The organism is Streptococcus himalayensis, from assembly GCF_001708305.1.
In the GTDB taxonomy this organism is placed as follows: Bacteria; Bacillota; Bacilli; order Lactobacillales; family Streptococcaceae; genus Streptococcus; species Streptococcus himalayensis.
The window spans coordinates 1,673,042-1,730,712 of the sequence record NZ_CP016953.1; the positions used below are offsets into that span (position 1 = coordinate 1,673,042).

At 40.5% G+C, this 57,671-nt stretch carries 54 protein-coding genes and 2 pseudogenes (1 of these 56 cut by a window edge); 33 read left to right on the forward strand and 23 right to left on the reverse strand.

Annotated features, from left to right (window positions below; translation table 11 throughout):
- Positions 1-42: 42 nt before the first annotated feature.
- From BFM96_RS07825 to BFM96_RS07850, 6 genes are all read left to right on the forward strand, one after another.
- Positions 43-1,092, forward strand: coding sequence for a dihydrolipoamide acetyltransferase (locus BFM96_RS07825; RefSeq protein ID WP_068992655.1), 1,050 nt, complete (start codon positions 43-45; stop codon positions 1,090-1,092).
- A 30-nt stretch (positions 1,093-1,122) separates the two neighbouring features.
- Positions 1,123-2,826, forward strand: a complete 1,704-nt coding sequence (lpdA, locus tag BFM96_RS07830; RefSeq protein WP_068992658.1) for a dihydrolipoyl dehydrogenase — start codon at positions 1,123-1,125, stop codon at positions 2,824-2,826.
- 75 nt (positions 2,827-2,901) lie between these two features.
- Positions 2,902-3,891: a lipoate--protein ligase gene (locus BFM96_RS07835; RefSeq protein ID WP_068992661.1), complete on the forward strand. Its 990-nt coding sequence runs from the start codon at positions 2,902-2,904 to the stop codon at positions 3,889-3,891.
- Between the two features lie 4 nt (positions 3,892-3,895).
- Positions 3,896-4,219, forward strand: a complete 324-nt coding sequence (locus tag BFM96_RS07840; protein ID WP_068992664.1) for a putative quinol monooxygenase — start codon at positions 3,896-3,898, stop codon at positions 4,217-4,219.
- 8 nt (positions 4,220-4,227) lie between these two features.
- On the forward strand, positions 4,228-4,827 hold the full coding sequence (locus BFM96_RS07845) for a hypothetical protein (protein ID WP_068992667.1): 600 nt from the start codon (positions 4,228-4,230) through the stop codon (positions 4,825-4,827).
- Between the two features lie 100 nt (positions 4,828-4,927).
- Positions 4,928-6,454: a phosphohexomutase domain-containing protein gene (locus BFM96_RS07850; RefSeq protein ID WP_145939752.1), complete on the forward strand. Its 1,527-nt coding sequence runs from the start codon at positions 4,928-4,930 to the stop codon at positions 6,452-6,454.
- Positions 6,455-6,987: 533 nt separating this feature from the next.
- Here the strand turns inward: BFM96_RS07850 and BFM96_RS07855 are convergent.
- Positions 6,988-8,190 carry a cation diffusion facilitator family transporter gene (locus BFM96_RS07855; RefSeq protein ID WP_068992673.1) on the reverse strand — a complete coding sequence of 401 codons (1,203 nt, stop codon included), beginning with the start codon at positions 8,188-8,190 and terminating at the stop codon, positions 6,988-6,990.
- 210 nt (positions 8,191-8,400) lie between these two features.
- Here BFM96_RS07855 and pcrA point away from each other — a divergent pair, with 210 nt between their 5' ends.
- The 6 genes from pcrA (at position 8,401) to BFM96_RS07885 (ending at position 15,826) form a co-directional block, all read left to right on the forward strand.
- Complete coding sequence (pcrA, locus tag BFM96_RS07860) at positions 8,401-10,659, forward strand: DNA helicase PcrA (protein WP_068992675.1); 2,259 nt, start codon at positions 8,401-8,403, stop codon at positions 10,657-10,659.
- 91 nt (positions 10,660-10,750) lie between these two features.
- On the forward strand, positions 10,751-11,125 hold the full coding sequence (locus tag BFM96_RS07865; RefSeq protein WP_068992678.1) for a DUF1149 family protein: 375 nt from the start codon (positions 10,751-10,753) through the stop codon (positions 11,123-11,125).
- A gap of 3 nt (positions 11,126-11,128) precedes the next feature.
- Positions 11,129-11,986 carry a DegV family protein gene (locus BFM96_RS07870; protein WP_068992681.1) on the forward strand — a complete coding sequence of 286 codons (858 nt, stop codon included), beginning with the start codon at positions 11,129-11,131 and terminating at the stop codon, positions 11,984-11,986.
- Between the two features lie 3 nt (positions 11,987-11,989).
- A complete protein-coding gene (gene dapB / locus BFM96_RS07875; protein ID WP_068992684.1) occupies positions 11,990-12,757 on the forward strand; it encodes a 4-hydroxy-tetrahydrodipicolinate reductase in 768 nt (255 codons plus the stop codon).
- Positions 12,754-13,962, forward strand: coding sequence for a CCA tRNA nucleotidyltransferase (locus tag BFM96_RS07880; RefSeq protein WP_068992686.1), 1,209 nt, complete (start codon positions 12,754-12,756; stop codon positions 13,960-13,962). Before dapB ends, BFM96_RS07880 begins: the two co-directional genes overlap by 4 nt.
- A complete protein-coding gene (locus BFM96_RS07885) occupies positions 13,955-15,826 on the forward strand; it encodes an ABC-F family ATP-binding cassette domain-containing protein (RefSeq protein WP_068992688.1) in 1,872 nt (623 codons plus the stop codon). The genes BFM96_RS07880 and BFM96_RS07885 overlap by 8 nt, the downstream gene beginning before the upstream one ends.
- A 663-nt stretch (positions 15,827-16,489) precedes the next feature.
- Here the strand turns inward: BFM96_RS07885 and BFM96_RS07890 are convergent.
- Positions 16,490-17,746 carry an ISL3 family transposase gene (locus tag BFM96_RS07890; protein ID WP_068989088.1) on the reverse strand — a complete coding sequence of 419 codons (1,257 nt, stop codon included), beginning with the start codon at positions 17,744-17,746 and terminating at the stop codon, positions 16,490-16,492.
- Between the two features lie 229 nt (positions 17,747-17,975).
- Between BFM96_RS07890 and BFM96_RS07895 the strand changes: the two genes are divergently transcribed.
- From BFM96_RS07895 to BFM96_RS07910, 4 genes are all read left to right on the forward strand, one after another.
- Complete coding sequence (locus tag BFM96_RS07895) at positions 17,976-18,935, forward strand: ROK family glucokinase (protein WP_068992690.1); 960 nt, start codon at positions 17,976-17,978, stop codon at positions 18,933-18,935.
- 584 nt (positions 18,936-19,519) lie between these two features.
- A complete protein-coding gene (locus tag BFM96_RS07900; RefSeq protein ID WP_068992692.1) occupies positions 19,520-20,194 on the forward strand; it encodes a response regulator transcription factor in 675 nt (224 codons plus the stop codon).
- Positions 20,184-21,509, forward strand: a complete 1,326-nt coding sequence (locus tag BFM96_RS07905) for a sensor histidine kinase (protein WP_068992694.1) — start codon at positions 20,184-20,186, stop codon at positions 21,507-21,509. Before BFM96_RS07900 ends, BFM96_RS07905 begins: the two co-directional genes overlap by 11 nt.
- A 30-nt stretch (positions 21,510-21,539) precedes the next feature.
- The gene (locus BFM96_RS07910) at positions 21,540-21,740 is read left to right on the forward strand and encodes a GIY-YIG nuclease family protein (protein WP_068992697.1); all 201 of its coding nucleotides are present in this window, start codon (positions 21,540-21,542) and stop codon (positions 21,738-21,740) included.
- Positions 21,741-21,856: 116 nt separating this feature from the next.
- On the opposite strand, the gene BFM96_RS07915 is transcribed toward BFM96_RS07910, so the two are convergent.
- From BFM96_RS07915 to coaA, 4 genes are all read right to left on the reverse strand, one after another.
- Positions 21,857-23,314 carry an alpha-amylase gene (locus BFM96_RS07915; RefSeq protein ID WP_068992699.1) on the reverse strand — a complete coding sequence of 486 codons (1,458 nt, stop codon included), beginning with the start codon at positions 23,312-23,314 and terminating at the stop codon, positions 21,857-21,859.
- Between the two features lie 79 nt (positions 23,315-23,393).
- On the reverse strand, positions 23,394-23,909 hold the full coding sequence (locus BFM96_RS07920) for a DNA topology modulation protein (RefSeq protein ID WP_068992702.1): 516 nt from the start codon (positions 23,907-23,909) through the stop codon (positions 23,394-23,396).
- A gap of 66 nt (positions 23,910-23,975) precedes the next feature.
- Positions 23,976-24,227, reverse strand: coding sequence for a 30S ribosomal protein S20 (gene rpsT, locus BFM96_RS07925; RefSeq protein WP_083201774.1), 252 nt, complete (start codon positions 24,225-24,227; stop codon positions 23,976-23,978).
- Between the two features lie 53 nt (positions 24,228-24,280).
- Positions 24,281-25,201, reverse strand: a complete 921-nt coding sequence (coaA, locus tag BFM96_RS07930) for a type I pantothenate kinase (protein WP_068992708.1) — start codon at positions 25,199-25,201, stop codon at positions 24,281-24,283.
- Positions 25,202-25,290: 89 nt separating this feature from the next.
- On the opposite strand from coaA, the gene BFM96_RS07935 reads away from it, so the two are divergent.
- From BFM96_RS07935 to BFM96_RS07970, 8 genes are all read left to right on the forward strand, one after another.
- Positions 25,291-25,878 carry a class I SAM-dependent methyltransferase gene (locus BFM96_RS07935; RefSeq protein WP_068992711.1) on the forward strand — a complete coding sequence of 196 codons (588 nt, stop codon included), beginning with the start codon at positions 25,291-25,293 and terminating at the stop codon, positions 25,876-25,878.
- Positions 25,878-27,155, forward strand: a complete 1,278-nt coding sequence (locus BFM96_RS07940) for a pyrimidine-nucleoside phosphorylase (protein WP_068994267.1) — start codon at positions 25,878-25,880, stop codon at positions 27,153-27,155. Before BFM96_RS07935 ends, BFM96_RS07940 begins: the two co-directional genes overlap by 1 nt.
- Before the next feature lie 18 nt (positions 27,156-27,173).
- Positions 27,174-27,836, forward strand: a complete 663-nt coding sequence (gene deoC, locus BFM96_RS07945) for a deoxyribose-phosphate aldolase (RefSeq protein ID WP_068992714.1) — start codon at positions 27,174-27,176, stop codon at positions 27,834-27,836.
- On the forward strand, positions 27,817-28,212 hold the full coding sequence (locus tag BFM96_RS07950; RefSeq protein WP_068992717.1) for a cytidine deaminase: 396 nt from the start codon (positions 27,817-27,819) through the stop codon (positions 28,210-28,212). The genes deoC and BFM96_RS07950 overlap by 20 nt, the downstream gene beginning before the upstream one ends.
- 71 nt (positions 28,213-28,283) lie before the next feature.
- Positions 28,284-29,339 (forward strand): BMP family lipoprotein, encoded by a 1,056-nt coding sequence (locus BFM96_RS07955; protein WP_068992720.1) that lies wholly within the window; start codon positions 28,284-28,286, stop codon positions 29,337-29,339.
- Between the two features lie 203 nt (positions 29,340-29,542).
- The gene (locus tag BFM96_RS07960) at positions 29,543-31,078 is read left to right on the forward strand and encodes an ABC transporter ATP-binding protein (RefSeq protein WP_068992723.1); all 1,536 of its coding nucleotides are present in this window, start codon (positions 29,543-29,545) and stop codon (positions 31,076-31,078) included.
- Complete coding sequence (locus BFM96_RS07965) at positions 31,071-32,129, forward strand: ABC transporter permease (protein ID WP_068992726.1); 1,059 nt, start codon at positions 31,071-31,073, stop codon at positions 32,127-32,129. Before BFM96_RS07960 ends, BFM96_RS07965 begins: the two co-directional genes overlap by 8 nt.
- Position 32,130: 1 nt before the next feature.
- The gene (locus tag BFM96_RS07970; protein WP_068992729.1) at positions 32,131-33,087 is read left to right on the forward strand and encodes an ABC transporter permease; all 957 of its coding nucleotides are present in this window, start codon (positions 32,131-32,133) and stop codon (positions 33,085-33,087) included.
- 118 nt (positions 33,088-33,205) lie between these two features.
- On the opposite strand, the pseudogene BFM96_RS11115 reads toward BFM96_RS07970, so the two are convergent.
- Both BFM96_RS11115 and guaA read right to left on the reverse strand, forming a co-directional pair.
- Positions 33,206-33,312, reverse strand: a pseudogene (locus BFM96_RS11115) (transposase); the annotation flags it as partial.
- Between the two features lie 483 nt (positions 33,313-33,795).
- Positions 33,796-35,346 (reverse strand): glutamine-hydrolyzing GMP synthase, encoded by a 1,551-nt coding sequence (gene guaA, locus BFM96_RS07975; RefSeq protein WP_373283973.1) that lies wholly within the window; start codon positions 35,344-35,346, stop codon positions 33,796-33,798.
- Positions 35,347-35,492: 146 nt separating this feature from the next.
- Here guaA and BFM96_RS07980 point away from each other — a divergent pair, with 146 nt between their 5' ends.
- From BFM96_RS07980 to BFM96_RS08005, 6 genes are all read left to right on the forward strand, one after another.
- A complete protein-coding gene (locus tag BFM96_RS07980) occupies positions 35,493-36,191 on the forward strand; it encodes a GntR family transcriptional regulator (protein WP_068992732.1) in 699 nt (232 codons plus the stop codon).
- Between the two features lie 224 nt (positions 36,192-36,415).
- On the forward strand, positions 36,416-37,366 hold the full coding sequence (locus tag BFM96_RS07985) for an IS30 family transposase (RefSeq protein WP_068992736.1): 951 nt from the start codon (positions 36,416-36,418) through the stop codon (positions 37,364-37,366).
- 269 nt (positions 37,367-37,635) lie between these two features.
- Positions 37,636-37,968, forward strand: coding sequence for a putative DNA-binding protein (locus tag BFM96_RS07990; RefSeq protein WP_068994273.1), 333 nt, complete (start codon positions 37,636-37,638; stop codon positions 37,966-37,968).
- 12 nt (positions 37,969-37,980) lie between these two features.
- Positions 37,981-39,546: a signal recognition particle protein gene (gene ffh / locus BFM96_RS07995; RefSeq protein ID WP_068992739.1), complete on the forward strand. Its 1,566-nt coding sequence runs from the start codon at positions 37,981-37,983 to the stop codon at positions 39,544-39,546.
- A gap of 27 nt (positions 39,547-39,573) precedes the next feature.
- Positions 39,574-40,116, forward strand: a complete 543-nt coding sequence (locus BFM96_RS08000; RefSeq protein ID WP_068992741.1) for a YqeG family HAD IIIA-type phosphatase — start codon at positions 39,574-39,576, stop codon at positions 40,114-40,116.
- A 1-nt stretch (position 40,117) separates the two neighbouring features.
- Positions 40,118-40,954, forward strand: coding sequence for a VanW family protein (locus BFM96_RS08005; RefSeq protein WP_068992744.1), 837 nt, complete (start codon positions 40,118-40,120; stop codon positions 40,952-40,954).
- A gap of 31 nt (positions 40,955-40,985) precedes the next feature.
- Here the strand turns inward: BFM96_RS08005 and BFM96_RS08010 are convergent, their stop codons facing one another.
- Positions 40,986-41,654: a hypothetical protein gene (locus tag BFM96_RS08010; RefSeq protein WP_068992747.1), complete on the reverse strand. Its 669-nt coding sequence runs from the start codon at positions 41,652-41,654 to the stop codon at positions 40,986-40,988.
- A gap of 1,734 nt (positions 41,655-43,388) precedes the next feature.
- On the opposite strand from BFM96_RS08010, the gene xerS reads away from it, so the two are divergent.
- Together xerS and BFM96_RS08020 are read left to right on the forward strand one after the other, a co-directional pair.
- A complete protein-coding gene (gene xerS, locus BFM96_RS08015) occupies positions 43,389-44,459 on the forward strand; it encodes a tyrosine recombinase XerS (protein ID WP_068992750.1) in 1,071 nt (356 codons plus the stop codon).
- Between the two features lie 195 nt (positions 44,460-44,654).
- A complete protein-coding gene (locus BFM96_RS08020; RefSeq protein WP_068992753.1) occupies positions 44,655-45,911 on the forward strand; it encodes an ISL3 family transposase in 1,257 nt (418 codons plus the stop codon).
- Positions 45,912-46,038: 127 nt separating this feature from the next.
- On the opposite strand, the gene BFM96_RS08025 is transcribed toward BFM96_RS08020, so the two are convergent.
- A complete protein-coding gene (locus BFM96_RS08025) occupies positions 46,039-47,016 on the reverse strand; it encodes an alpha/beta hydrolase (protein ID WP_068992756.1) in 978 nt (325 codons plus the stop codon).
- A 114-nt stretch (positions 47,017-47,130) separates the two neighbouring features.
- Between BFM96_RS08025 and BFM96_RS08030 the strand changes: the two genes are divergently transcribed.
- A complete protein-coding gene (locus tag BFM96_RS08030) occupies positions 47,131-47,661 on the forward strand; it encodes a TetR/AcrR family transcriptional regulator (RefSeq protein ID WP_068992758.1) in 531 nt (176 codons plus the stop codon).
- Positions 47,662-47,993: 332 nt separating this feature from the next.
- Here BFM96_RS08030 and BFM96_RS11495 read toward each other — a convergent pair.
- From BFM96_RS11495 to cobS, 13 genes and pseudogenes are all read right to left on the reverse strand, one after another.
- Positions 47,994-49,448: pseudogene (locus tag BFM96_RS11495) on the reverse strand (IS66 family transposase).
- Entirely contained in the window at positions 49,402-49,608 is a 207-nt protein-coding gene (locus BFM96_RS08045) for an IS66 family transposase (protein WP_068988780.1), read from the reverse strand. The pseudogene BFM96_RS11495 and the gene BFM96_RS08045 overlap by 47 nt, the downstream one beginning before the upstream one ends.
- Positions 49,609-49,657: 49 nt before the next feature.
- Positions 49,658-50,008, reverse strand: a complete 351-nt coding sequence (tnpB, locus tag BFM96_RS08050) for an IS66 family insertion sequence element accessory protein TnpB (protein ID WP_068992762.1) — start codon at positions 50,006-50,008, stop codon at positions 49,658-49,660.
- Positions 49,989-50,174: a hypothetical protein gene (locus tag BFM96_RS08055; RefSeq protein ID WP_068990903.1), complete on the reverse strand. Its 186-nt coding sequence runs from the start codon at positions 50,172-50,174 to the stop codon at positions 49,989-49,991. The genes tnpB and BFM96_RS08055 overlap by 20 nt, the downstream gene beginning before the upstream one ends.
- Before the next feature lie 118 nt (positions 50,175-50,292).
- A complete protein-coding gene (locus BFM96_RS08060; protein ID WP_068992764.1) occupies positions 50,293-50,877 on the reverse strand; it encodes a flavin reductase family protein in 585 nt (194 codons plus the stop codon).
- A 12-nt stretch (positions 50,878-50,889) separates the two neighbouring features.
- Entirely contained in the window at positions 50,890-51,648 is a 759-nt protein-coding gene (locus BFM96_RS08065) for an ABC transporter ATP-binding protein (protein ID WP_068992766.1), read from the reverse strand.
- Complete coding sequence (locus BFM96_RS08070) at positions 51,638-52,423, reverse strand: ATP-binding cassette domain-containing protein (protein ID WP_068992769.1); 786 nt, start codon at positions 52,421-52,423, stop codon at positions 51,638-51,640. The genes BFM96_RS08065 and BFM96_RS08070 overlap by 11 nt, the downstream gene beginning before the upstream one ends.
- Positions 52,411-53,217, reverse strand: a complete 807-nt coding sequence (locus tag BFM96_RS08075; protein WP_068992771.1) for an ABC transporter permease — start codon at positions 53,215-53,217, stop codon at positions 52,411-52,413. The genes BFM96_RS08070 and BFM96_RS08075 overlap by 13 nt, the downstream gene beginning before the upstream one ends.
- Positions 53,214-54,146, reverse strand: a complete 933-nt coding sequence (locus BFM96_RS08080) for an ABC transporter permease (RefSeq protein ID WP_068992774.1) — start codon at positions 54,144-54,146, stop codon at positions 53,214-53,216. The genes BFM96_RS08075 and BFM96_RS08080 overlap by 4 nt, the downstream gene beginning before the upstream one ends.
- A 183-nt stretch (positions 54,147-54,329) precedes the next feature.
- The gene (gene nikA, locus BFM96_RS08085) at positions 54,330-55,943 is read right to left on the reverse strand and encodes a nickel ABC transporter substrate-binding protein (protein WP_068992777.1); all 1,614 of its coding nucleotides are present in this window, start codon (positions 55,941-55,943) and stop codon (positions 54,330-54,332) included.
- A gap of 18 nt (positions 55,944-55,961) precedes the next feature.
- Complete coding sequence (locus BFM96_RS08090) at positions 55,962-57,065, reverse strand: NADH-dependent flavin oxidoreductase (protein WP_068992780.1); 1,104 nt, start codon at positions 57,063-57,065, stop codon at positions 55,962-55,964.
- Positions 57,065-57,655, reverse strand: coding sequence for a histidine phosphatase family protein (locus BFM96_RS08095; RefSeq protein WP_068992783.1), 591 nt, complete (start codon positions 57,653-57,655; stop codon positions 57,065-57,067). Before BFM96_RS08095 ends, BFM96_RS08090 begins: the two co-directional genes overlap by 1 nt.
- On the reverse strand, positions 57,652-57,671 hold the final stretch of the coding sequence (cobS, locus tag BFM96_RS08100) for an adenosylcobinamide-GDP ribazoletransferase (protein ID WP_068994275.1). It continues 703 nt past the right edge of the window; the window shows 20 of its 723 coding nt (coding positions 704-723); its start codon lies beyond the right edge, outside the window; its stop codon occupies positions 57,652-57,654. The genes BFM96_RS08095 and cobS overlap by 4 nt, the downstream gene beginning before the upstream one ends.

The following is a 57,671-nucleotide window of genomic DNA, read 5'->3' on the forward strand; positions in this document are numbered from 1 at the left end:
AAACTAAATCGTGTTTAGAGGAATCATGAAAGAGGAGTCTCTATGACAGATGATAAGTTAAGAGCGACCCCCGCCGCTAGAAAATTGGCAGATGAGCTACGGCTCAATCTCTATGATATTTCTGGAACAGGGGCAAAGGGGCGCGTGCATAAAGAAGATGTCGAAAATTACCAAGAAACTAATCGAGTGAAAATCTCTCCTTTGGCCAAGAAAATTGCCGAAGAACATAATATCGCTTGGCAAGAAATTCATGGAACAGGTATCCGTGGCAAGATTATGAAAAAAGATGTCCTGGCTCGGTTGCCTGAAAATGTTGAAAGTGATACCATCAAGTCGCCAGCGCACATTGAAAAAGTGGAAGAAGTACCATCCAACCAAACTGCATTTGGAGAAATCGAACGCATTCCAATGTCTCCGATGCGCAAAGTTATTGCCCAACGGATGGTGGACAGTTATTTGAAAGCTCCTGTTTTCGCCTTGAACTACGAAGTTGATATGACCAACCTTATCGCTCTTAGAAAACAGGTCATTGAACCTATCTTGGCCAAAACGGGCAATAAGGTAACCTTTACAGACTTGATTGGGCTAGCTGTTGTGAAAAATCTGATGAAACCAGAACATCGCTTTATCAATGCTAGTCTTAATCCTGAAGGAACAGAAATCACTGTTCACCACTATGTGAATTTAGGAATTGCGGTTGGATTGGACGAAGGCTTGCTAGTACCTGTCGTGAAAAATGCTGAACAAATGACATTGTCAGAGTTCGTCTCTGCCTCCAAAGAGTTGATTAAAGTGACACAGGCAGGGAAATTAAAACCAGATCAAATGTCAGGTTCAACGTTCTCCATTTCAAATCTAGGAATGTTTGGGATTGATTCCTTCAATCCAATCATTAACCAGCCAAATTCTGCGATCCTTGGAGTGGCTGCCACCAAAGAAAAAGCGGTGGTTGTTGATGGGGAAATTGTCGTTCGTCCTATCATGAAATTGACCTTAACGATTGACCACCGTGTGGTCGATGGTATGAATGGGGCTAAATTTATGGTGGATCTCAAACATACTTTGGAAAATCCTATGGAATTACTTGTATAATCGACGAGAGAAAGAAATAAAGGAGAAGACATGGCTTTAGAAGTAATTATGCCCAAAGCAGGCGTTGATATGACCGAAGGACAGATTGTCCAGTGGAATAAAAAAGTAGGAGAATTTGTCAAAGAAGGGGAGATTCTCTTGGAAATTATGACCGATAAGGTCAGCATGGAGCTTGAAGCTGAAGAAGATGGCTATCTGATTGCCATTTTAAAAGGTGATGGTGAGACTGTTCCCGTAACAGAAGTCATCGCTTACCTAGGAGCAGAAGGAGAGTCTATCCCATTGGCTTCTGGAGCTGCTGAAGGGGGAGCTACAAGCGAGCCAACTGGTGCAGTGGCTCACGAGGACAAGAGTGATGATGCCTATGATATTGTTGTCATTGGTGGTGGACCTGCTGGTTACGTATCTGCCATTAAGGCAGCCCAGCTAGGTGGGAAAATCGCCCTTGTTGAGAAATCAGAACTAGGGGGTACTTGCTTGAACCGTGGATGTATCCCAACCAAAACCTATCTTCATAATGCAGAAATTATAGAAAATATCGGTCATGCCGCTCATCGGGGGATTATCCTAGAAAATCCATCCTTCACGATTGATATGGACAAGGTTCTTGAAACCAAAAATAAGGTCGTGCAAACTCTGGTAGGAGGAGTCGCAGGGCTCTTACGAAGCTACGGAGTAGATGTTTATAAAGGAATTGGAACAATCACTAAGGATAAGAATGTTTTGGTTAATGGTGAAGAGCTCCTAGAGACCAAGAAAATTATCCTAGCAGGAGGTTCAAAAGTCAGCAAAATCAATATTCCTGGTATGGAATCGCCACTAGTCATGACCAGTGATGACATCCTTGAGATGAACGAAGTGCCTGATAAGCTTGTGATTATTGGGGGAGGAGTTGTCGGTATTGAGCTGGGACAAGCCTTCATGACCTTTGGAAGTAAGGTAACAGTTATTGAAATGATGGACCGTATCGTCCCTGCAATGGATACAGAAGTCTCGAAAAACTTGCGTCTTATCTTGGAACGCAAAGGCATGACCATTCTTACCGATACAAAATTGCAAGAAATCATCGAAGAAAATGGTCAACTTCGCATTAAAGTGGAAGGAAAAGACGATATTGTAGCCGATAAAGCCTTGCTATCTATTGGACGAGTGCCTGACCTTGAAGGAATTGGGGAGGTTGAGTTTGAGCTAGATCGTGGACGGATTAAGGTCAATGAATACATGGAAACATCTATTTCTGGTATTTATGCACCTGGAGATATCAACGGAACCAAGATGTTAGCCCATGCAGCCTTTCGTATGGGGGAAGTAGCTGCAGAAAATGCTTTGAAAGGCAATCATGCAGTTGCAAAATTAAACCTGACTCCTGCTGCTATTTATACCTTGCCAGAAGTTGCAGCGGTTGGCTTGACAGAAGAGCAAGCACGAGAAAAATACGATGTAGCCATTGGAAAATTCAATTTTGCAGCGAATGGCCGTGCCATCGCCTCTGATGCTGCCCAAGGATTTGTCAAAGTTATTGCAGATAAAAAATACGGGGAGATTTTAGGAGTACATATCATCGGTCCAGCCGCAGCTGAATTGATTAACGAAGCATCTTCTATCATTGAAATGGAAATTACCGTTGAAGAAATGCTCAAGACTATCCATGGCCATCCGACTTATTCAGAAGTCATGTACGAAGCCTTTGCCGATGTGCTTGGCTTAGCCGTTCATTCACCTAAGAAAAAATAAACCTTGTGCAACTGTGAAGCCGATCTAAAAAGGTCGGCTTCCTTGCCAGTTATAAATCGACTACTGGAGGACTTTATGAAATACATTATCAATCATAGCAATGATACAGCCTATAATATTGCTTTAGAAGAATATGCTTTCAAACAATTATTAGACGAGGACATGATTTTCCTACTTTGGATTAACAAGCCATCCATTATCGTAGGTCGTCATCAAAACACCATCGAGGAAATCAATCGCGAGTTTGTTCGTGAAAATGGAATTGAGGTCGTCCGTCGAATTAGTGGTGGAGGTGCTGTTTATCACGATTACAACAACCTTAACTACACTATCATTTCCAAAGAAACTGAAGATAAGGCCTTTGATTTCAAGAGTTTTTCGATTCCTGTTCTGAAAACTTTGGAGGCGTTAGGCGTGAAGGCAGAATTTACAGGTCGAAATGACTTGGAAATTGATGGAAAGAAATTCTGTGGCAATGCGCAAGCCTATATCAACGGACGTATCATGCACCATGGTTGCCTCTTATTTGATGTTGATTTATCCGTCCTCTCGAAAGCCCTCAAGGTTTCAAAGGATAAAATTGAGTCCAAAGGTGTCAAATCCGTTCGTGCCCGTGTAACCAATATTATCGACGAATTACCTGAAAAGATTACCGTAGAAGAATTCCGAGACTTGCTCTTGGATTATATGAAAAAAGAATACCCAGATATGACGGAGTATGTATTTTCAGAGGACGAGCTGGTGGCTATTCAAAAGAGCAAGAAAGAAAAGTTTGGCAATTGGGATTGGAATTATGGGAAATCTCCAGATTATAACATCAAGCGTGGGACTAAATTCCTAAGTGGGAAAGTAGACATTTATGCCAACGTTGTGCAATCTCGCATTGAAAATCTCAAAATTTATGGTGATTTCTTTGGAATTGAAGATGTCGCAGCAGTAGAAGAAGTCGTAAAAGGCATTCCTTACGAACGAGAAAGCGTTCTTGAAGCACTTAAAAGCATTGATATTAGCAGGTATTTTGCTGGTATTAGCCGAGAAGAAATCGCAGAAGCCATTGTGGGGTGATAGAATGAAGATAACTGTTTTGATTACCTATAAAGGAAAAGGAGTTGCTGCCCAGCAGTTTGTCAGGGAAATGGAGCAAACAGGAATTGCAGACCGCATTCGCCAAGAAAAAGGAAATCTACGCTATGACTATTTTCGTCCTTTTGACGATGAGGAAAGTATTTTACTAGTCGATAGTTGGGAAAGTCAGGAAGCTTTGGATACTCATCATGCTTCTCCTATGATGGCTGAAATCATTCGCCTGCGTGAAAAGTATGACCTTCACATGACTGTGGAACGCTATCGCTCAGATGCTGTTCCAGATCATGACTTAGATTTTATTCGATAGGAGAGGGCATGAAGGAAATGCAGATGGAGGACAAGGAGCTGTTACGTCAGCTTGATCGCCCTATTTGGATGCAAGGGTTAGGGTCTAGTTTATATATCTATTGGACAAAAAAAGCCTATGAAGACAATCGCACGTTTTGGAAAGATGCTGCTCCCCATGCTTTTCATTTTGGAATTGCTCTCGATGTTTTTTTGAGGGATTCTGGCAAGGAAAGTCTCGTTCTTATCGGCTATCAAGACCAAGCTATCAACTGGCAGAAGACAGAACTTCAGCATTTGGAGGATAAAATTGATAGTTTCTGCATCCTCTTTGCTGTAAAAAATCAGCAACTTTCTTATCAGCAAGCCGTTCAACTCTTGCAAACTAAGGAAGTCTATTTCTTGGAAACGGCTAAACACCAGCCTGTACAATTACAACGACAAACTGGAGAAGAATTTTATCCAGCCATTCCTTGCTTTTTAAGTCGGGAAAGTGCGAAAGAGTTTCAATCAGAAGAGGAAGAAATTATCAAGCCCCTTCGCTTGCACCAATTAGCACGGCTCTCTCAACAACCGATACTGCTAGAACCCGATAAACCGTATGGAATTGAAGTTCAGCCGTTTTCATAATGCTGATTTTCTAAGAATGACAGATTGGCAACTCTAGCCTCAAAGGTTAAGCCAGAAATGACTTCATTTCATGGGGTATCATCAAGCGATAAAGGAGGACATTATGTCACATCATGTTTTGCAAAATGGGTCTGATATTCGTGGAATCGCGATTGCAACAGACGAATTAGCCGTCAACCTCACCCCTGCTGCCGTGATTAAAATCGTACATGGCTTGGTTCATTGGCTGTGTCAAGACGAGACCCTTCATAAGGTCTATCAAGAAGGCCAGTTAACGATTGGAATTGGTCGTGATAGCCGACTTAGCGGCCCTAGTTTAGTTGAGGCCTTTACAAAAGAAGCTGTCCGCTTGGGAATACAAGTCATTGATTTTGGTCTCGCAACGACCCCAGCCCTTTTTATGAGCACACAGTATGAGGAATTTTCATGCCATGCTGGTGTTATGGTAACAGCGAGCCACCTGCCTTATTACTTTAATGGGATTAAAATCTTCAGCCAAAAAGGCGGTGCAGAGCATGAGGATATTGCTTTTATCCTAGAAAATGACGAAGTATTACCTACCCAGGAAAATGGAACAGTTCGTTCAGAGGATTTGTTGACACCGTACGCAGCCGATTTGGTTGGAAAAATCCGCTTGGCAAATCAAGGGAAAGAAGAACCATTAAAAGGATTACACATCATTGTAGATGCAGGAAATGGAGCCGGAGGTTTCTTTGCGGATAAGGTCTTACGAGTTTTGGGAGCAAATACAAATGGTTCTCAATTTCTTGAACCAGACGGGACCTTCCCAAATCATATCCCAAATCCAGATAACAAGGAAGCTATGGCAAGTATTCAAGCAGCAGTCCTTAAACATCAAGCTGACTTAGGCATTATCTTTGATACGGATGTAGACCGTGCTGCCTTGGTCACTCAATCAGGAGAGATTTTAAATCGGAATAATCTCATTGCCGTTCTCAGCCAAATCATTTTACAAGAACACCCTGGAACAAGCATTGTAACCAATTCCCCAACTTCTGAGCATTTGAAACGCTTCATTGAAGAATTAGGTGGTAAACAGATTCGCTATATTTCGGGTTATCGCAATGTCATCAATAAGGCAATTCACACCAATCAAGAAGGGATTGATTGTCAACTGGCGATTGAAACATCTGGCCATGCTGCCTTTAAGGAAAATTATTTCCTTGATGATGGAACCTACGCCGCAGCCAAAATTCTTATGCTCTTGCCATGTTTACAAGCAGAAGGCCGGAGCTTGGATGATTTAATTGCCCGGTTGAAACAGCCCGTAGAAACACAAGAAGTCCGCTTTAAACTAGAAGTGCCTGATTATCGCGCATTAGGCGAGCAAGTGATTGCGGACTTACAAGCACAAACGATTGACGGCTTTCACTTTAATCCAGAAAACGAAGAAGGAGTGCGTTTTGATGTCACCTCGCCATACGGAGATGGCTGGTTCTTACTGAGAATGAGTCTTCACGAACCTTTGTTGGTACTTCAAGTGGAAAACGATCAAGCAGGCTACATTGTTCCAATCCTCAAGCGCTTATCTGCATTTTTAACGACCTATCCTTTGGTCAATCAAGTTCAACTACAAGCTCTCATCCATCAAGCTTATACTCAATAAAAATAAAAATTAGCATTTTTACTACTCTCTTATATGGTTCAGACATAAACCTCCTATTTTTTTATTACTATCTATTGCATTTACTGAAAGAGTGTCCTGTTTAACTCATTTAGTTCTCTACATTTTAAGACAAAAATAAATAGGTTTATATAAAAAGGCTATTTTTGAAATTAAATGAGTATTAGTTTATTTTTCTGATAAGAGTAAAAAGAGGCTAAGACAAAAGTCTGATTAGAAAAGTAAAAACGAACAAAGGAAGAGTTAAAATCTTAAACCTCTCTCTTTGTTCGCTTTTTGTATCTATTTTAGTAAAAGATACTATATGAAAGTATAGAATTTCTAGCGTGAAAATCTTTTTATACGTAATTTTCCAGATTACATTATGTTGAGGGTGAGTGCATCACTCTCATCCTGGTTTGTCCCAGTCTCTTTGATTTTTATAGAGTATCAACCAAAAGCGAACAAGCCATTTTTTCTTATCATAATTCTAACTTTGCTCGCTTTTTATGTGTTTAAGTGTTAAGAAATGCTTGTCAGAGGTGTATATCCTTGGAATGTTTTTTGGTTTGTTGATGAAAAACAAGTTGCCAAGTCTCATGTCGTCTCCAAATGCTTGTGTGTAAAATATCGTTGAGTTCATAGCGAACGAGCTTGGTTTTTTGACTGATGGAGGTTAGTTCAAACTGATGAATAGGACAGGGGCGTCCTTTGGCCTCTTGAAAGGCTTTCTTGTCAAGTTCTTTACCGTCGTGCTCGACTGAGAGAAAATCAGGTGCCAGTAATTCGTCTAATTCCATGCCTTGTTCCACTAGTTGCTCTCTCAAAAATAATTTCTTGCGGACATTACTAGGAATTTCATCATCAGGAATGGGGGCTGGTTCGATATGAATATCGATGTCAAACACACCAAAACGGTCTTGGAGCATGGACTCTACTTGGTCTGCAACCGCATGACTTTCATAGACAGATAAGTCAGGATTCATTTCCAAAATCAAATCCAGATAAATATTGCTGCCATAGGTTCGCCCTCTTTGGGATTTAACCTTGGAAATTTTAGGTATTTCTAAAATGGCTGTTTCATATTCTTTTAGGAGATCTTGATCAAAGCCGTCAGACAAACTAAAGGAACTTTCGATAAAAATTTCATAGGCTGTTTTGAGGATAAAGAAGGTGATGACAATAGCGACTAGTTTATCAATAATCGGAAAATGAAGGGAACTAGCGATGATTGCTAGACTGGTTCCAAGGGAGGTTACGACATCGGAAAGATTGTCTTTGGCCGCAGCTTCTAAGGCCTTAGAATGGGTTCTTTTGGCTAATTGTTTATTGTATAGATAAACGCCAGACATAATCAGAGCAGAGAGCAAACCGACACAAGCTCCAAGTGGGTCAATAACTGTTTCTTGATTGGAAATGATTTTACGAACTGTTTCAATGAGGACATCGAACCCTACAAAAAACATGAGAAAAGAAGTAACCAGACTAGCCAAGTCCTCGATTTTCCAATGGCCAAATTTATGGTCGTGGTCGGCTGGCTTTCTTGCCATCCGAAGGCCAATCAAAACGGCAATATTAGCGATAATATCAGATACATTGTTAAAACCGTCGGCTGTCAAACTAGACGACTGCAGGAGATTTCCAGCAATCAATTTGGCTGTTGACAAAAGTAGGTAGGTGCCTATGGCAAGGATAGCTCCCCGTTCTGCTAATTTTAGATTGGTGGTCGATTTATTCATGAGATTTCCTTTCAGAAAGACTATTATAGCGCTTTTAACTGATTTTTTCAATGATGGCTGCTAGGGTTTCCAGTCTTCGGTTTGAAGGAGCACTCGTGGAGATTGATAGATAAAATAGCTAATATTTTAGTTTGAAAGAACATGTCCATCTTTTTCATTTTGCTTGATTTTTGGTATAATAGAGGAATTGAGAGAAAACGAGGAGAGAAGATGAATCCTTTATTAACTGGAATGAATAATCGACAAGCAGAGGCAGTTCAAACGACGGAAGGCCCGCTTCTAATCATGGCTGGAGCTGGTTCAGGAAAGACCCGTGTCCTGACCCATCGTATTGCCTATTTAATTGATGAGAAGATGGTCAATCCGTGGAATATTTTGGCCATTACCTTTACCAATAAAGCGGCACGGGAGATGAAAGAACGGGCTTTTGCACTCAACCCTGCAACGCAAGATTGCTTGATTGCGACCTTTCACTCCATGTGTGTGAGAATTTTGCGTCGAGATGCGGATCATATTGGCTACAATCGAAACTTTACGATTGTAGATCCTGGGGAGCAACGGAGCTTGATGAAGCGGATTTTGAAAAATCTGAATCTCGATCCGAAAAAATGGAATGAACGGGCGATTTTAGGTACGATTTCCAATGCGAAAAATGATTTGATTGATGATGTGGCTTATGCGGCGCAGGCAGGCGATTTGTATACAGACATCGTTGCCAAGTGTTACACAGAATATCAAAAGGAGCTGCGTCAGTCGGAGGCGGTGGACTTTGATGACCTCATCATGCTGACCCTCCGCTTATTTGATAAAAATCCTGAGGTGCTTTTGCATTATCAACAGCGGTATCAGTATATCCATGTCGATGAATACCAAGACACCAACCACGCCCAGTATCAGCTGGTCCGCCTTTTGGCGAGTCGTTTTAAAAATATCTGTGTCGTTGGGGATGCCGATCAGTCGATTTACGGCTGGCGTGGGGCGGATATGCAAAATATCTTGGATTTTGAAAAGGATTATCCAGAGAGCAAGGTTGTTTTGTTGGAGGAAAATTACCGTTCAACCAAGACCATTTTGCAAGCAGCTAATGAAGTCATTCAGCACAACCAAAATCGTCGTCCTAAAAATCTCTGGACTCAAAATCAAGAGGGAGAGAAAATTCGCTATTATCGTGCGAATGACGAACAAGACGAGGCTGTTTTTATTGCGAAAACGATCGAAGAATGGCATCGGACTAAGAATAAGCCGTTTAAAGATTTTGCGGTTCTTTACCGTACCAATGCCCAGTCTCGGACGATTGAGGAGGCACTGCTCAAGTCCAATATTCCCTATACCATGGTGGGGGGAACCAAATTCTATAGCCGTAAGGAAATTCGTGACGTCATTGCTTATTTGAACCTGATTGCCAATCCGAGTGATAACCTCAGTTTTGAGCGTGTCGTGAATGAACCCAAGCGAGGAATTGGACCTGGAACGGTTGAAAAATTACGTAGTTTTGCTCAAGGAAGAGGAATTTCCCTGCTAGATGCGGCAAATGATGTGATGAGCTCTGGTATTAAAGGAAAAACAGCTCAAGCCATCTGGGATTTTGCAAGCTTATTGCTAGAGGCTCGGGAGAATTTGGAAACCTTGACCATTACTGAGTTGGTGGAGCTAGTACTGGATAAGAGCGGCTATTCTCTCGCTCTTTCGATGCAAAATACTCTAGAGAGCCAAGCTCGTTTAGAAAATATCCGAGAATTTCTTTCTGTGACGAAGCATTTTGATGAAACCAATCAGGGGGAGGCAGACGAGACGGGGCTGGATCGTTTGAGCCGTTTTCTGATTGATTTGGCCCTGATTGCGGATACAGACGATGGAGGGATGGTGGAGACATCGGAAGTGACCCTCATGACTCTCCATGCCGCAAAAGGTTTGGAATTCCCCATTGTTTTTTTGATTGGTATGGAAGAAAATGTATTTCCGCTTAGCCGAGCAGCCGAAGACGAGGATGAATTGGAAGAGGAACGCCGTCTAGCCTATGTGGGTATTACACGGGCAGAGGAGGAATTGTACCTAACCAATGCTAACTCACGGCTTTTGTTTGGACGGACGAATTACAACCGCCCTAGCCGATTTTTAACGGAGATTAGCTCTGATTTATTGGATTATCAAGGCTTGGCTCGCCCAGCAAATACTGCCTTTAAAGCAAGTTATAGTAAAGGAAAATCTGTCCAGTTTGGCAAAGGCATGAGCCTGCAAGAAGCATTGCAGAGTCGAAAAGCAGGTGTTCAGATTGCTGGGATGAATCAGGCAAGTCATCAAAGGTCCGAAAATTGGCAGGTTGGCGATATTGCCTCTCATAAGAAATGGGGCGAAGGAGTTGTCCTTGAAGTCTCTGGTAGCGGAGCCACGCAAGAGCTCAAAATCAATTTCCCAGACGTTGGTTTGAAAAAGTTGCTCGCCAGTGTTGCACCAATTGAGAAAAAGTAGAACTTGCCAGATTCTTGCTATTTGAAACATGGCAAGAGTGGAAAAAATATGCTATAATACTAGCAACGTATATTTTTAGGAGAGTACAGAAATGGAACTAAAACGCGAAAAAGAATTTGTCAGTCAATATCACTATGATGCCCGCAATTTTGAGTGGGAGCGTGATAATGGAACACCAGAAACCAAGGTGGATGTGAATTTTCAACTCTTGGAGCAAAATAAGGAAAGCAACCAAACTTCTATCGTCGTGATTTTAAGTTTTATGATTGTTTTTGATGCCTTTGTCATCAGTGGAACTATTTCGCAGGTCAATCATGTCCTTGGACGCATTGTCAATGAACCGAGCGAATTCAATAAAGACGAGGTCGAATTGCTTGCAAACCCAAGCCTTTCTATGCTAAATCGGTTGACCTACGAAGTTACCGAAATCGCCCTCGATTTACCAGGAATCAATTTGGAGTTTTAATTCATGAAATTAGCCGTCATTACGGATTCATCCGCATTTTTAGACGCCGAAATCGCCCCAAACAGCGATTTATATATTCTTGACATTCCCGTTGTGATTGATGGACAAGAATACATCGAAGGAAAGAACCTCACCGCGAGCGAATTTTACGAAAAAATGGCTCTTGCGAAGAACCTTCCTAAGACCAGCCAACCAAGTGTAGCACGTTTGGAAGAGATTTTAACCCAGTGTGAAAAAGAGGGCTATACTCATGTGATTGGCTTGTTCCTCTCTTCAGGGATTTCAGGTTTTTATCAAAATATCCAATATTTAAAAGACGAATTTAAAGGGATGACCATTGCCTTTCCTGATAGTAAGATTACCTCAGCACCCCTTGGTATGATGGTGGGAAATATCTTAAAACGCTATGACGCAGGTCGTTCGTTTGAGGAAATTTTGGCAAAGTTAGAACAAGAAATAAGCGGTACAACTGCCTTTATTATGGTGGATGATTTGAACCACTTGGTCAAAGGTGGTCGCTTGTCCAATGGAGCTGCGCTTTTAGGAAATCTTCTTAGCATCAAGCCGATTTTATGTTTTACGGATGAAGGAAAGATTGAAGTATACGAGAAAGTTCGTACAGAGAAAAAAGCTGTCAAGCGTTTATTGGAAATTTTACAAGAACAGACGCAACAGGGGCGTTATCAGATTGCTGTGATTCATGCCAATGCACCGCAAAAAGCTGAAGAATTTAAACAAATGCTACAAGAAAATGGTACTGCCAATGAGTTGCCGATTGTATCCTTGGGTTCTGTCATTGGAACGCACGTGGGTGAGGGGGCAATTGCTTTTGGTATTTCGCCGATTATTGACGAGGAGTAGGAGATGACGATTCAGGTAATTATCGCCGGATTTAAAGGAAAGATGGGGCAAGCGGCCTATAAAATGGTTGTTGAAGATCCTAATTTGGAGTTGGTAGGATTGCTCGATCCTTTTACAGAAGAGACAGAACTTGCTGGAGTTCCCGTTTTTAAGCATAAGGAAGATCTGGCTCAACTGTCAGCAGATGTGTGGGTGGATTTTACCACTCCAAAGGTAGCCTATGAAAATACGCGTTTTGCCTTAGAAAACGGCTTTGCACCAGTGGTCGGAACAACGGGCTTTACTTCTGAGGAGATTACAGAATTAACCGCCTTATCAGCTGAGAAAGGGCTCGGTGGTTTAATCGCCCCAAACTTTGCAATTGGAGCGATTTTACTCATGCAATTTGCTACGCAGGCAGCCAAATATTTCCCAAATGTCGAAATCATTGAGCTGCACCATGACCAGAAAAAGGATGCTCCGAGTGGAACAGCCATTAAGACCGCAGAATTGATGAGTCAGGTTCGCACAAGCCAGTCACAGGGATTGGCAGATGAAGAAGAACTGATAGAGGGGGCGCGTGGAGCAGACTTTGATGGAATGCGTATTCACAGTGTTCGCCTACCGGGTTTGGTTGCCCACCAAGAAGTGATTTTTGGAAGTCAGGGCGAAGGCTTAACCTTACGCCATGATTCGTATGACCGTACGTCCTTTATGACAGGAGTTAACTTGGCGATTAAGGAAGTTGTGAAACGGGACCAATTGGTCTATGGATTGGAACATTTACTATGAAATTACACCATTTGCCTTCTGAATTTCAGAAGGCTTTGCCAATTTTAGAAAAAATAAAACAGGCGGGTTATGAAGCCTATTTTGTCGGAGGGTCTGTTAGAGATGCTCTCTTACAACGTCCGATACATGATGTGGATATAGCGACCTCTAGTTATCCTCAGGAAACCAAGAGCATTTTTGAGCGGACGGTTGATATTGGGATTGAGCATGGAACTGTCTTGGTACTTGAAGGGGGTGGCGAATATGAAGTGACTACTTTTCGAACAGAGGATGTCTATGTAGATTACAGGCGTCCAAGTCATGTGACCTTTGTTCGCTCGCTCGAGGAAGATTTAAAACGTAGAGATTTTACGGTCAATGCCTTTGCCCTCGATGAAACAGGACAAGTTGTGGATTTGTTCAATGGCTTACAGGATTTGGATCAAAAATTATTACGGGCGGTTGGCAGAGCTAGTGAACGATTTAATGAAGATGCACTGCGAATTATGCGTGGATTTCGTTTTCAAGCTAGTTTAGGGTTTGATATCGAGGTGGATACACGCCAAGCTATGGAAGATTGTGCTCCGTTGCTCAGCAAGATTTCTATTGAGCGAATTTTTATCGAATTTGATAAATTGCTGCTTGCACCCTACTTCCGAAAAGGATTGAGGAGTTTTCAAGCTAGTCGAGCCTACCACTATTTGCCAGAGATGACAGAAGGCGATACAGCCCTGACAAAGCTTTTAGAGAGTTTAGGAGAAACGTCTCAATTTTCCTCCTCTGAACAAGCTTGGGCAGCCTTGATCTTAGCAATGAACTTGCCTCAGGCACGTCCTTTTTTGAAAAAGTGGAAGACTTCCAATGATTTTCAAAAAAAAGTGGAACAGCTGGTCGAAATCTATCGTTTGCGAGACAAGGCTACTTTAGGAAAATGGGATTGTTACCGTTTTGATTTGGACTTGATGATAGAAGCAGAAGCATTGCGGCAGATGCAGGGTTTGCCGGTGGATTTTCAAGCTATCCTAGACCTTCATCAAAGCCTTTCCATCCACGACAAACAAGAGATGGCTGTGAATGGGCGCATTTTAATGATGGAATACGGATTTCAAGCAGGTCCGCAGTTGGGGCAAATCCTAAATCAAATCGAGCAAGCGATTGTTGAAGATCACTTGGAAAATCAGCCAGAAGCAATTAGAGAGTTTATAAAGGAACAAGGGTATGAGTGATTTTATAGTAGAAGAGTTGACTAAGTCTGTCGGGGATAAGACGGTCTTTCAGAAGATTTCGTTCATTATCCATGAGGCAGATCGAATTGGTCTGATTGGCGTGAATGGCACAGGCAAGACCACACTCCTTGATGTCCTATCTGGTGAGAGTGGCTTTGATGGCGATCGCTCGCCGTTTTCAGCCAAGCAGGATTACAAAATTGCCTATCTGACGCAGGAACCTTCTTTTGAGGATGACAAAACCGTCTTGGATACGGTTCTATCTTCTCAATTACGAGAAATGGTCTTGATTCGTGAGTACGAATTGTTATTGGCGAACTATGTGGAAGAAAGTCAGACACGCTTAGAAAAAGTGATGGCAGAGATGGATTCGCTCAACGCCTGGGCGATTGAAAATCAAGTCAAGACTGTGCTTAGCCAATTGGGCATTCGGGATTTAACAGCTAAGGTCGGACAGTTATCTGGCGGACTTAGAAGACGTGTGCAATTAGCCCAAGTTCTACTTGGAGATGCGGATTTATTACTGCTCGATGAACCGACCAACCATTTGGATATTGCAAGCATTGAATGGCTGACAAATTTCCTTAAAAATACGAAGAAAAGTGTGCTATTTATTACCCACGACCGTTATTTCTTGGACCAAGTTTCAACCCGTATTTTTGAGCTGGATAGGGGAAACTTGATCGAGTACCAAGGAAATTATCAGGACTATGTTCGATTAAAAGCAGAACAAGATGAGCGAGATGCTGCCCTCCTGCATAAAAAAGAAAAGCTCTATAAGCAAGAATTGGAGTGGATGCGCAGGCAGCCGCAGGCCCGCGCTACCAAGCAAGAAGCACGGATCAATCGTTTTCACAATTTGAAACAAGAAGTGGCTCAAAAAGAAACGGCTAGTCAATTGGAGATGAATTTTGAAACCAGTCGTATTGGGAAAAAAGTGATTGAGTTTCAGGATGTGACTTTTGGCTTTGATGATCAGCCTTTGCTGGAGAATTTTTCTCTATTGATTCAAGGCAAGGATCGGATTGGGATTGTAGGGGATAATGGTGTTGGCAAATCTACCTTGCTAAACCTAATCGCAGGGAGCTTAGAGGCTCAAACAGGAAAGGTAGTGATTGGAGAAACCGTTCGGGTGGCCTATTTCTCTCAAAAAGTAGAAGGGTTAGATCAGTCTAAGCGGGTGATTAACTACCTACAAGAAATTGCCGAAGAGGTCAAAACCAGTGTTGGAACGACTAGCGTTGCAGAATTATTAGAACAATTTCTTTTTCCGCGTTCCATGCATGGAACCTTGATTGAAAAGCTCTCAGGAGGAGAGAAAAAACGGCTGTATTTACTGAAGCTCCTCTTAGAAAAACCCAATGTTTTACTTCTGGATGAGCCGACCAATGATTTGGATATTGCAACCTTGACGGTGTTAGAGCATTTCTTGCAAACTTTTGCTGGACCTGTGATTACTGTAAGTCATGACCGCTACTTCCTTGATAAGGTCGCAGATAAAATCCTTGCCTTTGAAGAAGGCAAGATTCGCACCTTCTTTGGTAATTATACGGATTATTTAGATGAAAAATCCTTTGCATTGGAAAAAGCAAAGCAAAAGGAAAAGACCAGTAAAGAAAAGACTATCAAGGTCCGTGAAGAGAAGAAACGGATGACTTATCTTGAGAAACAAGAATGGGAAACCTTAGAGTCTGTAATTGAAGAAATCGAGAATAGAATTACGCAGATTGAGGGTGAGATGGTAGAAAATGGGTTTGATTTTTCAAAATTGTCTCTTCTTCAGAAAGAATTGGAAGAGAAAAATGAAGAATTACTTCAGAGATACGAACGCTATGAATATCTGAGTGAGTTGAGTGAGGGGTAGTCTTGATGATAAGATAGTTTTTGGGCATCCATTTTCTACCTTTATTGAGGAAGCTACCTAACTCTCTACCTTGCTTTGAGCTGGCTCATTGCTCGAGCAGTATTTAGCTTGTACGTTTACTTTCGTCCTCCACGAGAACATTGAGGGACGTGGGATGTTAGAAGCTGTATGCATAATGTTGTAAGATCTTTAAAAGATGACAAATTTATGACAATTTCACAAAAACAATCTCTAATGATACTGACTTTTCAATATCCTAGAAAGCTAAATTTTCGAAATGATCACACACTCGTTTTATTTAAAAATCCTGTGATGGTGTAAATACAGGTTCTTAGAGTTGCGATTTGAACTACAGTTGCACGTTGGCTTGCCAATTGTCTGACTGCTAGCTTTAGCTATATGGTTAGCTGGTAAGGCTCTTGTAGGACTTGTATGTTCTTATCAATGATGTCCATTTGTATCACGCAGTTCCAATCGCTTGGTTAGGACATTCTTAGCTGGATTAGAGGCTATACTTTCATCCTTTGCTTGCAAGTATAGCTGCGGCCTATTTTTTGGTAACTTTCCTTTTATACCTAGGCATTTGATGCTTTGTTCAATTCATCAAGGATTTCTTAAAAGATTAGTTTAGGCTCTTTGTCAACTGTAGTGGGTAGATGTCAGCTAACATCTAGAGAGGACCAACTTGGTCTTCTCTTTTTTGATGTTTAAGGCAATCAAAATCCGCTTTTTGAAGTTTTCAAAGTTCCTGAAACCAAAGGCATTTCGTTTAATGACTTTGATAAGATTATTGGTAGCTTCCAATTTAGCGTTGGAATAAGGCAATTCCAAGGCGTTTAAAACCTTGTCCTTATCCTTTAGAAACGTCTTAAATACCGTCTGGAAAATAGGGTTAACAGTGGCTATTTCTTGTTCAATTAGGTCAAAGAAATGATCTGAGTTCTTCTCTTGGAAATGGAATAAAAGAAGTTGATAGAGTTCATAATGTTGTCGTAACTCATCTGAGTAGGATAGGAGCTTGTCTAAGATTTCCTTATTGGTCAAATGCATGCGAAATGTAGGGCGATAAAACCGTTTATCACTGAGTTTACGGCTATCTTGTTGTACCAGTTTCCAGTAGCGTTTTAAGACACGGTATTCCTGGGATTTTCTATCGAATTGATTCATGATTTGTATGCGGACACGGTTCATAGCACGGCTGAGATGTTGCACAACGTGGAAACGATCAAGCACGATTTTAGCATGAGGAAAAAGTTGTTTGGCTAGTTGATAGTAAGGGCTAAACATGTCCATAGTGATGAATTTAACGCGGTTTCTGACCTGTCTAGGGTATCTCAGAAAGTGATTTCGGATGGTTGCTTGCGTTCTTCCATCAAGGATAGCGATGATGTTATTTGTGTCAAAATCTTGAGCGATAAAGCTCATTTTCCCTTTCTTGAAGGCATACTCATCCCAGGACATGACTTCTGGAAGCTTAGCCCAATCCGTTTCAAACTTAAACTCATTGAGTTTTCGAATAACTGTAGATGTTGAAATGGAGAGTCTGTGTGCGATATGTGTCATTGCTTGCTTTTCGATGAGTAATTGTGCGATTTTCTGGTTGACAGCGACAGAGATTTGATGGTTCTTCTTAACAATAGGAGTTTCAGCGACCGCTATTTTCCCACAGTCTTTGCACTTGAAACGACGCTTTCGAAGGCGGATAAGTAGCGGGTAGCCAGCAGTTTCTAAGTAGGGGATTTTAGAGGCTTTCTGGAAGTCGTACTTAGCCATTTGTCCCTTGCAGGAAGAGCATTTAGGGGCTGTGTAATCCAAGTGACCGTGGAGTTCTAAGTGTGTTCCCATGTCGCATTCATTAGTGATCGTGATATTTTTGTCTTTCATTTTGAGAAAATTTGTGATAAGATTTAGTTGTTCCATATGAGTCTTTCTAAATGATGGTTTTATCGCTTTTCATTATAGGTCATATGGGACTTTTTTTCTACACTGAAAAAGGCTCCATAATCTCTACAGTGGATTTACCCACTACAGATATTATAGAGCCTTAGTTTATGGACTAGTCTTTTTTCTATCTTTTTTTATAAAATGTAGTGCAAACCTTTGCAATGTGGTATAATAAGGCTAAGTAATATTTTATGAGGTGTATCTTATGGAAAAAAAGATTATCGGTATTGACCTTGGTGGAACATCTATTAAATTTGCAATTTTGACGCAAGCAGGTGAGATTCAACATAAGTGGTCTATTGCGACGACAATTTTGGATGAGGGGAGCCATATTGTACCTGATATGATTGCTTCCATCAAGCACCAAATGGAGTTGTTAGGACTTTCAGCTGAGAATTTCCTCGGCATTGGAATGGGTTCTCCTGGTGTGGTAGATCGCCAAGAAGGTACCGTTGTCGGTGCTTATAATCTCAACTGGAAAACGAAACAAGCAGTCAAAAAACAAATCGAATCGGCGATTGGTATTCCGTTCTTCATTGACAATGACGCAAACGTGGCAGCCCTTGGTGAGCAATGGGTTGGTGCTGGTGGCAACCACCCAGATGTCGTTTTTGTAACACTCGGCACTGGTGTAGGTGGTGGTGTAATTGCAGATGGCCATTTAATTCACGGAATTGCTGGCGGAGCAGGGGAATTGGGGCATATCGTAGTTGACTTTGACCAACCAATTGCTTGTACTTGTGGCAAAAAAGGCTGTCTAGAAACCGTTGCTTCAGCGACTGGGATTGTGAATTTAACTCGTCGTTATGCAGAAAGCTATGCTGGTGATGCAGCCTTGAAGGCTTTGATTGACGATGGTCAGGAAGTCACAGCAAAAGTAGTCTTTGACCATGCGAAAGAAGGAGATGAGCTAGGGATGATTGTGTATAAAAATTTCTCTCGCTATCTAGGGACTGCTTGTGCCAATATTGCTAATATCTTAAATCCATCGACGATTGTTATCGGTGGTGGCGTATCTGCAGCAGGAGATTTCTTGTTGGAAGGCCTTCAAGAAGTCTTTAATACCCATGCCTTTCCTCAAATTGCTAAATCGACTCAATTAGCCTTGGCAGATCTCGGCAACGACGCAGGGGTTATCGGAGCAGCATCGCTTGTGTTGAAATAATTTTAAGTGAGGAAGAGCCATGATGTTGAAAGCATGCTCCCCTCACTTTTTTGCTTTTATTTGTTCATTCTAAGAGAGTAGCCAATTGATACTCTTTAAAAATCAAAATCTGACTAGGCAATCGCAGGTAGAACTAGAGCTCAGCAAGGTGAGTAAATACTCAATGAAAATCAAAGTTCGTGATTTTGCGACTTTCTTAGTCCACTTCATTTCATAGTAAAAATATTTTTTTATACATGTAATAACTATTTTTGAAATTAAATGAGTATAACGACATCAGATTTTGATTTTTGACGAGTATGACTTGAATGTTGCTTCGATTTAGCTAGTTTTAAGCAAAAACAGCTAAACTAAGAAGAGATAGAAAATCATGTATGGAAAAAGACAAGCAGATGCTGATGGACAATGCTTTTTTGGATGCTCGATCTTGTCGATAGACGATGAGTAGCCATGTTCTTTGATGGTGATGATTACAGAGTGATTGCTTGATAAATAACCAAAATGATGGGGAATCATGGTATAATAGAGAAAAAGCCGAATAAGTTATCATCTGATGTCTGATGATGGTAGGAGGAAATGGAGCAATGATAAAAATTCTCTTGGTAGAGGACGACCTAGGTTTGTCCAATTCTGTGTTTGATTTTTTAGACGATTTTGCGGATGTCATGCAGGTTTTCGATGGAGAAGAAGGCTTGTATGAGGCCGAAAGTGGCGTCTATGATTTGATTTTACTAGACTTGATGTTGCCAGAAAAAGATGGTTTTCAAGTCTTAAAAGAATTGCGGGAAAAGGGGAGTACAACTCCTGTCTTAATCATGACCGCAAAGGAAAGTTTGAATGACAAGGGACATGGATTTGAGCTTGGAGCTGATGATTACCTGACCAAACCCTTTTATTTAGAAGAGTTGAAAATGCGAATCCAGGCACTTTTGAAACGCTCTGGAAAATTCAATGAAAATACCTTGTCTTATGGGGATATTCGTATCAATTTAGCCACAAATACAACCTTGATCAAGGATAATCCAGTTGAATTATTGGGGAAAGAGTTTGATTTATTGGTCTATTTCTTGCAAAATCAAAATGTCATTTTGCCCAAAACTCAGATTTTTGATCGTTTGTGGGGATTTGACAGCGATACGACTATTTCGGTTGTAGAGGTCTATGTGTCGAAAATTCGAAAGAAATTGAAAGGGACGGCTTTTGCGAACAATTTGCACACCCTTCGCAGTGTCGGATATATATTAAAAGATGCTGAATAAGTTTAAAACAACCTGGTATTCGGATAATTTTAGCTATTTTTTGAGAAATTTTGGCGTCTTTACCCTGATTTTCTCAGCCATGACCCTGATTATTTTACAGGTCATGCGATCTAGTTTGTATGTCTCTGTCGATAATAAAATTACAGAATTGAGCCAAAAGCCTAGTTCAGTCATTAACATGGTTCTCCGAAGAGAAGAAGTCAATTTTGCTAAGGATTTGCAAGGTTATCAGGTAGATGAATCCGATTTGCTGGATGTCAGTGCGAATACAGAGGTGATTTTATTTAACAAGGATTATGAAGCCATTACCACAGGGGATAATTTTCTGGGTTTGAATAATCTCGCTTTTGATAAGCGACAAATGAATCGCATTCGTCAAGTTCAAGTGAAAAATGGTTACGGTGGAGAAGAAACCTATCGGATGATGGTCTTTCCTTGCCAAGACGCTAAAGGCAGTCTCGTGAAGTATGCGGCCATTTTCATCAATACGAGCCAGTTGGAGCAAGCCAATTTAAGCCATGAACAAGTCGTCATTATGGTAATGGTAAGTTTTTGGCTGTTATCTGTGGTTGCAAGTATCTATTTAGCCAGCGTCAGTGTCAAGCCTCTTTTGGAGAGTATGCAAAAGCAGAAATCCTTTGTTGAAAATGCCAGTCATGAATTACGAACTCCTTTAGCAGTTCTTCAAAATCGCTTGGAAACCCTTTTTAGAAAGCCAGAAGCGACCATTATGGATTCTAGCGAGAGCATTGCCTCAAGCCTTGAAGAAGTTCGAAATATGCGAATGCTGACGACTAATCTGCTCAATCTCGCCCGTCGAGATGATGGAATCACGCCAGAAATTGTGGATGTCGATCAAAATTTCTTTAACACGACCTTTACCAATTATGAAATGATTGCAACGGAAAATGGAAAAACTTTTCGGTTTCAAAATAAGATTTTCCGAACGATTCGAACCGATAAGACCCTACTCAAGCAGTTGATGACCATTTTATTTGACAATGCCATTAAATATACGGATGAGGATGGCGAAATTGAATTGACTGTTTCGGCCAATGATCGCACCCTTTTTCTGACAGTGGAAGACAATGGGGCGGGCATCCGAAATGAGGATAAGAAAAGAGTATTTGACCGCTTTTATCGGATTGATAAGGCGAGAACTCGTCAAAAAGGTGGTTTTGGATTAGGCTTATCCTTGGCCAAGCAAATCGTTGAAGCCCTCAAAGGGACCATTACGGTGAAAGATAATAAACCTCGCGGAACCATTTTTGAAGTAAAAATCGCTATTAAAACGGATAATAAAAAAAAGAAATAAAGACAATGACTTTATTTCTTTCCAGTTTACTTGGTCTCTTATATCGAAACAGCACACTTACCCGTTGCGAAAATTGAGTCCTATCTTCACCATCGCTTTTCTGACAAACGATTAGAACTATCTGTTTTATCTCCAAATGGCCAAGAAGTAGCGGTCAAGGAATGGTTTTTAGTTTCCTTAGAAGAGATTGAGCAGGCTGTAGAGGACTTAAAAAAGGCCATCAGTAGATAGGCTCAGTCTAATTTCAAATTCTAAAAAATAACCCCCTGTAAAATCTCCATAAAATGAGAATATTGCAGGGGGTTAGATAGTTTTGTTTAAAGGAATTGAGGCTTTTTTATAGCCTATTACTCTCCTCGTCCCCAAACGCTGACTGAAGTAGGAGCAACTGGAAAGTCTCCCCAGCCTTCCTCATCAATGACAACGACATCGTCAATATGTCCTAGATAGTCTGTAAAAGTTTGGTTTGCCCATTCTTGTCCGACAAACATCCGCTTATAGGTAGCTGTATTGTTAGAGAGGAGAACGGCGATAGGAGTAGCTGTGTTTGCTTGGCCAAGTCGCACCCAGCCAATGCAGTTTGCATCATCAAAATAATCCACCTGTTCGCCATAAGCTAGTTGTAAACGAATATCTAGCAATTTATCCAGGATTTCTCGGAAACTCATTTGAGCAAATTCCCCTTCAATGCCCATATAATCGCCATAAAAGACACAGGGCAAGCCTTCCTCTCGTAGGAGGATGAGGGCATAAGCTAGAGGTTTAAACCATTCTTGCACTGTGGATTCAAGTGCTTGCCCACCTTGTGTATCATGGTTGTCAACGAAGGTCACAGCAGACTCTGGATGGTTTTGGGCAAGAGTTCCGTTGAAAATCTCCCGTAAATCATAGTCAGCTTGTTGTTCGCTAGCTTCAAAAAGATTGTGATGCAAGCGAACATCGACTAAATCAAAGCGGTAGTCTATACTGGCTAGGTAGTCTGTATTGGTCTGCGAATCGCTATTCCAAAATTCTCCAAAAACATAGAAATCTTCTCCATGCTTTTCCATCATATCTCGAATGAAATTGCCCATGAAAAAGCTGTCAATATGCTTAATCGCATCAAGGCGAAAGCCAGCAATCCCAGTTGTTTCCACGAACCAATCTGCCCAATCATAGATTTGTTGAACGACTTCTGGATGTTTAAAATCAAGGTCAGCGTACATGAGATAATCATAGTTACCATTTTCATTATCAACTAATTCATCATCTGCCCAACCTTTATTGTCGCCTTGAATGAGATAAATTCCCGATTTTTGACCTTTGGCATCATAGTCTGTCCCTGTGAAGTGGTACCAGTGCCATTCAAAGTCATTATATACTTTTTGTCGGCCTTCAAAGGAAAAATGGGTCCAACCACGAATTTCAAAAGGTGCTTCTGATAGTTCAACCGTTCGATTTTCGGGATCGACTTCAACTACCTGAAAGCGTTCTGTGTGGTCTGCCCCTGCCTTGTGATTTAAGACGAGATCGGCTAGAGGCTCGATTGCGTGTGCTTTTAACGTTTGGATAAGGGAGATGTACTCGTCTTTGGTTCCGTATTTTGTTCGTACGGTTCCTTTTTGGTCAAATTCACCGAGGTCAAAGAGGTCATAGACCCCATAGCCGACATCATCGCTACTCGTGGCTTTAAAAGCAGGAGGGAGCCAGATTTTGCGAATGCCTTTTTCAGCAAGTGCTGGTGCCAGTTCGCTTAGACGCTTCCAATGATGGCCATCGTTTGGGATGTACCATTCAAAGGCTTGAAATAGGGTTTGATTTTCCATAGATATTCCTCAACTTAGAAAAGATGAAACCATTTTATCAAAATATCAGAAAGAGAGCAAACGTTTGCGTAATGTTTCGCTATAGTTTCTGCACATGTTCCAGAAAAGCATCCAATTCTCGTTGATTGCAAAGCATGACAACCTTCTCTGAATAGGTTTGGCAGACCTTCTGGTACCGTCTTTTTGCCCTTTCTTGCCTACCATCTTTTAAAATCCAGCGGATAAATTCCCAGTCAAATTTCTCAGGACAGCCTGGTGTCATATCTTCCCGTGTTTGTCCACGGTAACGAAGGGAACGTTTAAAAGCTCGATAAAGACAATTCCAAGGAGAGAAGTTCAGGAAGATAATGGTATCAGCTTCTTTCATTCTTTGTTCATAGGAGCAAAAACTATAATTTCCATCCATAACCCAACTGTCATGATGGCATAAGAAGTCATCGACTAGACGTTTCATATCCTCATCTGGGCGTTCCTGCCATTGAGGCAAAAATCGCATTGTATCTAAATGCAGACAAGGAAGAGCGTAGTGTGTGGATAGAAACTTCGCAAGGGTTGATTTTCCCGATCCTGAATAGCCAATAATTTGAATTTTCATAGGAGACTCCCTTTAAAAAAGCAAAATAAAAAAGCTCAAACGAGCTCTTTCATTTTACTATGCAGCTTATTTTGCAAGTTTAGCAGCAAGACGAGCTTTATCGCGGCCTGCTTTGTTCTTGTGAATCAAACCTTTAGTTTCTGCTTTATCGATAGCTGAGCTAGCAGCGCGGAACAATTCTTCAGATGGGTTTGCTTCAAATGCTTTAATTGCAGTACGCATAGCTGATTTTTGAGCTGAGTTTTTTTCGTTTTGTTTAACGTTTAATTCAGCGCGTTTGATAGCTGATTTAATATTTGCCAATGTTTTCACCTCCAATGCTATACTAACTATCTAATTATATCTGAAAAGTTTGATTTTGACAAGTCTTTTTATTTTTTTAAATAAATTTCGTCAATTTCGTGATTTTTTGCCTTGTGTAAAATCATATCGGCGCGATTTTTGGTTGGCTCGATATAGTTTTTTAAATTGACAAGATTGATACTGGACCAAATATTGTGGGCAAAGTCAGCCACTTCTTCCTCGGTCTGCTTGGTAAAGCGATGGTAGTAGTTATTCGTATCATTTTTGGCAAATTCGAGTAGTTTTTTAAAACGATCCAGATACCAAGTTTCGATGTTTTCTACTTCGGCATCGACATAGATCGAAAAATCAAAGAAATCCGTGATATATAAATGTTCATTTTGCGGATTTTGCAGAACATTGATGCCTTCTACAATGACAAAGTCGGCTGGCTTCACGATTTGGACTTTCTGGGGGACAATATCATAAATTTCATGGGAATATACAGGAATTTGAGCCGCTTGCCCATTTTTAATCGCATCCAAAAAACCAAGAAGTAATTCCATGTTGTAACTTTCTGGAAATCCCTTTCGATTTAGGATATTCTCCTTTATCAGTTCTTGGTTGGGATAGAGAAAGCCATCGGTTGTGACCAATTCGACGCTGGCATCAGCAAAAGTCCTAGATAAAAGAATTTGTAATAATCGACTGGTTGTAGACTTTCCCACTGCAACACTACCAGATACACCGATGATAAATGGTTGTTTTCTGCTTTCTTTTTGCAGAAAAATGCTTTTTGAAAAGGCTAAATCTTCTTTGGAACGTTTGTAAATCTGGATGAGATAAGTCAATGGCAGATAAATATCCACTACATCCTGTAAACTAATACGATCGTTAAAACTGGTGATAGAGGTTAATTCTGCCTCTGTAAGTGGCGGTTGCACACTGCGATGGAGATTTTGCCACCGTTCGCGTGTAATTTTTTCAAAATGAATTAATTCCTTATACATATCAAACTCCTAGAGTATTTAGTATATCATTTTTTAAAGAGATTTGTAAACGGTTTACAATAAAAGTGAAAATATGGTAAAATAGAAATATGACAAAGATGTATTTTGCAGAAAATCCTGATGCAGCTCATGATATCCATCGCTTGGAAGTGGAGCTCTTGGGACAGAGAATGATTTTTTACACAGATGCGGGTGTTTTTAGTAAGAAAATGATTGACTATGGCAGTCAGGTATTGCTGAACTGTCTTGATTTTTCTTCTAACGAGCGACTATTGGATGTAGGATGTGGCTATGGGCCTTTAGGCTTGACTTTAGCAAAGGTACAAGGGCTTGAGGTGACCATGGTCGATATTAACCAGAGGGCGCTTGACTTGGCCAAGAGAAATGCGGCAGAAAATCAGGTAGAAGCCCGTATTTTTCAATCGAATCTCTATGAAAAGGTTGAAGCAGAGTTCAATCATATTATCAGCAATCCACCGATTCGGGCCGGAAAGCAGGTCGTGCACCAAGTGATTACTGGAAGTCTTGAGCATTTGCACGAGGGCGGAACCTTGACCCTTGTCATTCAGAAGAAACAAGGAGCACCGAGTGCGAAGACCAAAATGGAGGAGACGTTTGGAAATTGTGAAGTGCTGAGAAAAGATAAAGGCTACTATATTCTAAGGAGTGAGAAATGATAAGAGCAGTAGATATCATTCAAAAAAAGAGAGATGGCGAGGAGCTGACATCTGATGAAATCAAATGGTTAATTGATGGTTACGTGGCAGGAACAGTGCCAGACTATCAAATGTCAGCTTTTGCCATGGCTATTTATTTTAAGGGAATGACGACTCGGGAAATTTCAGATTTAACCATGGCCATGGTAGCAACGGGTGAACAGATTGATTTGTCTGCTATTGCTGGGATTAAGGTAGATAAACATTCTACTGGTGGCGTAGGCGATAAGGTGACCCTCATCTTGGTTCCTTTAGTTGCAAGCTTTGGAGTTCCTGTGGCTAAGATGAGTGGGAGAGGGTTAGGCCATACAGGAGGGACTCTTGATAAGTTAGAGTCTATCAAAGGATATGAGATTGAGCGTAGCCAAGAGAGTTTTATCAAACAGGTGCAAGATATTGGCTTGTCAGTTATCGGTCAATCTGAACAACTTGTAAAGGCCGATAAATTGCTCTACGCCCTTCGTGATGTGACAGCAACGGTAGATACCATTCCCTTGATTGCCAGTTCTGTGATGAGTAAAAAAATTGCAGCTGGGGCAGACGCGATTTTACTCGATGTGACTGTAGGAGAAGGTGCCTTTATGAAAAATATCGCAGATGCAAGACTTCTTGCCCAGACTATGGTGGATTTAGGAAAGGCTGTCGGCAGAAAGACAGTCGCTGTTATTACAGATATGAGCCAACCTTTGGGAACTAGTATTGGGAATCGTTTGGAAATTTTGGAAGCTCTTGAGATTTTACAGGGTAAGGGGAGAGAGGATATCACTGAATTTATCTGTGAATTGGCCCAAATCATGCTAGGCTTAGCAGATGTTGAAAAAACAGTGCCAGAAATCCGTGAACAGCTACATAACGGAGCTGCTTTAGCCAAATTTGAGGAAATGGTTGCAGCTCAAGGAGGAGATGTAAACGATCTTTATCGCGAGTCTGCTGCGGCCTTCATAGCAGAAATAAGGGCTGAGAAAGATGGTTACCTTGCTGAACTTCCTGCCATGGAATTTGGACTTTTTGCTATGCGTCTTGGTGCAGGAAGAGCGGTGAAGACAGATGATTTAGACTTTGAAACTGGGATTGTTTTTGAAAAGAAAGTCGGAGAAGCTGTAAAAACGGGTGAACTTTTGGCAAAAATTTATGCAAATGAAAAAATTTCGGACGAATTAGTTACAGAATTCAAAAAAAATGTTAAAATAAGTGATGAGCAGAAAAAAGTTAGAGAGATTATCGAAGTAATCGCTTAACTTATGGGAGAACCGAAAATGAAATTAAACAAGTATATAGATCATACGCTTTTAAAGGCTGATGCCCAACAAGAGCAGATTGAGCGACTCATTGAAGAGGCTAAAGAGTATGATTTTGCCAGCGTCTGTGTCAATCCTACCTGGGTTGCTTTTGCAGCTGAGGGTTTGAAAGGGACAGATGTCAAAGTTTGTACGGTGATTGGTTTTCCTCTGGGAGCGACCTCATCAGCTACAAAGGCTTTTGAGACACAGGATGCCATTCAAAATGGGGCTGACGAGATTGATATGGTGATGAATATCGGAGCTCTAAAATCTCAAAATTTGGTTTTAGTAGAGGATGACATCCGTGCCGTGGTTGAGGCCAGTGGCGATAAGCTTGTCAAAGTGATTATTGAGACTTGTCTATTGACGGATGATGAGAAGGTACTTGCTTGTCAGTTGGCAAAGGCTGCTGGTGCAGATTTTGTAAAAACGTCCACAGGCTTCTCGACAGGTGGAGCAACGGTGGCAGACGTGGCCCTGATGCGTCAGACAGTTGGCGAGGACATGGGGGTGAAAGCTTCTGGTGGTGCACGGTCTTATGAGGATGCCAAATCCTTTATCGAGGCGGGGGCAAATCGTATCGGAGCATCTTCAGGAATTGCTATTATGAAGGGAGAAGTTGCAAGTAGTGACTACTAATTTCATTGAATTAGCTGTTGAAAATAGCCGACATGCCTATGTGCCCTATTCGCATTTTCCCGTGAGTGCAGTTTTATGTGCTAAAAATGGTCAAGTGTTTACAGGGGTCAATATTGAAAATGCGAGTTTTGGTTTGACCAATTGTGCAGAGCGCACTGCTATTTTCAAAGCCGTATCAGAAGGTGTGTTGGAGTTTGAAGAACTCTATGTTTATGGAGAAACCAAACATCCAGTCTCCCCTTGTGGAGCTTGTCGTCAAGTGATGGCAGAATTTTTTAATCAGGATTTAAAGGTGACTTTAATCGCCAAAGATCAATCGACGGTCGAGATGACGGTCGGGGAATTACTTCCATATTCTTTTACTGACTTGGATTAGTCAGCAAACTGGTCAAGCGACCAAATTCAAATCCGCAACACAGTTGCATATCTTATTTAGGAGGTTCAGAAATGAACAAGAAACAATGGTTAGGCCTAGGTCTAGTAACGGTTGCAGCACTTGGACTTGCTGCATGTGGAAATCGTGCTTCAAAAGGTGACAATGCAAATGCAAAAACAGACCTGAAAGCAGCAATCGTAACAGATACTGGTGGTGTAGATGATAAATCATTTAACCAATCAGCTTGGGAAGGATTGCAAGAATGGGGGAAAGACAATGGTCTTTCAAAAGACAACGGTTTCACTTACTTCCAATCAACAGACGAGTCTGAGTATGCGAACAACCTTGAGCAAGCAGCGACCAGCAATTACAAATTAGTTTTCGGTATCGGATTTGCTCTTCGTGATGCCGTAGAAGCAGCTGCAAAAGACCATGCTGATATCAACTACGTTATTGTCGATGATGAAATCAAAGATCAAAAGAATGTGGCATCAGCTCTCTTTGCAGATAACGAATCAGCTTACCTTGCAGGTGTAGCAGCGGCAAAAACAACAAAAACAAAACAAATTGGTTTTGTTGGAGGAATTGAAGGTGCTGTATTGACACGCTTCCAAAAAGGATTTGAAGCAGGTGTGAAATCAGTAGACCCATCTATCAAGATTGATGTTCAATACGCAGGCTCATTTGGAGATGCAGCAAAAGGTAAAACGATTGCAGCAGCTCAATATGCAGCTGGTGCAGACATCGTGTATCAAGTAGCCGGTGGTACAGGTGCTGGTGTCTTCAACGAAGCAAAATCCATCAATGAAACAAAGAACGAAGATGAAAAAGTTTGGGTTCTTGGTGTAGACCGTGACCAAGAAGCAGAAGGAGCTTACAAATCAAAAGATGGCAAAGACTCTAATTTCGTTCTTGCTTCTACCTTGAAAAAAGTTGGTGAAACTGTAAAAGACTTGGCAACAAAAGCTTCTAAAGGTGAATTCCCTGGTGGTAAAACAAGCACATACGGCTTGAAAGATGGTGGAGTTGATTTGACAACGAAAAATCTTTCTGAAGATGCGAAAAAAGCTGTAGAAGATGCAAAAGCTAAAATTCTTGACGGAAGCATTAAAGTTCCAACAGAATAATTAGCGACTTTGTTGCTAGAGAGGATAGTAGTATCCTTTTGGTAACAACTCCTACTAAAATTGCGGAGTGGGAAATGGACTATATCTTGGTTCTTTTTCCGCTCCTCTTTTTTCAACTGAGGTATTTTATCTCAGTAGAGTCTGTTAAATCATTAACAGATTCTGCTGAAAATAAAATTAAATTTCTGAAAGGATAGACGCTTATGGCACACAACAATGTCATTGAAATGCGTGAAATAACCAAGATTTTTGGTGAATTTGTCGCAAATGATAAAATCAACTTAAATCTGCGAAAAGGTGAAATTCACGCACTCTTAGGAGAAAATGGGGCAGGAAAATCTACGCTCATGAATATGTTAGCTGGTTTGCTGGAACCCACAAGCGGGCAAATTTTGGTCAATGGCCAAGAAGTGCAACTTGATTCTCCCTCAAAAGCCGCCTCTCTTGGAATTGGAATGGTTCACCAACATTTTATGTTGGTCGAAGCTTTTACAGTTGCAGAAAATATCATTTTAGGTAGTGAAACGACTAAAAATGGAATTTTGGATGTAAAGACAGCGATTCAAGAAATCACTGAATTGTCTCAGAAATACGGCCTTGCGGTTGAACCAAACGCTAAAGTGGAAGATATTTCTGTTGGAGCTCAGCAGCGGGTCGAGATTTTGAAAACTCTCTATCGTGGAGCAGACATTCTGATTTTTGACGAACCAACAGCGGTATTAACTCCTTCAGAGATTGAAGAGTTAGAACATATTATGAAAAATCTTGTCAAGGAAGGGAAATCAATTATTTTGATTACCCATAAATTAGATGAGATTCGGGCAGTGGCCGATCGTGTTACCGTTATTCGTCGTGGAAAGAGTATCCAGACGGTAGAAATTGCTGGGGCAACCAATAAAGACTTGGCAGAGATGATGGTCGGACGTTCTGTATCCTTTACAACGGAAAAAATTCCAGCTAATCCTAAGGAAGTTGTCCTGTCTATTAAGGATTTAGTAGTTCATGAAAATCGTGGAGTTCCCGCTGTTAAGAACCTATCTCTTGATGTTCGGGCAGGAGAGATTGTCGGGATTGCAGGGATTGACGGCAATGGACAGAGTGAATTAATCCAAGCCATTACGGGACTTCGGAAAGTCAAATCAGGAAGTATCCAGATTAAGGGAGTGGATGTTGTTGGTTATTCTCCGCGGAAAATCACAGAAATGCAAGTCAGTCATGTACCAGAAGATCGCCACCGGGATGGTTTGGTTCTGGATATGATGATTTCTGAAAACATTGCTCTTCAGACTTACTACAAAGAGCCCCTCAGTAAAAATGGTATTTTAAACTATAATACGATTACGTCTTACGCACGAAAATTGATGGATGAGTTTGATGTTCGTGCCGCAAGCGAATTTGTTCCAGCCTCAGCTCTTTCAGGAGGAAATCAGCAAAAAGCGATTATCGCCCGTGAGATTGATCGGAATCCTGACCTTCTCATTGTAAGCCAGCCAACGCGTGGGTTAGACGTTGGTGCAATTGAGTATATCCATAAACGCTTGATAGAAGAGCGAGACAAGGGCAAGGCTGTCTTAGTAGTCAGCTTTGAATTAGATGAAATCCTCAATGTATCAGACCGAATTGCCGTTATTCATGACGGGAAAATTCAAGGTATTGTGAAACCAGAAGAGACTAATAAACAAGAACTTGGAATTTTAATGGCTGGTGGAGATGTGAAAAAGGAGGATGGACATGTCTAAGAAAATGCAGCAAATCACAGTCCCTTTGATTTCAGTCGTGTTGGGGATTTTGCTTGGAGCCATTGTCATGTGGATTTTTGGCTACGATGCTCTTTGGGGTTATGAGGAACTCTTTAAAACAGCCTTTGGCTCCCTTCGGAGTTTAGGGGAAATTTCTCGTGCTATGGGGCCTCTCATTTTAATTGCCCTTGGTTTTGCGGTTGCTAGTAAAGCAGGTTTTTTCAACGTCGGACTATCGGGGCAAGCTCTGTCAGGATGGGTGATGAGTGCTTGGTTTGCTCTTTCGTTTCCAGATTTACCACGGATCATCATGATTCCAATGACGATTATCATCGGGATGGTTTCTGGCGGGATTATTGGAGCGATTCCAGGAATTCTAAGAGCCTATCTTGGAACGAGTGAAGTCATTGTTACCATTATGATGAACTACATTGTCCTCTATGTAGGAAATGCCTTTATCCGTAGTTTTCCAAAAAGTGTCATGCAAAGTGTAGACTCTAGTATTAAAGTAGGTGCCAATGCGACTTATCAAACAGAATGGTTGCGCGCTTTGACCAGCAATTCTCGGATGAATATTGGAATTTTCTTTGCCATTATTGCGGTTATTGCTATCTGGTTCCTCTTGAAAAAGACAACGCTTGGATTTGAAATTCGCTCTGTCGGTCTTAATCCTAATGCAAGTGAGTATGCAGGGATGTCTGCTAAACGAACCATTATTCTTTCAATGATTATCTCAGGAGCACTTGCAGGACTCGGAGGAGTTGTAGAAGGACTAGGAACGTTCCAAAATATCTATGTTCAAGGAAGTTCACTAAGCGTCGGATTCAACGGAATGGCAGTTAGCCTTCTTGCGACGAATTCCCCAGTAGGAATTCCATTTGCAGCCTTCTTATTTGGAGTTTTGCAAGTTGGAGCTCCAGGTATGAATACTGCAACAATTCCTTCAGAATTGGTCAATATTGTGACAGCTTCTATTATTTTCTTTGTTAGTGTTCACTACATCATCGAACGCTATATGAAGCCTAAAAAACAAATCAAGGGAGGAAAATAAGATGAGTTTTGTGACAATGTTAGGTTTGTTGGTTTCCTCCATGCTAATTTATGCAGCACCACTGATTTTTACCAGTATTGGAGGAGCCTATTCTGAACACGCTGGTGTCGTGAATGTCGGTTTGGAAGGGATTATGGTTATGGGAGCCTTTTCAGGGGTTATCTTTAATCTAACCTTTTATGAGACTTTTGGTAGCTTGACTCCGTGGCTTTCTTTATTTGTAGGTGGTGTGATTGGGATGATTTTTTCCCTAATTCATGCAGTTGCTACGGTTCATTTTCGTGCGGACCATGTGGTAAGCGGTACTGTGTTAAACTTGATGGCGCCAGCTCTTGCAATCTTTTTGGTAAAAGCCTTTTACGGAAAAGGTCAAACAGATAATATTCAAGTTTCCTTTGGTAAATTTAATTTTCCAATTTTGTCAGATATTCCTATTATCGGTGATGTGTTCTTTAAAAATACTAGTTTGATGGGGTATGTGGCTGTCGCATTTGCTTTTCTTGCTTGGTTTATCATGTTTAAGACCAAGTTTGGCTTGCGATTGCGTTCGGTCGGTGAACACCCACAAGCCGCAGACACACTTGGAATTAACGTTTACTTGATGAAATATTACGGTGTGATGATTTCAGGATTCCTAGGAGGTGTGGGAGGTGCGATTTATGCCCAATCTATCTCTGTTAACTTTGCAGCAACGACGATTATCGGGCCAGGATTCATCTCTCTTGCTGCTATGATTTTCGGAAAATGGAATCCAATCGGAGCTATGCTCTCTAGCCTTTTCTTTGGTCTATCTCAAAGTTTAGCCGTTATCGGCAGTCAGTTGCCATTCTTGTCACACGTTCCAGCAGTTTATCTACAAATTGCACCATACGTTTTGACCATTATTGTCCTTGCAGCCTTCTTTGGAAAAGCTGTGGCACCAAAGGCAGACGGAATCAACTATATCAAATCAAAATAAGTCTAGAAAGTCTGGGATAAAATTCATCTCAGTTAAATAAGGCTCTTTGTCAACTGTAGTGGGTAGATGTCAGCTAACATCTAGAGAGGACCAGCTTGGTCTTCTCTTTTTTGATGTTTCAGGCAATCAAAATCCGCTTTTTGAAGTTTTCATCTTCCTGAAACCAAAGGCATTTCGTTTAATGACTTTGATAAGATTGTTAGTAGCTTCCAGTTTGGCGTTGGATCAATTATAAGTTTATGTGCTCTAAGTCACAGTTAGTTGTGCTTGATGGAAAGAACCACACCTATAATTACGCGAGGTAGTGGCTAGACCACTCACTTATTCATCTCCCCGTGATTTGTAGTAGTGATAGGGCTTTTCATACTCAATGAAAATCAAAGTTAGCATTTTTACTACTTTCTTAGATGGTTCGGACATAAACCACTTATTTTTTTATTACTGTCTATTCATTTACTGGAAGAGTATCCTGTCTAACTCATTTAGTCCTCTACATTTTAGAACCAAAATAAATACGCTCAGATAAAAAGGCTATTTTTGAAATTAAATGAGTATCAGTTTTAATTATAACGCAAAACAAAAGGCACAACACATTTTCATTCAGTGTTGTGCCTTGAGTGAAACGAAAGGAATGAATTATAATTATGCCGTTCTAATTTCGAAAATCCCTATAGAAAGTGTGTAAAACTTTCATTTTTACTTTCTATATTACTCCCACTCCACAGTTGCTGGTGGTTTGCTGGTAATGTCATAGACAATGCGGTTAACGTGATCGACTTCGTTGACGATACGAACAGAGATTTTTTGGAGGACTTCCCATGGAATTTTTGCAAAGTCTGCGGTCATGCCGTCAATAGACGTAATGGCACGAATGGCAATTGTATAGTCATAGGTACGACCGTCTCCCATAACCCCAACAGAACGTACACCAGTGTTCACTGTGAAGTATTGCCAGATGTCTCGGTCAAGCCCTGCTTTTGCAATCTCTTCACGAAGAATGGCATCGGATTCGCGTACCGTTTCCAGTTTTTCTTCGGTGATTTCCCCCATGACACGGATAGCCAGTCCTGGTCCTGGGAATGGCTGACGCCACACGATTTCATCAGGCATACCAAGTTCTGTTCCTAAGGCACGCACTTCATCTTTGTAAAGCGTATTAAGAGGTTCAATCAATTGGAATTGCATATCTTCTGGTAATCCCCCTACATTATGGTGGGATTTAATGGTTTGAGCAGTATCTGTCCCAGATTCGATGACATCCGTATAAAGTGTTCCTTGGGCAAGAAATGCGACATCTGTTAGCTTGCTTGCTTCGTCATCAAAGACATAAACAAATTCATTACCGATAATTTTGCGTTTTTGCTCAGGATCAGATACACCTGCCAATTTATCAAGGAAGCGTTTTGCAGCATCAGCTTTGACAATATTGAGACCGAATTTACCTCCCAACATGTCCATGACTTGATCTGCTTCGCCCTTACGGAGAAGCCCATGATCAACGAAAATACAGATGAGCTGGTCTCCGATTGCTTTTTGCAGAAGAACCCCAACAACAGATGAGTCAACACCACCAGAAAGCCCAAGAAGAACTTTTTTATCTCCAACCGTTTCACGGATTTGCGCAATCTGCATATCAATGAAATTATCCATGGACCAGTCGCCTTTTGCTCCGCAGATATTAATCGCAAAGTTTCGTAAAATATCATTTCCGTAGACAGAATGACGAACTTCTGGGTGGAATTGAATCCCGTAAATCTTCTTATCAGGATGCTCAATTGCTGCATAAGGGCAGTCAGCAGAAGTACCTGTACGGACAAAGTTGTCAGGAATCTCTGTTACCGCATCTCCATGGCTCATCAAGACCAATTGCTCATCTGGAGTTCCTTCAAAGAGAGGAGAAGGAGTATGGGTAAGCTTTGACTGACCGTATTCACGATTTCCAGCATCTCCAGCCGGTACGACCTTGCCACCGAGTTTATGGGTAATCAGCTGCATACCGTAGCAAATTCCTAAAATCGGAATGCCTAATTCAAAAATTTCTGTGTCAATATCAAACGATCCCTCTTCATAAACAGAATTTGGTCCTCCTGAAAGAACAATTCCAATCGGATTGATTTCCTTAACGTCAGCTGCTGAAATCTTGTGGCTTTTTAGCTCCGAAAATACACCAATTTCACGAATACGACGAGAAATCAACTGGTTGTATTGGCTACCGTAGTCTAACACAATAATTTTCTCTACATCTTTGCTTGTCATCATTTCCCTTTCTGAAAGTAAATATCTTTTCCCTATTCTACCACAAAAGACGGGCATTTCCAACAGAAAGTATCAAATACTATTTGACCTCTTTCCATTTTTATCATACAATGAAGAGAGTAAGATTTCATTAGAAAAAGAGGGGGCTCATGCAACCAGCTTATATTCAAATTCATGATCAAATCAAAAAAGATATTGACGAGAAAATCTGGGAAATTGGGAAGCGTTTGCCAAGTGAACGGGATTTGGCGGAGCAATTTGGGGTGAGTCGTATGACCTTGCGCCAAGCGGTCACCCTCTTGGTTGAGGAGGGGGTTTTAGAACGCCGTATCGGTAGCGGAACCTTTGTAGCAAGTACGCGGGTGCAGGAGAAGATGCGGGGAACAACCAGTTTTACAGAGATTATCAAAGCGCAGGGAAAAATTCCCTCTAGTGACTTGATTTCCTATCGAAAAACAATTCCTAGTCAGGAAGAGGTCGATAAGCTGGGTATTTCTCGGGAAGAAACGATTATCCGAATGGAACGAGTGCGTTACGCTGACCAGATTCCTGTTGTTTATGAGGTGGCGAGTATTCCAGAAAAGTTCATCAAAAATTTCAAAAAGGAAGAAATTACCAGCCATTTTTTCCAAACGCTTCAAGTTCATGGCTACAAGATTGGTAAGTCGCAGCAGACCATCTATGCTCGTCTAGCCAAAGAAAAAATTGCCCACTATTTGCAGATTAAACCCAAGCAAGCCATTCTGGGCTTGACACAAATTTCCTATTTTGAAGATGGGACAGCCTTTGAATATGTAAAAAGTCAATATGTTGGTGAACGTTTTGAGTTTTATTTAGAGAATAAATAGTTTACATAATTTAAATTATGCAAACTAATAGTATAGACAAACCCTATTAGAGAAGGTTAACTACCATATAACAGAAACTCTTAGACATGCTGATATAGCGGTATTGTTAAGAGTTTTTTATTTCTCAAATAAAAGCCCAATTTGTAAAATTAAGTTAGACAAAAAAAGCCATTTATGTTAAGCTCAGATAAACTACCACATTTTTCTGAAAGGACCGAACATAAATGACCTATGCTCATCTTACCACAAATGAGCTCGTAATTATAGAGGCGTATCACCAAGAAGGAAAGAAAATCTCCGCTATTGCTAAATCCCTCGGTCGAGCCCGTCAAACGATTTATAATGTAGTTGCTTACCTTGAACAAGGATATTCAGCTTATGACTACTACGAGCATTATAAAGTGAACAAGAAGCGCTGCGGTAGGCATAACACACAGCTATCCAAGGAAGAAACCGACTTCATTCAATCTCATTTGGAAAAAGACTGGAGTTTAGACGTTATCAAAGGGACGTATCCAAACAAAGTTTCTTGCTCTATGAGAACACTCTATCGTTTAGCCGATCGCGGTGTGTTCAAAAAAGAAAATCTCCCATGGAAGGGTAAACGAAAGCAGAATGGGAAGAAGGAAATGCGCGGTAAACAAGCATTTCGTAGAGACATTCGTGAACGGGCTGAACGCTATCCAACATTTGATAGGGAGTTTGGTCACTTTGAAGGGGATACAATCGTTGGCAAGGATAGTAAGAGTGCTGCGATTACCTTGGTTGAAAGACAATCAAAAGTGATTATAGCGCTTCAAACAAATGGACGAAAAGCCCAGGATATCGAACAGTCACTAAGGGATTGGTTAACGAAATTTCCAAAGAACCTGTTCAAGTCGATGACCTTTGATTGTGGGAAAGAGTTCTCAAATTGGAAGTCATTGTCAAATGAGTATGATATCGACATTTTCTTTGCGGACCCTGGCTGTCCTGGTCAACGTGGACTCAATGAACACTCAAATGGCCTACTACGAAGACACGGACTTCCGAAGCAGACAGACTTCAATGAGATTTCCCAAGAAGTGTTATCAGCGATAGCTGATAAAAGAAACAACATTCCTCGTAAGTCATTAAACTATCAAACTCCTCTACAAGTTTTTCTGAGTTATTTTAAAGTGTCTAACTTAATTTGACAAATAGAAAAGAAAAAATTTGAATAAAATTGTCCAAAATAGATTTTTCCTCAATCTTAGTTTACGTAATTTAAATTATGTATTTTTTTGGCATAAAATTTTGTCATAATGTAGATGAAAAAGACAATGGGTTATCATGCAGATATAAGTGAGTATGGTTTTAAAATGCATGTGCTAGAAAATAGTTACATGCATTTTCTTCATGACTTTGTCCTGAAAATAGATAGGTAGGCTTTATCCTCTAGGAAAAATTTGGTATAATGGAAAGTATGGAAATTGAAAAAACGAATCGGATGAATGCCCTCTTTGAATTTTACGCGGCACTATTGACCGATAAACAGATGAATTATATCGAGCTCTACTATGCTGATGATTATAGCTTGGCTGAGATTGCAGAAGAATTTCAGGTCAGCCGTCAAGCGGTCTATGACAATATCAAGCGGACAGAAAAGATTTTAGAAGATTACGAAAAGAAGTTGCATATGTATTCTGACTATATCGTTCGCAGCCAAATCTTTGATCAAATTTTAGAACGTTATCCAGCAGATATATTTTTGCAAGAACAAATCACCGTGTTAAGTAGTATTGATAATCGAGAATAAAAGGAGAATACCATGGCTTTTGAAAGTTTAACTGAACGTTTACAGAACGTCTTTAAAAATCTGCGCCGTAAAGGCAAAATTAGCGAAAGTGATGTCCAAGAAGCAACCAAGGAAATTCGTCTTGCCCTTCTGGAAGCAGACGTTGCCTTGCCAGTTGTAAAAGAGTTTATCAAGAAAGTCCGGGAACGTGCAGTTGGTCACGAAGTGATTGAAACGCTCAATCCTGCTCAACAAATTATCAAGATTGTTGATGAGGAATTGACAGCAATTTTAGGCTCTGATACAGCTGAAATTATCAAATCACCAAAAATTCCAACTATTATCATGATGGTTGGTCTGCAAGGGGCTGGTAAAACAACCTTTGCTGGAAAACTAGCTAACAAGCTCAAAAAAGAAGAAAATGCCCGACCTTTGCTGATTGCAGCGGATATTTATCGTCCAGCAGCCATTGATCAGTTGAAAACCTTAGGACAACAAATTGACGTTCCTGTTTTTGAATTAGGTACAGGTGTGCCAGCAGTTGACATTGTCAAGCAAGGTCTTGAAGTGGCCAAACAACAAAATAACGACTATGTCTTGATTGATACAGCAGGGCGTTTGCAAATTGACCAAGTGCTGATGAACGAATTACGAGATGTCAAGGCACTTGCCCAACCAAATGAAATTCTCCTCGTCGTCGATGCTATGATTGGTCAAGAAGCAGCTAACGTTGCTCGTGAATTTAATGATCAGCTTGAGGTGACTGGGGTTATCTTAACCAAGATCGATGGGGATACTCGTGGTGGTGCCGCACTGTCTGTCCGTCATATCACTGGCAAACCAATCAAGTTCACAGGTACTGGTGAGAAAATTACAGATATTGAAACCTTCCACCCAGACCGCATGTCTAGCCGTATTTTGGGGATGGGAGACTTGCTGACTCTGATTGAGAAGGCTTCACAAGAATACGATGAGAAGAAATCGCTTGAACTCGCTGAAAAAATGCGAGAAAATACCTTTGATTTCAATGATTTTATCGATCAATTAGACCAAGTACAAAATATGGGACCGATGGAAGACCTTCTCAAGATGATTCCAGGAATGGCTGGAAATCCTGCTCTGGCAAATCTCAAGGTCGACGAGCGAGAAATTGCTCGAAAACGAGCGATTGTGTCATCCATGACCCCAGCTGAACGTGAAAATCCTGATTTGCTGACTCCAAGCCGTCGTCGTCGGATTGCGAACGGCTCAGGAAATAGCTTTGTCGATGTCAACAAGTTCATTAAAGACTTTAACCAAGCAAAGGCTATGATGCAGGGGGTTATGTCTGGTGATATGAACAAGATGATGAAACAAATGGGAATCAATCCCAATAATCTTCCTAAAAATATGCCAAACAACATGGATATGTCCGCTCTTGAAGGGATGATGGGTCAGGGGGGAATGCCTGATTTATCAGCCTTAGGTGGTGCTGGCATGCCAGATATGAGTCAGATGTTTGGTGGGGGATTGAAAGGTAAAATCGGTAAATTTGCCATGGAACAATCCATGAAACGCATGGCCAATAAAATGAAGAAAGCCAAGAAAAAACGGAAATAAGACATGATTGGGAGAAACAAATAAGACATGTTGCACCAACTTTATCCATACGAATTTGTTGATAGTGTATTTACAATTGATTATGAAGCCTTAAAAAAGCAAGGTTTCAAAGCAGTCATTTTTGATATCGATAGTACCTTGGTGCCACACGGAAGACCATCAACTCCAGCAATCGATGAACTATTTCAAATGATTCATCAATTGGGGCTTAAAACTTTCCTTTTGTCCAACAATAGTTCCGAGCGCATTGAACAGTTTATTCGTAATATTGATACAGAATTTATCTCCATTGCAAACAAACCAAATAAAGACGCCTATTTGCAAGCCGTTGAGCGATTAGGCGTCAAAAAAGAAGAAGTTGTATTTGTTGGAGATCAACTGTTTACGGATATTTTAGGAGCAAATCGAGCGCAAATGGCCAATATTTTAGTAAAATTCCTGTTGCAAGAAGGGGAGAGCAAGATTGGCAAAAAACGAAAAGTAGAGCAATTCATTCTTAAAACCTATCGTTGGCGAAAGAAATACCAGCATCGTTTAGGAAATATTGAGAAAAAAGGAGAGAAAAACTAATATGGTATTTTGGAATAAAGATGTACTATTTTGCGAATTGAATCCAACATGTTATGCGATTTCTATGCAAAAAGAGATTGTTAAACGTCATCTTCAAGATTTCAAACGGAAACCGAATTTTGCAAAACAACACCAAGAAGAAATTCTTCCTTGTCTGGTTTCATCCCATTCGTCTCATTTAATAAAAAAAGGCCCAGGTATTGATCTGGAATTACAATACAACAAGGCTATCAATATTGATTTAGCAGCAAAGAGAATGCATAAATTGATCATTCAGCCAGGAGAAATTTTTTCATTTTGGAAACTTGTAGGAAAACTCTCCAGACGAAAAGGGTATTTAGACGGCCGCGTTATTCAAAACGATAAGGTTGAAGCAGGTTTAGGGGGAGGACTCTGCAATCTAGCCAATACCATTCATTGTTTAATTGTGCATAGTCCTATGCAGATAACAGAATTCCATACGCATTCAGATGCCCTTGCTCCAGACGAAGGAAAGCGGATTCCGTTTGCTAATGGAACCTCTGTTGCCTATAATCATGTCGATTATCGCTTCAAAAATTCGACCAATCAGCCTGTTCAATTGCTAGTTTGGTGTGAAGACGAAATCCTCTATGGCGAACTTCGTAGTCAATCAGAATTTCCCACTAGATACGAATTACTAGAAGAAGATCACCACTTTAAGAAAGAGGGAGATAAATATTATCGAAATTCTAAAATTTACAGACAAACCATTGACAAACAGAGCAATCAAGTCTTAGAAAAGAGCTTAATCCTAGACAATCATTCTGAGGTTATGTTTGATTATGATTTAATTCCTAAGAATCAGATTCGAAACTAAAAATCATTTGGAATTGACTTCCAAATGATTTTTAATGCTTCATATAATCGCAAACGGAATTGATTTGCTCTCCGAAATCTGAGCCAGAGAATTTCAAATCAAAAAATGCACTGCCAATCGTAAATGCCCAGGGTTGCGCTTTTTTAACCTCATCTAAACGTTGATAGGAGTCAATGCTTCCTGCCAAACAAACAGGAGCCTGAACCTCTTGGATAAAACGCTCATTCAAAGCTACTGCATCTCCAACATAACGATAACCTAAAAGATCAAACCCATAAACTCCCTTGTCAAGATATGTTTTCGCCTCCTGAATCATACCTTCAATCGAACCCTCCAAGATAGAAGGACGTTTAGAAATCTCACCGACAAAAGGCATATACTTTAATTGATGTTGCTTACAATATTCATGAATAGACTCAAAATAAATTGTTCCCATTAGAATGTCACAACCACACTCAACGGCAGTTTTCGCTCCCTCTAAACCTTCACTCTCAGTATAAGCAACAACTTCTAGAAATGTAGTTTTGCCGTATTTTTTCATATAAGAGAATAAAGATTTCATTTCCGAGGTAGAGAGCGGTTTCTCTTTAAAACCCCAAAAGTTAGCTTTTGAGTGATTATATTGTTCAAACATCTCAAAGGCATTGGCAACAGTCAGGTCATTATGAGTCAACATTACAATTAATTCACTAGTTGTCATCTATCCTATCCATTCTTTTTACAAAATAATCCATTTCATATTTTATCATAAAATATTTTAAATAGGAACTAAAACAGCGAAAATAGAATAAAAACACATCTTAGTTTGGGTGTTTATTTTTTTCTTTATTTTTGTTTTATACGTTATTTTCAAGCTGAATAGAATACAAAATGAAAGTCATGACTGAAGTAATTGTGAAAAAAGTTTTATAATTCAAAGTAAATTACGAAATGTACATCTGGAAAAATTTCCAGTTATGGAATGAAAGACGTGTTTTTTTAAAAGAGTTCGTTGTAAAAAATATACAAATGACAAATTTTTAGTTTTCACTTTAAAATCGTATAGTAGGAAGCAAAATGTACTTTTGGGACGTTTTAGGTTTCCCGCAAGAAATCAGGCTTTTTTTTAGAAAATCTACTTTAAAAATTTTTCCAGTTAATTATCCGAGAGTTTCACGTACATCTTTCCGAAAAACTATAATTTTCTTGAAATATATCTATTATTGTGCTATACTCTGATAAGTTAACTGAAAAAATTTTTTGGAGAAATTATATACTTTAACCCTTGGAAAACCTAAGTTTATCATGGGGATTAATTTTGCACTTTTGAAACTAGAAAACTAAAACTTTTATTTTCCAAAATTATGTATTTTTGAAATCGTTTCTCAAGTCGATTTTCCTACAAAAACCTCAGAGAAAAAATTCAATAAAAAAGCATCGCACTCCAATAATGGGACAGAAGAAAAAAGCTATTTTAAGATCTGTTCCCTACGATAGGCTCTTCCATGAGCTAGATAAGGGCTATTTTGTCAATTTCCTCATCGTTTTAACTTGACTGACATTCTTATATTTACACTCTCGGTTAAATTACTATCGGAACCTGCAAACACATACTCCAAATTATAGGTCATTATTTCCCCGTACTCGTTATACATATCTTCTCTATGACTACCTTGCTCCTTTAAGCTCCCACTAGTATTTTTAAAAATTGGCTCTAATTTAAAAAGATAAACATCATTTAATTAGGCACTTCTCAGCTCCTTCTACACTAAACTCATGTACTGGTCTTTTAAGAGCGTTGATACTTGTTATAAAGATATGACCTGGACGTTTTTCATAATAAGCTACTGCTAGATAGTCAATCACCTTATCCCAATACTTGCCCTGTAATTCAACATTTCTATGACCATTGCTTCACCTTCTACCCAGTACATCAACCGTTTTTTTAAACCCATCAAAATTATTTGCCTTTGCGTAATTCCAAGCAAATTCCTCTAATTGTTTTCACCATATAATGTTCCCCTCCTTTTGTCGCTAAAATAAACTTGCTACATTTATTATACCATTAACAAGGTCAAAACATACAATACACAAGTATACAGAAACTACAACTGACCTTTTCATTCACAACTAATCTAGCTAGAAAAATAGAAATATTCTCTAAAATCCTTTATAATAGATTGTAACTGAAAATAATGGACTTTTGGAAGTGCTGAAATTCATTAATTTGTTGATGATAGATGTACTTTTCAAAAGAGATAAAAAGAATAAAATAGACTAATCATTTTGAACAATAAGCCCCCTCCCCTATTCAAAGGTACAAAACAAAAATAAAGTACATTTTTGAAGAACGTACTTTATGCTTCTATCTCAGAGCTATCAAGGGGTTAGATCCTATCAGATCAATTGTTCATAAATTTTTAGTTTTGATAAGAAGAAAATTTGGAGAATCCTTATGCGCCGTGAATTACTACTAGAAAAAATCGAACAATTAAAGGAAATAATGCCGTGGTATGTCCTAGACTACTACCAATCAAAGCTAGCTGTACCTTACAGTTTTACGACCTTGTATGAATATTTGAAAGAATACCGACGATTTTTTGAATGGTTAATCGATACGGATTTAGTATCGGTAACGACTATGGCTGAAATTCCTTTAGATACCTTGGAACAGCTCACTAAGAAAGACATGGAATCCTTTATTCTCTATCTACGGGAAAGACCTTTGCTGAATGCCAATACGACACAAAACGGGGTTTCACAAACGACGATTAACCGGACCTTGTCTGCTCTGTCAAGTCTCTACAAATATCTGACTGAAGAAGTCGAAAATGAGCAAGGCGAGCCTTATTTTTATCGTAATGTTATAAAAAAGATTTCAACGAAAAAGAAAAAGGAAACGCTTGCTGCCAGAGCTGAAAATATCAAGCAAAAGCTCTTCTTGGGAGACGAAACCATGGAGTTTTTAGAGTATGTTGAGACCCAATATCCCGTCAAACTATCAAAGCGTGCTCTCTCCTCCTTCCAGAAAAACAAAGAACGAGATTTAGCCATTCTAGCCCTACTGCTGGCTTCTGGAGTACGCCTTTCTGAAGCGGTCAATCTTAATCTGGCTGATGTCAATGTCAAGATGATGATGATTGATGTTACACGAAAAGGTGGGAAACGAGACTCGGTTCATGTAGCGGGATTCGCAAAGCCTTACTTGGAATCCTATCTGGCCATTCGTCAGCAACGTTACAAGGCTGAAAAGACAGATCTTGCCTTCTTCTTATCGGAATACCGTGGCTTGCCAAATCGCATGGATGCGTCCAGTATTGAAAAAATGGTCGCAAAATATTCTGCAGATTTTAAAATTCGGGTCACACCCCATAAGCTCCGCCATACGCTAGCTACTCGTCTCTATGATGCAACAAAATCTCAAGTACTCGTCAGCCATCAATTGGGGCATGCGAATACACAGGTTACCGACCTCTATACCCATATTGTCAATGATGAACAGAAAAATGCCTTAGATCAGCTCTAGAATTATTACATAAATTAAATTATGCAATAATTCTATCTAGATTGACTAGAAAAAACTAAAATAAAAAAACAGGCTCTATAATATCTGTAGTGGGTAAATCCACTGTAGAGATTATGGAGCCTTTTTCAGTGTAGAAAAAAAGTCCCATATGACCTATAATGAAAAGCGATAAAACCATCATTTAGAAAGACTCATATGGAACAACTAAATCTTATCACAAATTTTCTCAAAATGAAAGACAAAAATATCACGATCACTAATGAATGCGACATGGGAACTCACTTAGAACTCCACGGTCACTTGGATTACACAGCCCCTAAATGCCCTTCCTGCAAGGGACAAATGGCTAAGTATGACTTCCAGAAAGCCTCTAAAATCCCCTACTTAGAAACTGCTGGCTACCCGCTACTTATCCGCCTTCGAAAGCGTCGTTTCAAGTGCAAGGAATGTGGGAAAATAGCGGTCGCTGAAACTCCTATTGTTAAGAAGAACCATCAAATCTCTGTCGCTGTCAACCAGAAAATCGCACAATTACTCATCGAAAAGCAAGCAATGACACATATCGCACACAGACTCTCCATTTCTACATCTACAGTTATTCGAAAACTCAATGAGTTTAAATTTGAAACGGAGTGGGGTAAGCTTCCAGAAGTCATGTCCTGGGATGAGTATGCCTTCAAGAAAGGGAAAATGAGCTTTATCGCTCAAGATTTTGACACAAATAACATCATCGCTATCCTTGATGGAAGAACGCAAGCAACCATCCGAAATCACTTTCTGAGATACCCTAGACAGGTCAGAAACCGCGTTAAATTCATCACTATGGACATGTTTAGCCCTTACTATCAACTAGCCAAACAACTTTTTCCTCATGCTAAAATCGTGCTTGATCGTTTCCACGTTGTGCAACATCTCAGCCGTGCTATGAACCGTGTCCGTACCCAAATCATGAATGCTTTTGACCGCAAATCGCATGAATACAAGACGCTCAAACGCTACTGGAAACTGGTACAACAAGATAGCCGTAAACTCAGTGATAAACGATTTTATCGCCCTACATTTCGCATGCATTTGACCAATAAGGAAATCTTAGACAAGCTCCTATCCTACTCAGATGAGTTACGACAACATTATGAACTCTATCAACTTCTTTTATTCCATTTCCAAGAGAGGAACTCAGAGCATTTCTTTGACCTAATTGAGCAAGAAAGAGCCACTGTTAACCCTATTTTCCAGACGGTATTTAAGACCTTTCTAAAGGATAAGGACAAGGTTTTAAACGCTTTGGAATTGCCTTATTCCAACGCTAAATTGGAAGCTACCAATAATCTTATCAAAGTCATTAAACGAAATGCCTTTGGTTTCAGGAACTTTGAAAACTTCAAAAAGCGGATTTTGATTGCCTTAAACATCAAAAAAGAGAAGACCAAGTTGGTCCTCTCTAGGTGTTAGCTGACATCTACCCACTACAGTTGACAAAGAGCCAAAAAACAAAGATATAAAAACGCATAAATCATACTTCTGAAAGCCTATTTTATGCGTTTTTAGTATTTGAAAAGATTTCTTATTTACTTTATTTCTATTGCTGATGCTCTTTGAAAAAATCATTCATTAGCTGAATCACTTCTTGGCTTTCTTCCCATTTAGGATTTTTAATTGCAAATACATGATCCAATTTGTGCTTGTCTCCTTTCGGATAATCTTTCAAATCATGATGAACATTATTTTGGGCAAGTAAAGATTTTAATTTTAGAGTTTCATTTTGAATTAAATCCTCATCGCCCGTAACTAAATAAACTGGTGGAAGAGTTGTTTTCGCTACTAAACTAGACGGATTCAGCAAATACGAATAATAGGCTTGATCACGATCAGACTCATTTATTACAAGCGGTGTAATGAAATCCATAAAATCATGGCGATCAGTTTCAAGCATAATGGAAATGAGGCCCATGGCCTTAAAACGAATATTGGTACCCTTTATGCCAAAATCAGCCTGTAATTCTGGACTTTCATTAATTGAGTTCGTAAAAAGCGATAATAATGCCCCTGCTGAATCACCTGTTAAGTAACTTGTATCCAGATTTAATCCTAACTCTTTCCTATTAGCATCAATATAGCGAAGCGCATTCATACAATCATCTATCTGATGCCACAACGTTGTCTCAGGCAAGCGTCTATAACTAATGTTGACAACGGTATAGCCCTTACGAACCCACTCAAATCCATAGTCACGATTGACTTCTTTATAAGAAGCAAATAATCCACCACCATGAATATTAACCACTACTGGCGTTGTATCATCAGCATTTTCTGGACGATAAATATCTAGTAAATGTCCTCTGTCTCCGTCATTGATATAGGGAATATCCTTTTCAACAACAATGCCTGTTGTATCAGCTGGTGTATTTAGCTGTTTTCGTTCTGGACTTTCAAATATCCATCGAAACGACACCAAGCGAAACTGAGGGACTTTCCAAATAATGATACCACTGATAAGCAATGCTGTAAGTAGACTCATCCCTATTTTAAAAATAGACTTTTGTTTTTTCTTGTTCATTCTTTCTTACTTCTCCTTTATGGACTTGACAAATGTCATTTCCTATTATAGAGTAAAAAATGATAAAAACAAGAAATGAAAATTCGGACTGAACAAAAAGGTGGTATCTGTTACATGGACAAACAACGATTAAACATTCTCAAACAAAACAACGATCAATCTCGAAAAATAACACGAGAATCTTTGACAACAGCTCTCTTACTTCTATTGAATGAAAAAGATTTCTCTCAAATTAGCATTACGGAACTATGCCAAAAAGCAGGTGTCTCACGAACAGCCTTTTACAGAAATTATAAGACAAAAGATGAAGTTCTAGACGATCAAATTATGACCTACATTAACGAACTAAGACAATGTGTCACCGAAGATCTCTACAAAAACTGGCTTCAGGCTTTTCTTTTTGTAGAAAAACACCGAAAAGAGTTGGAAGTGATTGTGCAGGCAGGATTAGAACATAGAATTTTTCTAGCCTTAAGTGTTCGTTTACCAACCGATCCTCGCATGCGAACCGTACAAATCCTCTGGGATTCTATTGCCTACGCCTTGATAATAGAGTGGGTCATTCACAAAACTCCAGAAAGCGCAGAAGAAATGGCCAACATCGCTTATGAGGAAACAAAAGCATTAAGTAGTTACTTTAGATAAGCTGTAAACTATTCCTAAAACTGGTGAATATACTAGAGTTTCTATATTGAAAATATATTTTTGCTTTTTTTGTATTTTTTTACATAGAACGCTGATAGAGCAACCAGAAATCTTGATCATCTCAATACAGTATTTTGAAACTGTCTTTTAGTCCACCACAGAAGAGAAAGACTTGTCTAACAGTATACTGGAGGTGTGGGTGTGAGAGAAAGGCAACAGACTTCGTTATGGGGCGGTTACAGAACGACTTCTTTAGAATAATCAAAAGTAACCGCTCCATAACGAGGTATATTGAAAAAGTTCCAAAGTCTTGCTTGACTCTGGAACTTTTTCTATTTGCAGTTGTTCTGAATTCGTTCAGTCCACGGTAAATAAGCCTCTAGAACCTCCTTTTTTGCGAGTGAATCCTCGTTTGGAAGATGTTCCAGAAGATAAGTGATGTATTTCTCTGAATCAAGACCATGCCTCTTAGCTGTCTCCAGTAAACTCAGGATAATGGCAGTTGCTTTAGCTCCCTCAAAACTTTGGGAAAACAACCAATTTTTCCGTCCAATGACCAAGGACTTAATGGCGCGTTCTGCTACATTATTGGATAGAACCAAGCGACCATCTTGAAGAACTGCCTTGAATAGTTCCTCATACTTAAGGCTATACTCTATCGCACGACCAAGTTTTGATCCAGGTAAAATAGATTGATTGCGGCACCAGTTGAAGAACTCATCCATCAAAGGGGCTAACTCTGCCTGGCGTTTATGTAGTCGCTCTTCAGTAGAGAGGTCAACCCAGTCATTCTCCAAGGCAAATAAGCGGTCGCAATAGGCTAATCCCTTGGCACCCAAGGAAGTCTTGTCTGCCTTTTTAGGAGTGGCCTCGAAGAACTTTCTTCTGACATGAGCCCAACAACCAACTAGCTGAGCTCGTTCTAACTGTCTATAGACACTCAGCGGTTCGCAGTTAACCAAGCTTAGCGTCGCTTCGTTCCTCAAGCTTGGACTGCTATCGCATAGGCAGAACTAAGGAACTAAAGTTCCAAGTTACTGCCGTAACATATCACAATGTACATAGCCTGTGTAATCTCCAAGAAACTCCTTCACAACCAAGCCACTCCGCCCTTTATCGTGATGATAAAGAGTGATTCCCTGTTCTTCATGCTTCCCAGACAAAAAGGTCCAGTAGAAGGTCAACTGACTATCATTTTCCAAGACCTTATAAGAAGTCTCATCCGCATGGAGAACAGGCTGTTCTAGTAATTTCTCGTGCAGAAGGTCATAAATCGGCTCGAAATAATACTGACTAGACTTGATGTGCCAGTTGGCGATTTCCTTCCGTGTGATTGGCAAGCCAAGCTTGTTCCAATCCTCTTCCTGGCGGTAGTTGGGGACTTTCAGATTGAACTTCTGATGAATGGTGTGGGCAATAATGGAGGCTGACCCCAAGCTATGGGCCAGAGATGCCTTAGGAACGGGAGCCTTGATAATTTTATCGCTAAGATTGTTCTCGCTACACGCCTGACACTTGTAAGCGTGTTGGACATGGTCAATTCGCTTCAATTGTGCAGGAATGAAGACCAACTCTTGCCGTTGGACGGTTGAACCAATTTCTTTCAACTGACCATGACAGTCTGGACAAGTGCAGTCTTCGCCTTTTAGTTCATGATGAACCATCTCCGGAGTAAACTGACTGAAAACAGCCTGACGAACTCCCTTGGTTTTCTTGCGTTTGTAGGTGATGGTCTCTGTTTCAACTGGGTAAGTCAGCGTCTTCTTCAGGAAGTGGTTCTTCTTCAAAGAGACTTAGCTGACCAGTTTGATGCACAACCTTTTCTGATGACTTGCCATAGAGCTTTTGTGTCAGATAAGCTACTTGTTCACGAAGGAGAGCAAGTTCATTTGTGAGTTGTTGGTTAACAGCTGCTTGTTGTTTAATAATGGCTAATAACTCTTCCATAGTCTCACCCTCCAGTTTTCTTTATTATACCGAAAAGAAAGCCATGATTTCAATAGAAATCACGACTGTTTGTAGGTTTTATTTTAGGGCTTATCGAAAATCCCTTCATCAGCCAGTCTACTTGCTCGGAAGTGAGGGTTTTGACCTCATGTTCATCATTAGGCCAAGTGAGTTTGCCGTTTTCAAATCGCTTGTAAAGCAACCAGAAACCTTGTCCATCCCAATAAAGAGCCTTGAAACGGTCTTTGCGGCCACCACAGAAGAGAAAAACTTGACCAGAAAAGGGATCAAGGTTGAACTGACTTTTTACCAGATAAGCCAGCGAATCAATCCCTTGACGCATATCGGTTTTGCCACAAACCAGATAGACCTGCCCTAAATCACTGAGTTGAATGACCATAGAGCAATACCTTATCTAAAATAGTTTCCAGTGTTTCTTGATGAAGAGATTGGAACAAGCTTAGTTCAACTTTTCCAATACGCATTTTCATTACCAGATCATTTCTGGATTTATGAGGAAATCGACGAGATTGTGGTGTTTTCAAGGGAACAATAGGTTGTGACATCAAAATAGCCTCCAGTTCTGTTTTCTGATAACAGTATACTAGAGGCGTGGAAAATATCATAGACACCTGGTTATGGGGCGGTTACAATCAAAAAGACAGAGATAATCTGTCTTTTTGATTATTCTGCTTTATGTTCTTCTTGTTCGCGAATTTCTTTGATAATCGTTCCCATCTGAACAAAGTCATCATTATAATAACGATACAAGCGTGCAGCCCCATCTCCAATATAGCTAATCGGTGAGAATTCTAGCGTCTTGAAGGCATTATCTTCATCAATCAAACTTTCTTCTACCACACGGCGTGTAACGCGGCCGATGACATTGGTTAAGGCACCACATTCAACCATTTCAATGACTTCACATTCGATAGACACCGGGCAAGCATCCACTAGCGGTGCATCAACGGTTTCTCCGACAGTATAGGATAAGCCTGTAAGGGCAAATTTATCTTTGCGACTATTAAAGCCTGCAATCTCAGACTCTCGTGTCAATTCTTGCGTGGGGATATTTACTGTGAACTGGCCGTGTTTCGTGATTTCGGTAATCGCATTTCCCTTGGTTCTCATAGCGACAACCATCATGCTCCCCAAAGAATAAGCAGAGCTAGAAGTCGAGATATTATAGCCATGAATGTCGTCTTTATAGCCTAGAAAGAAGACTGGAAAGCCGAAATAAAGTTTTTTAGTTTCAAATGTTTTTTTCATAATCATTCTCCTTTAATCATTTTGAATTGTTGCCATCATCTTACGAATACGGCATTTAGGGTGTTTTGGATTTTGACTTTTTGTCAATAGATTTTGAGTCGCTGGGTGACTGACTTCGATTGGATCGCTAAAATTTGTGATTTCATCTACAATCTGACCATCAAACATGACCAGAATACGGTGACAAAGAGCATAGCAAAGGTTGAAATCGTGTGAAATAAAGATATAGGTTTGCTGATGCTGGATTTTTAGTTGGTGCAAGAGGCGCAACAATTGCCCCTGAATCAGGGGATCTAAACCACTCAAGGCCTCATCAAAGATAATCACATCTGGCTTTAAGAGCAAAGCCCGTGCGATACAAATCCGTTGGAGCTGACCACCACTTAATTGCCGTGGTGTCTTTGGAAGGTAGGATTCATCTAGTCCGACTTCCTTGAGAATGGTCACAACTTCTTCCGTAGAAACGCTATCTTTCGTCGCTTCAGTCAGAATATCTCCTACCGTAAATAAGGGATTAACAGCATGAAGGGCATCTTGAAACACCAAAAGAATTCGAGCACCGTCCTTACGACGATATGGTTGACCATCGAGCAGAATTTCACCCGAACTTGGTGTCTCCAAACCGACGAGGAGTCGAGCCAAGGTGCTTTTCCCCGTGCCACTTTCCCCCATAATACCCACAATTTCGCCTGTTTTTACAGAAAAATGGCAATTTTGAAGGACATGTTTCTGGTCAAATTGTTTTGAAACCTGTTTACATTCAATTTTCATACGTCACCAACCGTTCGTAAGGATTTCCCAAGACTAGCTCTTGAGTATAAGGATGTTGGGGGTGATTGAGCACTTCTTCTACTGCTCCTTTTTCCACGATTTCTCCCTTGTAAATGACCAGCATTTGTCCACCCAGCTCACGCGCCAGCTCATAATCATGAGTGACGGTAATCAAGGTTTTACCATCTTCCTTCAAGGTTTGCAAGATGCGTAAAATATTGTCACGATTATAGGCATCTAGGGCTGACGTTGGCTCGTCTAACAAAATAGTGGCTGAGTCTAAACTCAATAAAATAGCCAGCATGACCCGCTGCAACATCCCTCCGCTCAGTTCAAATGGATAACTAGCTAGTAAATTATCAATATGCCCAAGTCTGACAGCTTTCATGGCTATACGTGCCTTTTCAAGACACTCCTCCTTGGTCCAAGGATAATGACTTTGGAGCGTCTCAAGAACATGAACTTGAATGGTCTGAAATGGATTGAACATCGCCATAGGATTTTGCATCATATAGGCTAGTTCCTTGCCGCGGATTTTTTGCCACTCCTTTGGAGTGAGGGCTTCTAAATCTTGATTTTTGTAACTCATCTGACCGCTTAGTCGAGCCTTTGGCGGGATTTGACCCATGATGAGCTTGGTCAGTAGGGTCTTGCCAGAGCCACTTTCTCCGATGATAACCAGAGAGTCCCCCTGCTCTAAGGATAGAGAAATATTTTTTAGAAGAATGTGACCTTCTAACTCAACCGATAGCTGGTCAATCTTTAGCGCTTCCATACTTGTCTCCATCCTTTCTCTTCAAAGTATTCTCCTGCAAGGTTAAAGGAGATAACTGTGCAAAAAATGGCAAGTCCTGGTGCCATCATCATCCAAAGAGCCGTCCGAAAATACGGCCTTGCATCATGCAGCATCATTCCCCATTCTGTGATATTGGGCTGCACTCCAATCCCTAAAAATGAAAAACCAGAAATCATTAGAATGATATTGCCAATATTCATCAAAGCAATGACTAAGATAGGTTTATATATAAAAGGTAAAATATGGTATTTTAAAATATGGATAGCGGACATGCCCATTGTTTTTGCAGCTACGACATAATGTTCCTGTTTGGCACTTTTGACGAGATTAGTGACTAGGCGAGCATAGAAAACCCACTCTACAATCACAATAGCGACAATCATGTTAGTCAAGCCCTGCCCAAGTATCCCAATCGTCGCTAGGGATAAAAGAAAGCTAGGAAAGGCTGAAATAACATTGGCAAACCAAAGGAAAATCCGCTCTGCTCTTCCTTGGTACCAACCAACGAATAGTCCTACTCCCACTCCAATAACCACTTCTAAAACCGTAATCATCAGGGAAAGAAAGAGGGAAAATCGTGCTCCAGAAATCAAACGAGATAAAATATCACGTCCCAGCTGATCTGTTCCAAGAAGATGCTGAGCGTCTGGTGGAGAGAGTTTATTAGCTACATCGACGTACTGTGGATCAAAAGGAATGAGCACAGGAGCAAATAGTGCACAGAAAAGAAGAAGGAAGAGAATGCAAGAAGAAAATAGAAATCGTTTTGTCATCTTGTCTCCTTTCCTGCTTTTCGCACACGAGGATCAATCCAACCTGTCAAATATTGATTGAGCAGATTATTGACGAGAAACAGACTGCCAAACAAGAGCATGCAGGCTTGAATAACTGGAATATCGACAGCCTGCAAGGCATGCACGAAAACACTCCCAATGCCATTCCAGGCAAAGACTTCTTCTACAATAAGTGAGCCTGTCATCAGATAAATACTGGTCAAACTAAGCCCGGTTGCCAAGGCTGGCATAGCGTTTGGTAGCAGGTGATGTTTGATAATAAAAGAAGTTTTCACCCCTCGCAAACGAGCATTTTCAACGTGGACACTATTCATCTGTTCACTAATGGATTTTCTGACGAGGGCTGTATATTGTCCAATCAGGGAGAGGCTGAGGGTTAAGCTCGGCAAAAAGACACTGCTCACATCTGCTTTACCAGAAACAGGCACCCATTTCAACTGCACTGCAAAAAGTAAAATGAGAAGATAGCCCAACCAAAAGGTTGGCATGGATACACTTGCAAAGGTTAAAAACTGAAGGATACGATCCCAAAAAGAATCCTTGTATAAACCACTGATAATCCCTAGTGGTAGAGAAACCACAAGAATCAAGAAAAAGGAAACTGCCCCCAAATAAAGAGTTGATAAAAAAGCATCAATAATCAAGGGCAAGACGGGCACTTTCCACAGATAGGAAATTCCTAAATCACCTGATAAAGCCTTTTTAGCCCAGATGAAATATTGCTCTACCCACGATTTATCAAGTCCTAAATACTCATTTGCTTGCTGCAAAGACTCAGGAGTGATAGCAATTTTTGAAATACGCAGGTAGTTTTCAGCAGGGTTTTGCGAAGAAAACTTGGTTAATAAAAAGGTTAAAAGCGAAATCATCAACAAAGCTGCAAGTAATGAAAGGATTTTTTTCAACATGTACTCTCCTTAAAACTACTGATAAAAAAGGAGTGGGAGAAGATTTTCGAAGACAATCGCTTCTCCTCACTCTTTTTAGTGTACTTCACGAAATAACTGATCAAGGTTTTGTGAAGGACCGGGGTTGCTCCTTCCTATCTGATTAGGTAAAGCTAGCTATCAGATAGGGGTTTGGAAAGAGTATTAGTTAGCTTTACTGATATATCTGAGAGGGAAGGAATTTTCTTCTGGTGCAAAGCGAACTCCTTCTAATTCACCTGTACGATAAACAGAAACGACAGATTGGTAGGTAAGTGGGATGTAAATAGCTTGCTCATGAAGAATTGTCAAGGCTTTCTTGTAACCTGCATCGACCTTGGCTTCATCTGGCTCAACTAAGGTTTCTTTGATGACCTTGTCCAACTCTGGTTTCACATCAAGTGATTCTAGAGAGATATTTTCTGGATGTCCGTGTTCGGCTTTTGCTGTAAGTGCCGTCATCCAAGCATGAGGATCCCACGGAGCTCCCCATGAATAGGTTAGCATCATATCAAAGTTTCCAGTTTTAGCATTTGCCCAATAGTCGTCTTCTTCCATAGCTTTTAATTGCACATCAATTCCCAATTTTTTCCATTCTCCTTGGAAATATTCTCCCAAGTCTTTATCCGTTGCCTTGGTTGAGATATAAGGCATATTGATGGTCAATTTTTGGCCATCTTTTTCACGAATACCATCCGCACCTTTTTTCCAGCCAGCTTCTTCTAGAAGTTTTTCAGCTTTGGCAAGATCATACTCATACGGAGTCAAACCTGCGTCTGCATGAGGGGTTGATTTTGAGAAAATGGTATCAGCCGGTGTTTCCGTTCCACGGAACAAGTCTTCGGCGATAGATTTCTTATTCATGGCATGATTCATCGCAAGTCGAACTGTTTTGTCTTTGAAGATTGGCTGAGTAGCATTGAGCAGTAATAAACGAGTTGATAGCGGCTGTGAAACGTCCGTCGTATAAGCTTTGTCTTTTGCGTATTGAGCAAAGGTATCTAGCCCAATCAAACCATTTCCGTAAAGAAGATCAAGATTTCCAGCTTCAAATTCCAAAGCACGTGTTTGGGCATCTGGAATGATTTTGACCGTTACTTCTTTTAATTTTGGTTTTTCGCCCCAGTAGTTTTCATTGCGAGCAAAGGTGATATATTCGTTCGGTTTTTTATCCTTGACTACCCATTGACCAGTTCCGATAGGAGCTTCGACATTATTTTTAGTCGTATCATCTCCCTTTGGAAAACCAGCGTCCCCCAAGAAACGAATTGGACGAATCATTGCTAAATCATACAAGGTAGCACTGTAGGGCTGTTTGAGGGTCACTTCAAACGTTTGATCATCAATCACCTTGTAGGAATCCAGCTGCTCTGTAAAGCTAAACCAGCTATGATTCCCCTTATTTTCTGCTGAAAAAATCGTATCAAAATTGCGTTTAACATTTTGAGCAGTGAAGCTTGATCCGTCTGAGAATTTCGCATCGCGAAGTTTAAAGGTATAGGTCTTGCCATCTTCGCTAATCTTCCAAGATTCTGCCAAAACTGGCTCAATCACGCCATTGTCTCCGTAGCGGACCAAGCCTTCATAGACCATATCTTGGATAACAAATTGGTCTGGGTTATACCGGTGAGGATTGACATCCCCAAAATCTTCACCCCAAGCAAGGGTAAGAGTGTCTTTGCTGCCTGCTGCTGGTGCAGCTGCATTCTTTCCAGACTGACAGGCAACGAGAATCACAGCACATAAGGCTGTTAGTAATGCAAATAATTTCTGTTTCATGTTCGTCTTTCTAGGCCATCAATAATTGCCTTCTAAATAATCGCGAAGCTCTTCTACAAAAGAACTAGGTAGTTGTAAATGCTCTTGCAAATCATCTTTATATCGAAGGATGATCTCCTCTTCTCGCTGGTCGAGAATCTTTTGCGTCCAATCAGGATCTAATAGCAAGGCACGCCCCAGAGCAAACAAAGGAATACCAGCTTCTAGCACCTTTTGAGCATCTGCGGCTGTTTGAATACCTCCAACCGCAATCAACGGCACACGCTGATCAATCTTTTTCAAAATCTGATGCACAATCGGTTCACCTTCTTTTGGATTGCGAAGAGAAGACTGCCAAACTTGATTGACTGACATATGCAGATAATCCACATCAAGACGAATTAACTGTTCCAATAATTGCAAGGTATCATAGAGCTGAATACCTGGCTCCTCAATTTCCTCTGGAGAGAAACGATAACCGATGAGAAAAGGCCGATTGGCTTCTTCTTTCACCAAAGCCTTGGCTTTTTTCAACAAGGTCTTGGCAAAACGCATTCGGTTATTGAGTGTCCCGCCCCACTTGTCCTTCCGTCTATTAGAGTGTGGGGAGAGAAATTGCTGAATCAGATAGGTATTGGCTCCGTGGAGCTCGACCCCATCCCACCCTGCTTTGATAGCGCGGCGAATCGCATCTAGAAAAGCGGTCATCACCTCATCAACTTCTTCGTAGCTAAGTGCACGAGGGGTGTCCACATAGCCATGCAAAGCCTTGACAGCACTTGGGGCGACTGGTTGTCCTTCAATGACATCGGGTAAAACCATCCGACCACCGTGGTAAAGTTGAAGAACAGCCAAACAGCCCTTATCTTGAATGGCTTTTGCCAACCGACTCAACCCTTCAATTTTATCATCTTCTGCTGCACTAAAGCTGTCTGCAAAAGCTTGTCCTTGGGGGTGGACATAGGCACTGCCGGTAATAATCATACCGACCCCTTCAGCACGCCTTGCATAGTAGTCAATATCTGCCTGCGATACATAGCCACCTGGATCACAGGCAGAAATGGTCATTGGGGCTAAAATCACACGATTGCGTGTTCGCAAACCATTTGAAAATACGAAGCATTCTTGAATAGATGTTTCCATTAGGATTCCTCCTTTCCGTTTAAAATAGAGATGTGCCATTCATCAGAATGGCGGTTGTCAAAGCACGTGACCGTTCCTTGGGGAAAATCAATATCCCAAAAGACAGCTTGAGTATCAATCAATCGTTGATAAATCAACCGCAAAACACCCAAATGGGCGACAATTGCAATGCTGTCCTTGGAATGGCGAACCGCCAAGTCATCAATCACTTGCCAAACACGTTGTTGAAAATGGGCAAACTCTTCTGCATCAGGTGGAGTTACCTCAAAAGGGGCCTCTAGCCAAGCCTGCCATTCCTTGGGGTAGCGAGCTTCAATCTCATCTGCCGTCAATCCCTCCCATTTCCCAAAGCCCTTTTCATCGAGATCTAGGATGCTCGTTAACCCGGAGTCAAATATGACACGAGCGGTTTCTTTCGTCCGTTTAAGAGAGCTAGTATAAATGTGGGAAACAGGATAATTTGCCATAATAGTCTGTAATTGCAGGGCTTGCTGTTTGCCGCGTTCATTAATCGATACATCGGCACTACCATAAAAGCACCGTGCTTTATTGTAATCGGTCTCGCCGTGTCGCATAAGAAAAATCTTCATACCATCAATCCTAGGA

Excerpts from the sequence above, each read along its gene's own strand:
- BFM96_RS07825 (WP_068992655.1), top strand. The coding sequence starts at position 43 with ATGACAGATGATAAGTTAAGAGCGACCCCCGCCGCTAGAAAATTGGCA.
- lpdA (WP_068992658.1), top strand. The coding sequence starts at position 1,123 with ATGGCTTTAGAAGTAATTATGCCCAAAGCAGGCGTTGATATGACCGAA.
- BFM96_RS07835 (WP_068992661.1), top strand. The coding sequence starts at position 2,902 with ATGAAATACATTATCAATCATAGCAATGATACAGCCTATAATATTGCT.
- BFM96_RS07840 (WP_068992664.1), top strand. The coding sequence starts at position 3,896 with ATGAAGATAACTGTTTTGATTACCTATAAAGGAAAAGGAGTTGCTGCC.
- BFM96_RS07845 (WP_068992667.1), top strand. The coding sequence starts at position 4,228 with ATGAAGGAAATGCAGATGGAGGACAAGGAGCTGTTACGTCAGCTTGAT.
- BFM96_RS07855 (WP_068992673.1), bottom strand. The coding sequence starts at position 8,190 with ATGAATAAATCGACCACCAATCTAAAATTAGCAGAACGGGGAGCTATC.
- pcrA (WP_068992675.1), top strand. The coding sequence starts at position 8,401 with ATGAATCCTTTATTAACTGGAATGAATAATCGACAAGCAGAGGCAGTT.
- BFM96_RS07865 (WP_068992678.1), top strand. The coding sequence starts at position 10,751 with ATGGAACTAAAACGCGAAAAAGAATTTGTCAGTCAATATCACTATGAT.
- BFM96_RS07870 (WP_068992681.1), top strand. The coding sequence starts at position 11,129 with ATGAAATTAGCCGTCATTACGGATTCATCCGCATTTTTAGACGCCGAA.
- dapB (WP_068992684.1), top strand. The coding sequence starts at position 11,990 with ATGACGATTCAGGTAATTATCGCCGGATTTAAAGGAAAGATGGGGCAA.
- BFM96_RS07880 (WP_068992686.1), top strand. The coding sequence starts at position 12,754 with ATGAAATTACACCATTTGCCTTCTGAATTTCAGAAGGCTTTGCCAATT.
- BFM96_RS07885 (WP_068992688.1), top strand. The coding sequence starts at position 13,955 with ATGAGTGATTTTATAGTAGAAGAGTTGACTAAGTCTGTCGGGGATAAG.
- BFM96_RS07890 (WP_068989088.1), bottom strand. The coding sequence starts at position 17,746 with ATGGAACAACTAAATCTTATCACAAATTTTCTCAAAATGAAAGACAAA.
- BFM96_RS07895 (WP_068992690.1), top strand. The coding sequence starts at position 17,976 with ATGGAAAAAAAGATTATCGGTATTGACCTTGGTGGAACATCTATTAAA.
- BFM96_RS07900 (WP_068992692.1), top strand. The coding sequence starts at position 19,520 with ATGATAAAAATTCTCTTGGTAGAGGACGACCTAGGTTTGTCCAATTCT.
- BFM96_RS07905 (WP_068992694.1), top strand. The coding sequence starts at position 20,184 with ATGCTGAATAAGTTTAAAACAACCTGGTATTCGGATAATTTTAGCTAT.
- BFM96_RS07915 (WP_068992699.1), bottom strand. The coding sequence starts at position 23,314 with ATGGAAAATCAAACCCTATTTCAAGCCTTTGAATGGTACATCCCAAAC.
- BFM96_RS07920 (WP_068992702.1), bottom strand. The coding sequence starts at position 23,909 with ATGAAAATTCAAATTATTGGCTATTCAGGATCGGGAAAATCAACCCTT.
- coaA (WP_068992708.1), bottom strand. The coding sequence starts at position 25,201 with ATGTATAAGGAATTAATTCATTTTGAAAAAATTACACGCGAACGGTGG.
- BFM96_RS07935 (WP_068992711.1), top strand. The coding sequence starts at position 25,291 with ATGACAAAGATGTATTTTGCAGAAAATCCTGATGCAGCTCATGATATC.
- deoC (WP_068992714.1), top strand. The coding sequence starts at position 27,174 with ATGAAATTAAACAAGTATATAGATCATACGCTTTTAAAGGCTGATGCC.
- BFM96_RS07955 (WP_068992720.1), top strand. The coding sequence starts at position 28,284 with ATGAACAAGAAACAATGGTTAGGCCTAGGTCTAGTAACGGTTGCAGCA.
- BFM96_RS07960 (WP_068992723.1), top strand. The coding sequence starts at position 29,543 with ATGGCACACAACAATGTCATTGAAATGCGTGAAATAACCAAGATTTTT.
- BFM96_RS07965 (WP_068992726.1), top strand. The coding sequence starts at position 31,071 with ATGTCTAAGAAAATGCAGCAAATCACAGTCCCTTTGATTTCAGTCGTG.
- BFM96_RS07970 (WP_068992729.1), top strand. The coding sequence starts at position 32,131 with ATGAGTTTTGTGACAATGTTAGGTTTGTTGGTTTCCTCCATGCTAATT.
- guaA (WP_373283973.1), bottom strand. The coding sequence starts at position 35,346 with ATGATGACAAGCAAAGATGTAGAGAAAATTATTGTGTTAGACTACGGT.
- BFM96_RS07980 (WP_068992732.1), top strand. The coding sequence starts at position 35,493 with ATGCAACCAGCTTATATTCAAATTCATGATCAAATCAAAAAAGATATT.
- BFM96_RS07985 (WP_068992736.1), top strand. The coding sequence starts at position 36,416 with ATGACCTATGCTCATCTTACCACAAATGAGCTCGTAATTATAGAGGCG.
- BFM96_RS07990 (WP_068994273.1), top strand. The coding sequence starts at position 37,636 with ATGGAAATTGAAAAAACGAATCGGATGAATGCCCTCTTTGAATTTTAC.
- ffh (WP_068992739.1), top strand. The coding sequence starts at position 37,981 with ATGGCTTTTGAAAGTTTAACTGAACGTTTACAGAACGTCTTTAAAAAT.
- BFM96_RS08000 (WP_068992741.1), top strand. The coding sequence starts at position 39,574 with ATGTTGCACCAACTTTATCCATACGAATTTGTTGATAGTGTATTTACA.
- BFM96_RS08005 (WP_068992744.1), top strand. The coding sequence starts at position 40,118 with ATGGTATTTTGGAATAAAGATGTACTATTTTGCGAATTGAATCCAACA.
- BFM96_RS08010 (WP_068992747.1), bottom strand. The coding sequence starts at position 41,654 with ATGACAACTAGTGAATTAATTGTAATGTTGACTCATAATGACCTGACT.
- xerS (WP_068992750.1), top strand. The coding sequence starts at position 43,389 with ATGCGCCGTGAATTACTACTAGAAAAAATCGAACAATTAAAGGAAATA.
- BFM96_RS08020 (WP_068992753.1), top strand. The coding sequence starts at position 44,655 with ATGGAACAACTAAATCTTATCACAAATTTTCTCAAAATGAAAGACAAA.
- BFM96_RS08025 (WP_068992756.1), bottom strand. The coding sequence starts at position 47,016 with ATGAACAAGAAAAAACAAAAGTCTATTTTTAAAATAGGGATGAGTCTA.
- BFM96_RS08030 (WP_068992758.1), top strand. The coding sequence starts at position 47,131 with ATGGACAAACAACGATTAAACATTCTCAAACAAAACAACGATCAATCT.
- BFM96_RS08045 (WP_068988780.1), bottom strand. The coding sequence starts at position 49,608 with ATGGAAGAGTTATTAGCCATTATTAAACAACAAGCAGCTGTTAACCAA.
- tnpB (WP_068992762.1), bottom strand. The coding sequence starts at position 50,008 with ATGGTCATTCAACTCAGTGATTTAGGGCAGGTCTATCTGGTTTGTGGC.
- BFM96_RS08055 (WP_068990903.1), bottom strand. The coding sequence starts at position 50,174 with ATGTCACAACCTATTGTTCCCTTGAAAACACCACAATCTCGTCGATTT.
- BFM96_RS08060 (WP_068992764.1), bottom strand. The coding sequence starts at position 50,877 with ATGAAAAAAACATTTGAAACTAAAAAACTTTATTTCGGCTTTCCAGTC.
- BFM96_RS08065 (WP_068992766.1), bottom strand. The coding sequence starts at position 51,648 with ATGAAAATTGAATGTAAACAGGTTTCAAAACAATTTGACCAGAAACAT.
- BFM96_RS08070 (WP_068992769.1), bottom strand. The coding sequence starts at position 52,423 with ATGGAAGCGCTAAAGATTGACCAGCTATCGGTTGAGTTAGAAGGTCAC.
- BFM96_RS08075 (WP_068992771.1), bottom strand. The coding sequence starts at position 53,217 with ATGACAAAACGATTTCTATTTTCTTCTTGCATTCTCTTCCTTCTTCTT.
- BFM96_RS08080 (WP_068992774.1), bottom strand. The coding sequence starts at position 54,146 with ATGTTGAAAAAAATCCTTTCATTACTTGCAGCTTTGTTGATGATTTCG.
- nikA (WP_068992777.1), bottom strand. The coding sequence starts at position 55,943 with ATGAAACAGAAATTATTTGCATTACTAACAGCCTTATGTGCTGTGATT.
- BFM96_RS08090 (WP_068992780.1), bottom strand. The coding sequence starts at position 57,065 with ATGGAAACATCTATTCAAGAATGCTTCGTATTTTCAAATGGTTTGCGA.
- BFM96_RS08095 (WP_068992783.1), bottom strand. The coding sequence starts at position 57,655 with ATGAAGATTTTTCTTATGCGACACGGCGAGACCGATTACAATAAAGCA.